Source organism: Streptomyces sp. NPDC090083 (assembly GCF_044747445.1).
Classification (GTDB): Bacteria; Actinomycetota; Actinomycetes; order Streptomycetales; family Streptomycetaceae; genus Streptomyces.
In genome coordinates, this window is record NZ_JBIVED010000014.1 from 224,934 (window position 1) to 277,305 (window position 52,372).

General features: G+C 72.7%; 37 protein-coding genes and 4 pseudogenes (1 of these 41 running past the window's edge). 22 read left to right on the plus strand and 19 right to left on the minus strand.

Annotated features, from left to right (window positions below; genetic code table 11):
• Positions 1–126, plus strand: partial view of a hypothetical protein gene (locus ACIPTO_RS37070; RefSeq protein ID WP_401199422.1) — the end only. Its footprint begins 618 nt before the window's first position; only the last 126 of its 744 coding nucleotides appear in the window; its start codon lies beyond the left edge, outside the window; its stop codon occupies positions 124–126.
• A 97-nt stretch (positions 127–223) separates the two neighbouring features.
• Here ACIPTO_RS37070 and ACIPTO_RS37075 read toward each other — a convergent pair whose 3' ends face one another.
• Positions 224–1,447 carry a chitinase gene (locus ACIPTO_RS37075; RefSeq protein WP_366315395.1) on the minus strand — a complete coding sequence of 408 codons (1,224 nt, stop codon included), beginning with the start codon at positions 1,445–1,447 and terminating at the stop codon, positions 224–226.
• A gap of 235 nt (positions 1,448–1,682) precedes the next feature.
• Here ACIPTO_RS37075 and ACIPTO_RS37080 point away from each other — a divergent pair, with 235 nt between their 5' ends.
• The 3 genes from ACIPTO_RS37080 (at position 1,683) to ACIPTO_RS37090 (ending at position 6,756) form a co-directional block, all read left to right on the plus strand.
• Positions 1,683–5,057 (plus strand): pyruvate carboxylase, encoded by a 3,375-nt coding sequence (locus tag ACIPTO_RS37080; RefSeq protein WP_366315841.1) that lies wholly within the window; start codon positions 1,683–1,685, stop codon positions 5,055–5,057.
• Between the two features lie 180 nt (positions 5,058–5,237).
• Positions 5,238–5,837, plus strand: a complete 600-nt coding sequence (locus tag ACIPTO_RS37085; protein ID WP_401199424.1) for a cysteine hydrolase family protein — start codon at positions 5,238–5,240, stop codon at positions 5,835–5,837.
• A 10-nt stretch (positions 5,838–5,847) separates the two neighbouring features.
• Positions 5,848–6,756 carry a GlxA family transcriptional regulator gene (locus ACIPTO_RS37090; RefSeq protein WP_401199426.1) on the plus strand — a complete coding sequence of 303 codons (909 nt, stop codon included), beginning with the start codon at positions 5,848–5,850 and terminating at the stop codon, positions 6,754–6,756.
• A 64-nt stretch (positions 6,757–6,820) separates the two neighbouring features.
• On the opposite strand, the gene ACIPTO_RS37095 is transcribed toward ACIPTO_RS37090, so the two are convergent.
• On the minus strand, positions 6,821–7,816 hold the full coding sequence (locus ACIPTO_RS37095; RefSeq protein ID WP_401199428.1) for a phospholipase D-like domain-containing protein: 996 nt from the start codon (positions 7,814–7,816) through the stop codon (positions 6,821–6,823).
• A 328-nt stretch (positions 7,817–8,144) separates the two neighbouring features.
• Between ACIPTO_RS37095 and ACIPTO_RS37100 the strand changes: the two are divergent.
• Positions 8,145–8,685 (plus strand): annotated as a pseudogene (locus ACIPTO_RS37100) (FABP family protein).
• A gap of 148 nt (positions 8,686–8,833) precedes the next feature.
• Entirely contained in the window at positions 8,834–10,240 is a 1,407-nt protein-coding gene (locus ACIPTO_RS37105) for a condensation domain-containing protein (protein ID WP_366315386.1), read from the plus strand.
• A 14-nt stretch (positions 10,241–10,254) separates the two neighbouring features.
• Here the strand turns inward: ACIPTO_RS37105 and ACIPTO_RS37110 are convergent.
• Positions 10,255–11,046, minus strand: a pseudogene (locus tag ACIPTO_RS37110) (ADP-ribosylglycohydrolase family protein); the annotation flags it as partial.
• Between the two features lie 69 nt (positions 11,047–11,115).
• Between ACIPTO_RS37110 and ACIPTO_RS37115 the strand changes: the two are divergent.
• Positions 11,116–11,637 (plus strand): adenylate kinase, encoded by a 522-nt coding sequence (locus ACIPTO_RS37115; protein WP_401199430.1) that lies wholly within the window; start codon positions 11,116–11,118, stop codon positions 11,635–11,637.
• Positions 11,638–11,651: 14 nt separating this feature from the next.
• Here ACIPTO_RS37115 and ACIPTO_RS37120 read toward each other — a convergent pair whose 3' ends face one another.
• The 5 genes and pseudogenes from ACIPTO_RS37120 to ACIPTO_RS37140 all read right to left on the minus strand — a co-directional run bounded on the left by ACIPTO_RS37120 (position 11,652) and on the right by ACIPTO_RS37140 (position 15,869).
• Positions 11,652–12,836 carry a flavin-dependent monooxygenase gene (locus ACIPTO_RS37120; protein ID WP_401199432.1) on the minus strand — a complete coding sequence of 395 codons (1,185 nt, stop codon included), beginning with the start codon at positions 12,834–12,836 and terminating at the stop codon, positions 11,652–11,654.
• Positions 12,837–13,049: 213 nt separating this feature from the next.
• Positions 13,050–14,333, minus strand: a pseudogene (locus ACIPTO_RS37125) (NAD(P)/FAD-dependent oxidoreductase).
• Entirely contained in the window at positions 14,330–14,593 is a 264-nt protein-coding gene (locus tag ACIPTO_RS37130; RefSeq protein ID WP_401199482.1) for an AAA family ATPase, read from the minus strand. The pseudogene ACIPTO_RS37125 and the gene ACIPTO_RS37130 overlap by 4 nt, the downstream one beginning before the upstream one ends.
• Positions 14,594–14,626: 33 nt before the next feature.
• Positions 14,627–15,123, minus strand: a pseudogene (locus tag ACIPTO_RS37135) (ATP-binding cassette domain-containing protein); the annotation flags it as partial.
• Positions 15,120–15,869, minus strand: coding sequence for an amino acid ABC transporter permease (locus tag ACIPTO_RS37140; RefSeq protein ID WP_366315374.1), 750 nt, complete (start codon positions 15,867–15,869; stop codon positions 15,120–15,122). The pseudogene ACIPTO_RS37135 and the gene ACIPTO_RS37140, both read right to left, overlap by 4 nt.
• On the opposite strand from ACIPTO_RS37140, the gene ACIPTO_RS37145 reads away from it, so the two are divergent.
• Positions 15,868–17,124, plus strand: coding sequence for a CdaR family transcriptional regulator (locus tag ACIPTO_RS37145; protein WP_401199434.1), 1,257 nt, complete (start codon positions 15,868–15,870; stop codon positions 17,122–17,124). The two genes, ACIPTO_RS37140 and ACIPTO_RS37145, sit on opposite strands and share 2 nt — an antisense overlap.
• Before the next feature lie 10 nt (positions 17,125–17,134).
• On the opposite strand, the gene pepN is transcribed toward ACIPTO_RS37145, so the two are convergent.
• Positions 17,135–19,570, minus strand: coding sequence for an aminopeptidase N (gene pepN, locus ACIPTO_RS37150; protein ID WP_401199436.1), 2,436 nt, complete (start codon positions 19,568–19,570; stop codon positions 17,135–17,137).
• Positions 19,571–19,749: 179 nt separating this feature from the next.
• Positions 19,750–20,499 (minus strand): IclR family transcriptional regulator, encoded by a 750-nt coding sequence (locus ACIPTO_RS37155; RefSeq protein WP_401199438.1) that lies wholly within the window; start codon positions 20,497–20,499, stop codon positions 19,750–19,752.
• A 222-nt stretch (positions 20,500–20,721) separates the two neighbouring features.
• Here ACIPTO_RS37155 and ACIPTO_RS37160 point away from each other — a divergent pair, with 222 nt between their 5' ends.
• Positions 20,722–23,559, plus strand: coding sequence for an AfsR/SARP family transcriptional regulator (locus ACIPTO_RS37160; protein ID WP_401199439.1), 2,838 nt, complete (start codon positions 20,722–20,724; stop codon positions 23,557–23,559).
• A 298-nt stretch (positions 23,560–23,857) separates the two neighbouring features.
• Positions 23,858–26,248 (plus strand): ATP-binding cassette domain-containing protein, encoded by a 2,391-nt coding sequence (locus ACIPTO_RS37165; RefSeq protein ID WP_401199441.1) that lies wholly within the window; start codon positions 23,858–23,860, stop codon positions 26,246–26,248.
• Between the two features lie 11 nt (positions 26,249–26,259).
• Here ACIPTO_RS37165 and ACIPTO_RS37170 read toward each other — a convergent pair whose 3' ends face one another.
• Positions 26,260–26,871 (minus strand): helix-turn-helix domain-containing protein, encoded by a 612-nt coding sequence (locus tag ACIPTO_RS37170; RefSeq protein WP_366315362.1) that lies wholly within the window; start codon positions 26,869–26,871, stop codon positions 26,260–26,262.
• A gap of 109 nt (positions 26,872–26,980) precedes the next feature.
• On the opposite strand from ACIPTO_RS37170, the gene ACIPTO_RS37175 reads away from it, so the two are divergent.
• Positions 26,981–27,541 carry an ester cyclase gene (locus ACIPTO_RS37175; RefSeq protein ID WP_401199443.1) on the plus strand — a complete coding sequence of 187 codons (561 nt, stop codon included), beginning with the start codon at positions 26,981–26,983 and terminating at the stop codon, positions 27,539–27,541.
• Positions 27,542–27,738: 197 nt separating this feature from the next.
• On the opposite strand, the gene ACIPTO_RS37180 is transcribed toward ACIPTO_RS37175, so the two are convergent.
• Positions 27,739–28,524: a hypothetical protein gene (locus tag ACIPTO_RS37180; protein ID WP_401199445.1), complete on the minus strand. Its 786-nt coding sequence runs from the start codon at positions 28,522–28,524 to the stop codon at positions 27,739–27,741.
• A gap of 617 nt (positions 28,525–29,141) precedes the next feature.
• On the opposite strand from ACIPTO_RS37180, the gene ACIPTO_RS37185 reads away from it, so the two are divergent.
• Genes ACIPTO_RS37185 through ACIPTO_RS37195 form a run of 3 tightly spaced genes read left to right on the plus strand, consistent with a single transcriptional unit; the run spans position 29,142 to position 32,609 of the window.
• Entirely contained in the window at positions 29,142–31,472 is a 2,331-nt protein-coding gene (locus ACIPTO_RS37185; protein WP_401199447.1) for a CHAT domain-containing protein, read from the plus strand.
• A gap of 32 nt (positions 31,473–31,504) precedes the next feature.
• Positions 31,505–31,882 (plus strand): CATRA system-associated protein, encoded by a 378-nt coding sequence (locus ACIPTO_RS37190; protein WP_401199449.1) that lies wholly within the window; start codon positions 31,505–31,507, stop codon positions 31,880–31,882.
• A gap of 10 nt (positions 31,883–31,892) precedes the next feature.
• Complete coding sequence (locus ACIPTO_RS37195) at positions 31,893–32,609, plus strand: hypothetical protein (protein ID WP_366315354.1); 717 nt, start codon at positions 31,893–31,895, stop codon at positions 32,607–32,609.
• 101 nt (positions 32,610–32,710) lie between these two features.
• Here ACIPTO_RS37195 and ACIPTO_RS37200 read toward each other — a convergent pair whose 3' ends face one another.
• From ACIPTO_RS37200 to ACIPTO_RS37210, 3 genes are read right to left on the minus strand one after another with little or no spacing between them, the layout of a single operon-like run.
• A complete protein-coding gene (locus tag ACIPTO_RS37200) occupies positions 32,711–33,097 on the minus strand; it encodes a hypothetical protein (RefSeq protein WP_366315352.1) in 387 nt (128 codons plus the stop codon).
• A gap of 12 nt (positions 33,098–33,109) precedes the next feature.
• A complete protein-coding gene (locus ACIPTO_RS37205) occupies positions 33,110–33,283 on the minus strand; it encodes a hypothetical protein (protein WP_366315350.1) in 174 nt (57 codons plus the stop codon).
• A 27-nt stretch (positions 33,284–33,310) separates the two neighbouring features.
• On the minus strand, positions 33,311–34,033 hold the full coding sequence (locus tag ACIPTO_RS37210) for a hypothetical protein (protein WP_366315348.1): 723 nt from the start codon (positions 34,031–34,033) through the stop codon (positions 33,311–33,313).
• A gap of 240 nt (positions 34,034–34,273) precedes the next feature.
• On the opposite strand from ACIPTO_RS37210, the gene ACIPTO_RS37215 reads away from it, so the two are divergent.
• Positions 34,274–35,236: a helix-turn-helix domain-containing protein gene (locus ACIPTO_RS37215; protein ID WP_401199452.1), complete on the plus strand. Its 963-nt coding sequence runs from the start codon at positions 34,274–34,276 to the stop codon at positions 35,234–35,236.
• Here the strand turns inward: ACIPTO_RS37215 and ACIPTO_RS37220 are convergent.
• Together ACIPTO_RS37220 and ACIPTO_RS37225 are read right to left on the minus strand one after the other, a co-directional pair.
• Positions 35,197–37,575, minus strand: coding sequence for an ATP-binding protein (locus ACIPTO_RS37220; protein ID WP_401199454.1), 2,379 nt, complete (start codon positions 37,573–37,575; stop codon positions 35,197–35,199). The genes ACIPTO_RS37215 and ACIPTO_RS37220 overlap by 40 nt on opposite strands.
• Before the next feature lie 247 nt (positions 37,576–37,822).
• Positions 37,823–40,102 (minus strand): CATRA conflict system CASPASE/TPR repeat-associated protein, encoded by a 2,280-nt coding sequence (locus tag ACIPTO_RS37225; protein ID WP_401199456.1) that lies wholly within the window; start codon positions 40,100–40,102, stop codon positions 37,823–37,825.
• A gap of 101 nt (positions 40,103–40,203) precedes the next feature.
• On the opposite strand from ACIPTO_RS37225, the gene ACIPTO_RS37230 reads away from it, so the two are divergent.
• From ACIPTO_RS37230 to ACIPTO_RS37245, 4 genes are all read left to right on the plus strand, one after another.
• The gene (locus tag ACIPTO_RS37230; protein WP_401199458.1) at positions 40,204–40,515 is read left to right on the plus strand and encodes a CATRA system-associated protein; all 312 of its coding nucleotides are present in this window, start codon (positions 40,204–40,206) and stop codon (positions 40,513–40,515) included.
• Positions 40,516–40,702: 187 nt separating this feature from the next.
• Positions 40,703–44,434 carry a CHAT domain-containing protein gene (locus ACIPTO_RS37235; RefSeq protein WP_401199460.1) on the plus strand — a complete coding sequence of 1,244 codons (3,732 nt, stop codon included), beginning with the start codon at positions 40,703–40,705 and terminating at the stop codon, positions 44,432–44,434.
• A gap of 655 nt (positions 44,435–45,089) precedes the next feature.
• On the plus strand, positions 45,090–45,947 hold the full coding sequence (locus ACIPTO_RS37240; RefSeq protein WP_366315336.1) for an MHYT domain-containing protein: 858 nt from the start codon (positions 45,090–45,092) through the stop codon (positions 45,945–45,947).
• Positions 45,948–46,124: 177 nt separating this feature from the next.
• Positions 46,125–47,045 carry a DUF5829 family protein gene (locus tag ACIPTO_RS37245; RefSeq protein ID WP_401199484.1) on the plus strand — a complete coding sequence of 307 codons (921 nt, stop codon included), beginning with the start codon at positions 46,125–46,127 and terminating at the stop codon, positions 47,043–47,045.
• 61 nt (positions 47,046–47,106) lie between these two features.
• Here the strand turns inward: ACIPTO_RS37245 and ACIPTO_RS37250 are convergent, their stop codons facing one another.
• Positions 47,107–48,948 carry an MFS transporter gene (locus ACIPTO_RS37250; RefSeq protein ID WP_401199462.1) on the minus strand — a complete coding sequence of 614 codons (1,842 nt, stop codon included), beginning with the start codon at positions 48,946–48,948 and terminating at the stop codon, positions 47,107–47,109.
• Complete coding sequence (locus ACIPTO_RS37255; RefSeq protein ID WP_366315334.1) at positions 48,945–49,385, minus strand: MarR family transcriptional regulator; 441 nt, start codon at positions 49,383–49,385, stop codon at positions 48,945–48,947. The genes ACIPTO_RS37250 and ACIPTO_RS37255 overlap by 4 nt, the downstream gene beginning before the upstream one ends.
• A gap of 72 nt (positions 49,386–49,457) precedes the next feature.
• On the opposite strand from ACIPTO_RS37255, the gene ACIPTO_RS37260 reads away from it, so the two are divergent.
• The 3 genes from ACIPTO_RS37260 to ACIPTO_RS37270 all read left to right on the plus strand — a co-directional run bounded on the left by ACIPTO_RS37260 (position 49,458) and on the right by ACIPTO_RS37270 (position 52,203).
• Positions 49,458–50,426, plus strand: a complete 969-nt coding sequence (locus tag ACIPTO_RS37260) for a PfkB family carbohydrate kinase (protein ID WP_401199464.1) — start codon at positions 49,458–49,460, stop codon at positions 50,424–50,426.
• Positions 50,423–50,617, plus strand: a complete 195-nt coding sequence (locus ACIPTO_RS37265; protein WP_401199466.1) for a hypothetical protein — start codon at positions 50,423–50,425, stop codon at positions 50,615–50,617. The genes ACIPTO_RS37260 and ACIPTO_RS37265 overlap by 4 nt, the downstream gene beginning before the upstream one ends.
• 119 nt (positions 50,618–50,736) lie before the next feature.
• The gene (locus tag ACIPTO_RS37270; protein WP_401199468.1) at positions 50,737–52,203 is read left to right on the plus strand and encodes an FAD-binding protein; all 1,467 of its coding nucleotides are present in this window, start codon (positions 50,737–50,739) and stop codon (positions 52,201–52,203) included.
• The last annotated feature ends 169 nt before the right edge of the window (positions 52,204–52,372 follow it).

Sequence of the window (52,372 nt, forward strand, 5' to 3'; positions counted from 1 at the left end):
GCCTTCAGCCCGACCGACGTGATGCCGCTCTCGCGCTGGGCCAAGATGCTCATGATGCTGCAGTCCTCGGTGTCCCTGGTGACCGTCGTCCTGGTCGTCGCACGGGCCGTCAACATCCTGGGCTAGCCGGGGAGTCGGGCCGACGATGACGGACGGCGACGCCGAGTACGCCCTTGTGAGGCCTGCTTGACGCCGCCGCCCGTGTCCTGCTGATCCCGCCGGATCAGCAGGAGCCCTCGTCCTGCCACGGGCCCCACTGGGAGGCACCGGGCACCTCGTTCTGGGTCCACCACTTGGCGACCCAGTTGTGGTTGCCGTAGGACACCTCGTTGCCCTGCGTGTAGACGGCCGAGGAACTCCACGCCGTCTTGCACGCGCCCGAGGTGGGCGTCGGGGTCGGTGTGGGCGTGGGTGTCCCGGTCGGCGGGGTCACGCCCGCGAACTGCACCGAGTACTTCGCGAAGTCCCAGGGGTTCTGCGCCACGCTGGAGCAGGTCCCGGAGGTGGTCCCGCCGTTGTCGACCGGGCTGCACTGCCGGTCGCGGTTGAGCGACCAGAAGGTGAAGCGGTCCATGTTGTGGCTGGTGGCGTAGTTCAGGACGGTCTGGAAGTCCGCCTGGGTGAAGTACTCGCCGGTGTCGCTGCGGCCGTTCATGCCCGAGAAGCCCTCGTGGGCGTAGGCGGTCGCCTGGCTCCAGCCGAACGTGGACTGCAGGATGGAGTTGAAGTTGGTGAGCGCGCTGGTCTGCGAGGCCGCGCCGTTGAAGCCGCCGTCGAACGGCATGATGGAGAAGTTGTTGGGCGTGAAGCCCTGCGACTTCGCCTCCAGCAGCATCTGCTTGCCGAACCAGCCGGTGCCGTCGGCCGTGCCGGCGGTGGTGACGGAGACGTACAGGCCCGGGTTGTTCGCCTGGAGGATCTTGGCCGCGCCGATCTCGTTGTGGATGGCCGCCGTGTTCTCGTACTCCGGCTCCTCCAGGTCGAAGTCGATCGCGTGCAGGCCGTACTTGGTGATGACCTGCTGGTACGCCGCCGCGGTCGAGGCCGGGTCGGCGCAGGCCTGGCCGAGCTTGGTGCCGCCGTAGCCGCCGATCGAGACGGAGACGTCGCCGCCCTTGGCGCGGATCGTGTTGATGACCGACTGGACGGCGGTGTCCGAGGAGACCGGTGAGGTGCCGCCCCAGGTGGGGGAGCAGCCGCCGCCGTTGGGGGCGAGGACGAAGGCGAGCTGGAAGGCCTTGAGGCCCGTGGCGTCCATGATGGCGCCCGCGTCCGGCGGGTTGTTGTCCGTCGGCATCAGATAGGGGGCCGCGGCGTACCAGCGGTTGCTCAGCGCGGTGGTCGCGCTGGTCGCGCCCTGGGCGGTGGTCGCGACCAGCGCGGTCGTGCCCGCGGCGGCTGTCGTCACGGCGGCCGCCGCGACCAGACATGCGCGAAGACGTGTCACGTTGTGCCTCCGGTGGGGATGGGGGAGGCGCCCAGCTTCTGGCGCTGTCGCGGCCACGTCAATGGATTGGACTGGACCAAAGTGCACTTTGGACTAGACCATACGATTTCTTTACCGTCGGCCCCGCGAACCGCGTCACGCGACACGTTTGCGACTAGTGTCCCGGCTCACATGGCGTTCCAGGGGCGACGCCGACACCATGGTGCACGTCATCGGCAGGCTGAAGGGATCGGGAATGTTCCGCAAGGTGCTGGTCGCCAACCGTGGAGAGATCGCGATCAGGGCGTTCCGCGCCGGCTATGAGCTGGGCGCCCGAACGGTCGCGGTCTTCCCGCACGAGGACCGAAATTCGCTGCACCGGCTCAAGGCCGACGAGGCCTACGAGATCGGCCGGCCCGGACATCCGGTCCGCGCCTACCTCTCCGTCGAGGAGATCGTCCGGGCCGCACAGCAGGCGGGAGCGGACGCGGTCTATCCGGGCTACGGATTCCTCTCCGAGAACCCCGAACTCGCCCGCGCCTGCGAGGAGGCGGGCATCACCTTCGTCGGTCCCAGCGCCCACATCCTGGAGATGACCGGCAACAAGGCCACGGCCATCGCCGCCGCCCGCGCGGCCGGAGTGCCGGTGCTCGGCTCCTCGGCTCCCTCCACCGACGTCGACGAACTGGTCCGCGCCGCCGAGGACATCGGCTTCCCGGTGTTCGTCAAGGCGGTCGCCGGCGGCGGCGGGCGCGGGATGCGCCGCGTCGAGGACCCCGCGACCCTGCGCGAGTCCATCGAGGCCGCCGCCCGCGAGGCCATGTCCGCGTTCGGCGACGCCACGGTGTTCCTGGAGAAGGCCGTGGTGGACCCCCGGCACATCGAGGTGCAGATCCTTGCCGACGGCGAGGGCAACGTCATCCACCTCTTCGAGCGCGACTGCTCGCTGCAACGCCGGCACCAGAAGGTCGTCGAGCTGGCCCCCGCGCCCAACCTCGACCCCGAACTGCGCGACCGGATCTGCGCCGACGCCGTCCGGTTCGCCCGCGAGATCGGCTACCGCAACGCGGGCACCGTCGAGTTCCTCCTCGACCCGGCCGGCAACCACGTCTTCATCGAGATGAACCCGCGCATCCAGGTCGAGCACACCGTCACGGAGGAGGTCACCGACGTCGACCTCGTCCAGGCCCAGCTGCGCATCGCCTCCGGCGAGACCCTCGCCGACCTCGGCCTCTCCCAGGAGACGGTCACCCTGCACGGCGCCGCACTCCAGTGCCGCATCACCACCGAGGACCCCGCCAACGGCTTCCGCCCGGACACCGGACGGATCAGCGCCTACCGCTCGCCCGGCGGCTCCGGCATCCGGCTCGACGGCGGAACCACCCACGCGGGTACGGAGATCAGCGCGCACTTCGACTCCATGCTGGTCAAACTCACCTGCCGGGGCCGGGACTTCACCACCGCCGTCAACCGCGCCCGGCGCGCCGTCGCCGAGTTCCGCATCCGCGGTGTGGCCACCAACATCCCGTTCCTGCAAGCGGTGCTGGACGACCCGGACTTCCAGGCCGGGCGCATCACCACCGCGTTCATCGAGCAGCGCCCGCACCTGCTGACGGCCCGTCACTCCGCCGACCGCGGCACCAAGCTGCTCACCTACCTCGCCGACGTCACGGTCAACAAGCCGCACGGCGAACGCCCCGACCTGATCGACCCCACCACCAAGCTGCCGGCGATCCCCAGTGCCGAACCCCCGGCCGGTTCACGGCAGTTGCTCGCCGAACTCGGCCCCGAAGGCTTCGCCCGCCACCTGCGCGAGTCGCCCACGATCGGCGTCACCGACACCACCTTCCGCGACGCCCACCAGTCGCTCCTGGCCACCCGCGTCCGCACCAAGGACCTCCTCGCGGTCGCCCCGGTCGTCGCCCACACCGTGCCCCAGCTCCTCTCCCTGGAGTGCTGGGGCGGCGCCACCTACGACGTCGCGCTGCGCTTCCTCGCCGAGGACCCCTGGGACCGGCTGGCCGCCCTGCGTGAGGCCGTCCCCAACATCTGCCTCCAGATGCTGCTGCGCGGACGCAACACCGTGGGCTACACCCCCTACCCGACCCAGGTCACCGACGCCTTCGTCCAGGAGGCCGCCGCCACCGGCATCGACATCTTCCGCATCTTCGACGCGCTCAACGACGTGGGCCAGATGCGCCCGGCCATCGACGCCGTACGCGCCACCGGAACGTCGATCGCCGAGGTCGCCCTCTGCTACACCTCGGACCTGTCCGACCCGAACGAGCGCCTGTACACGCTGGACTACTACCTCCGGCTGGCCGAGCAGATCGTGGAGGCGGGCGCCCACGTCCTCGCGGTGAAGGACATGGCGGGCCTGCTGCGCGCACCCGCCGCCGCGACCCTCGTGTCCGCGCTCCGGCGGGAGTTCGGCCTGCCCGTCCACCTGCACACCCACGACACCGCGGGCGGGCAGCTCGCCACCTACCTCGCCGCGATCCAGGCCGGCGCGGACGCCGTCGACGGCGCGGTGGCCTCCATGGCGGGCACCACCTCGCAGCCGTCCCTCTCCGCGATCGTCGCCGCGACCGACCACTCCGACCGCCCCACCGGCCTCGACCTCCAGGCCATCGGCGACCTGGAGCCGTACTGGGAGAGCGTCCGCAAGATCTACGCCCCCTTCGAGGCGGGCCTCGCCTCGCCCACCGGCCGCGTCTACCACCATGAGATCCCCGGCGGCCAGCTCTCCAACCTGCGCACCCAGGCCATCGCGCTCGGCCTCGGCGACCGCTTCGAGGACATCGAGGCGATGTACGCCGCCGCCGACCGCATCCTCGGCCACTTGGTGAAGGTCACCCCGTCCTCGAAGGTCGTCGGCGACCTCGCCCTGCACCTGGTCGGCGCCGGAGTGAGCCCCGCCGACTTCGAGGCGTCCCCCGACCGGTACGACATCCCGGACTCCGTGATCGGCTTCCTGCGCGGCGAGTTGGGCACCCCGCCCGGCGGCTGGCCCGAGCCGTTCCGCACCAAGGCGCTCCAGGGCCGCGCCGACCCCAAGCCCGTCCAGGACCTCAGCCCCGAGGACCGCACCGCCCTCGACAAGGACCGCCGCGCCACCCTCAACCGCCTGCTGTTCCCCGGCCCGACCCGCGAGTTCGAGAACCACCGCCAGACCTACGGCGACACCAGCGTCCTCGACAGCAAGGACTTCTTCTACGGCATCAGGCCCGGCAAGGAGTACACCGTCGACCTGGAGCCCGGCGTCCGCCTCCTCATCGAGCTGGAGGCCGTCGGCGAGGCCGACGAGCGCGGGATGCGCACGGTGATGTCCGCGCTGAACGGCCAGCTCCGGCCGATCCAGGTGCGGGACACCTCCGCCGCCTCCGACGTCCCCGTCACCGAGAAGGCCGACCGCGCCGACTCCGGCCATGTGGCCGCCCCCTTCGCGGGCGTGGTCACCCTCGCGGTCAAGGAGGGCGACGAGGTGGAGGCCGGGGCCACCGTCGCCACCATCGAGGCCATGAAGATGGAGGCGTCGATCACCGCGCCGAAGTCCGGCCGGGTCTCCCGCCTCGCCATCAACCGCATCCAGCAGGTGGAGGGCGGCGACCTGCTCGTCGAACTGCGGTAGGCGCCAGGTCCGCGGGCGGTTCGCTCCGGTGACCGGAGTCGGGGCGAACCGCCCGACCCGGTCACCGGCGTCCAGCTGAGCGGCACGGCGACAGGATGCTCGACCCGGTGACCGGATCGGTCCGGTCCCGGACCCGATGCGGCCTGTCGCCCGCCCGTCCGCACGGCGCAGTCTGGGGACATGACCCGAGCACTGATCGTCATCGACGTCCAGGAATCCTTCCGCGCCCGCCCGCTGTGGGCGACCATCTCCGACCCGAAGATCGCCGAGCAGGTCGGCCGCCTGGTCCGGCTCGCCCGCCGGGCCGGCGACCTCGTGGTGTGGGTCCTGCACTCCGAGCCCGGCAGCGGCGACGTCTTCGACCCGGCCCTCGGCCACGTCCGGCTGATGGACGAACTGGAGCGCGCCGACGGCGAACCGCTCCTCCACAAGACCTCCCACAACGCCTTCACCACCACCAACCTGCAGCAACTCCTCACCGAACGGGGTGTCCGCGACCTCACCGTCTGCGGCATCCGCACCGAGCAGTGCGTCGAGACCACCACCCGCGTTGCGAGCGACTTCGGCTACCAGGTCACCTTCGTCACCGACGCGACCGCCACCAACCCCATCCCGCACCGCGATGCCCCCGCCGACCAGACCGTCGCCGAACTCCTCGCCGACCCCCGCACCCTCCCCGCCGACGAGGTCGTCCGGCGCACCGAGTACGCCCTCGCCGGCCGCTTCGCCACCATCGCCACGGTCGACGAACTGGAAGCCGCCGCCGCACATCAGGCATGATGACCGGATCGTGAGCAACGTCGTCTTCTTCCTGGTCCCCGGAGTCCACCTGCTGGACCTGGCAGGCCCTGCCCAGGTCTTCTCCACGGCAGCCGACTTCGGGCACCCGTACACGCTCGCCTACGTCGCCGAGCAGCCCCTGGTCACCAGCGCCCAGGGGCTGCCGCTGACGGCGGCGCTCGACTGGCCCGAGCTGGGTCCCGAGGACCTGGTCGTGGTCCCGGGATGGCGTGCCCTCACGCTGGCCGACGCGCCCGCCATCGGCGACCCCGTGCTGCGGGCGCTCCGGGACCACCATGACCGCGGCGGAACCGTGGCCAGCGTGTGCGCCGGGGCCGACGCGCTCGGCCGGGCCGGACTCCTCGACGGCCGCCAGTGCACCACCCACCACGACGTCCAGGACGAACTCGCGCTGCGCCACCCCGAGGCGACCGTCGTCCGCGACGTCCTGTTCACCACCGACGACCGTGTCGTCACCTCGGCCGGCATCGCCAGCGGCATCGACCTCGCCCTGCATCTGATCGCCATGCGCCACGGCCCCGCCACCGCCGCCCAGATCGCCCGGGACATGGTCGTCTACGCCCGTCGCAACGGCCACGAACCGCAGGCCAGCGCGATGCTCCGGCACCGCTCCCACCTCGACGACACGGTGCACCGCGCCCAGGACCTCATCGACACCCGCTTCGACGAGACGCTGCGCCTGCCCGCCCTCGCCACGGCGGTCGGCGTCAGCGAGCGCACCCTCACCCGGCTCTTCGGCCGGGCCACCGGCCTCACTCCGCTGCGCTATCAGCAGACCCTCCGCCTCGAACGCGCCGAGCACCTCATCAGCCACGGCGCCACGATCGACGCCGCCGCACGCTCGGTCGGCTTCGAGGACGCCCGGATGCTGCGCAGACTGCGGTCGCGTACGCCGTGACGGAGGGGTGACGGCAGGCTCCGAGGACTCAGCCCCCGGAGCCTGCCGCCGTCGCGCGAGGGGCCTAGGCGGCCGTACCGCCCGCGTAGTCGCTCTTGAACGTGGTCTCGACGGTGGTGGCGACGGACTGGGCGACGCCCGTGCCGGTGAGGATGATGCCCAACTCGCGGTTGTTGGAGAGGGAGTTGCTGCTGATGTTCATCGAGCCCGCCTCCACCTCCTGAGTGGACAGACCGTAGTCGGCGACCATCGCCTTGGCATGGATGTAGAAGCCGTCGGGGTCGGAGTAGCCCACGACCGTGCCGCCGGCCGCTTTGATCGCGGAGACCTCGCTGGAGTAGTCGGCCGGGGTCTCCAGCACCACCCGCACGGTCACGCCCGCCTTGGCCCGGGCCACGATCGCGTTGACCACCGTGCTGTCGCTGAACTCCAGCTCCTCCACGTCCAGCGTCTTCGTGGCCGCGTTGATCACGGTCAGCAGGCGGCTGCGCGAGTCCGTGGGGGACCAGAGCAGATGGTCGCCGTCCGTCGGCGTGACGGAGGTCCCGGCGTAGTCCGCGGCGAACACCTTCTCGATCGCGGCGACATCACGGGTGTCGTCGGTGAAGACGCCGTAGTCGCGGCCGGTCGCGTAGTACTGCGAGGTCAGATTGCCGGTCAGGACAAGGGACTTGGTGCCGTCCACGGTGATCGTCTTCTGGTGCGTGTAGACGAAGGACGACGGTGACCACACGACACCCACGCCCGCGTTCGTCAGGGCCGTGTACGCCGAGCCGTTCGCGGACTGGTGCGCGCGGTCCAGGACCACCCGCACGGTGACGCCCTTCTTCTCCAGGGCGATCAGGTCGTTGACGGCCGTGGTGTCCTCCAGCTCGTACATCGTCATGTCGAGCGAGGAGGTCGCCGAGTCGATGAAGTCGTAGATGGTCGGCTGTGTGGTGCCGGACTGCGAGAAGGCGAAGGCGGTGTAGGTCGCGGCGTTCGCGGGGACCGCGCTGACGAAGAGGGTGGCGCCTGCTGCCAGCGCGACACCCGCGCGGCCGAGGAATGTCCTCACCATGCATGACTCCTGGTCGAGTTGTTGCCCACGTGGGGGGTGGCGGGCAGGTGCATGACACCACGCGCGTAGAACGCGAGGGAAGAGAGACAGGGTGAACTCACGGCGACCGGCCGCGCGCCGGGGTGGACAGAGGGGACTCCCCGCAGGTGGGGGCCGGTTCATGGGGTCCCCGCGAGGAGGCAAAGACTTCGTAGCGGGCGGACCGGACGGCAACCGGTGACGTGTCGGGGCACACGCGCGGAGCACCTAGGCTTCGCACCGCGTCACGCACTGAATCACGCACCGCGTCACGCACCCGACTCGCGGACCGAACCCAGGAGCGCACCCCGTGTCCCACCTCCCGTACCCCGACGCCCGGCACCCCGGCGAGCACCCCGCCCCCCCACCCGCTCCTCGAACCCGTCCTCGGTCTCCTGGGCCACTGGCGCGGCCGGGGCGAGGGCGAATACCCCACTCTGGAAAGCGACTTCACCTACGCCCAGGAGGTCACCTTCACCCACGACGGCCGTCCCTTCCTCCACTACGAGGCCCGCGCCTGGATCCTCGGCCCCGACGGCACACCCCTGCGCCCGGCGGCCCGCGAGAGCGGCTGGTGGAGGCTGCGGCCCGAGGCCCACATCGAGGCACTGATCACCCAGCCGACCGGCATCGCCGAGATCCTCGTGGGCAGAGCCGCCGCCGGCACGGTGGACCTCGGCACCCACGAGGTGGCCCTCACCCCCACCGCCAAGAAGGTCACCGCCACCCACCGCCGCTACACCCTGACCGGCGAGTCCACGCTCACCTTCGCCCACGACCTGGAAGCCGTGGGACAGCCGCTGCAGCACCACCTCTCCGCGCGACTCCACCGCACGGCTGAAGTGGACTGATCAGAAAGCGTGTTCACGGCGTTGCTTTCCGAATATCCGATCGTTGATCTCCTTATGCAGTGAGCGGTGCCCGAGCGGCATGGAGGCGTGGATCGACAGTGGTGCCCGGCGGCCTCCCGTGGGCAGGCGAACGGAGAGCCCTGTGCGCATGAGTGACCTTCAGCGGTGCGAGATCCGACCCGGACGACTCGTCGAGTGGACGCTGCACCCGACGGCCGTAGGAGCGGCGCGGGCGCTTCCGGACGACGCGCGGCCACCGGCCTACGTGCAGGAGTCCCACATCCGGACCGCGCGCACGGTCCGCGAGGACGGACTGTTCGTGCCGACCTGGATCGGTACCGCCTTCGACATGCCGGGTCGGGTTCGACTCGACGTCCTCCAGGGCGCGTTGCGGTCCTGGATGCTGCGGCACGAGACGCTGCGCAGCGGCTTCCGGTGGGCCGGCGACGAGATGCGCCGCTTCACACTGGACGCCGACGACGTGGCCCTGCACCGCGAGGACGTGGGGGAGTTCGCGGACGCGGGCACGCTGACCCGCTACCTGCAGGACCGTTTCGACGTGGCGGCGGACGCGCTCACCTGGCCCAACTTCCTTTTCGCGGCGGTCGTCCGCGACGAGGGCACCAGCGTCTACCTGGCCTTCGACCACAGCAACGTCGACGCCTACTCCCTCCACCGCATCGCGGGCGAGGTCCACGAGCTGTACGCGGCGGGACTCGCCGGGGAGTCGGTCGAGGCGCCTCCCGTCGCCAGTTACATCGACTTCTGCGCGGGCGAGCGGACCGACGCCGACCAGATCGACGACACCCACACCGTCGTCTCCCGCTGGCGCGAGTTCATCGCCCGCTGCGACGGCAAGCTGCCGAACTTCCCCGTCGAGCTCGGCCTCGACCCCGAAGGACCGCTGCCCACACAGAAGTTCCTCCAGGAGATGCTCGTCGACGACATCGACGCGGCGGCCTTCGAGGCGTACTGCCGGCCCTACGGCGGAAGCCTCGTCGGCGTCCTCGCGGCCGTCGCGCTGGCCGCGCGCGAGATCAGCGGCCTCGACGTGTACCGCACCGTCGTCCCCTTCCACACCCGCGCCAAGTCCCGCTGGGCCGACTCGGTCGGCTGGTACGTGGGCGGCGCGCCGGTCGAGATCCCCGTCGAGCACGCCACCGGCTTCGACGACGCCCTGCGCATGGTCCGCGCCACCCTCCGCGAGAACCGCCCGCTGGCCCGCATGCCCATCGCCCGCGTCCTGCGCCTGCTCGGCGCCGACTTCCGGCCCACGTCCCCCGACCTGTACTCGATCGTCTCCTACGTCGACTCGCGCGCCCTGCCCGGCTCGGAGCGCTGGCAGGAACTGAAGGCGTACGGACTGATCCGGGTGTCGTACGGCGACCAGGTGTGCGCCTGGGTGACCCGGGTCCACGAGGGACTGCAGTTCGCGTGCCGCATCCCGGACAACGTCATCGCGGACAAGAACATGCGGCTGTGCATGGAACTGGTGCGGGAGCACGTCGTCGCGGCGGCCCGGCAGGCCCTGCCCGCGACGGTCGGCCCCGCCTAGCGGCGGACCGTCGCCTACACGGTGCTCGCGGCGAGCGCGTCCCAGCCGCTCCGGGCCGGGATCGCCTCGCACGCGTGCCGCCACGCGGACGGGATGCCGGAGGTGCCGGTGCGGGCCGCGACGACGCCTCCGGCGATGGCACAGGTCGTGTCCCGGTCGCCCCATCCGGCGACGGTCTGCCACAACGCCTCGGGCAGATCGTCGAGTTGACCCGCGGCGGACCACAGGGCGAACGGCACGGTGTCCGGAGCGGAGATGAGCGTCCCCGAGCCCAGCACGGACGCCGCGTGCCGTACCGAGGTCCGTCCGGGGAAGTCCGCGGCGACCCGCAGACCGGAGCGGACATCGCTCCGCGGCACGTGCGAGGCGACCTCCCGGAGGAACTCGGCGCGCGGGGCGGCCGGTTGACCCGCACCGGCGGCGGCCAGCGCGGCGGCGACCGCCACGGCCACCGCCCCCGCGACGGCCTCCGGGTGCGCGTGGGTGGTCAGCGCGGACAGCCGGGCCTGCTCGGCGGCACCCTTCAGGCCGTCCCGGAACCAGGCCCCGAGCGGGGCGACCCGCATCGCGGCACCGTTGCCGTAGGACCCCTGCCCGCCGAACTGCCCTGTGGTGACGGTCCGCCAGTCCTCGCCGTCGCCGATCCTGCGCAGGATGCCGTGCATGGACGGGCCGTACCCCCGATTCGGGTCGCGCTCGTACTCCGCGGCGAACTCCCGTGCCAGCGCGCCCGGTCGGACCTCGCCATGAGCCATCAGGTGGGCGAACAGGACGAACGCCATGGCCGAGTCGTCCGTCCACGCCCACCTGATGGCTCATGGCGGGGCTCCTGTCGATGATCGCCGGGTGCGGCCCATCGTAGTTAAGGTGCGGGGATGGAACGGATCTTGGTGGTCGGATCGACGGGCGCGGGCAAGTCGACGCTCGCGCAGGCTGTGGGGGAGCGGCTCGGTGTGCCGTACCACGAGATGGACGCGCTGTACTTCAACGGCCCCAACTGGGCTGTCAACCAAGGCCTGACCGACGACGTCCTGCGGCTCACCTCCGCACCCCGCTGGATCATCGACTCGATCGGCTCGCCCGAAGTGCGGGACCTGCTCTGGGATAAGGCCGACACGGTGCTCTGGCTGGACTACCCGCGACGCGTGATCATGCCGCGCGTGCTGCGTCGTTCGCTGTGGCGGACGGTCACCCGGGAGAGCGTCTTCGGCGGCAACAGGGAGACGTGGGCGGGATGGTTCAGCCGGGAGCACCCCGCCTGGTGGGCCTGGTCGCAGTACGCGGCCCGGCGCCGCGAGATCGGACACCGGACCGCTGACCCGCGCTTCGCACCGCTCACCACACGCCGCTTCGCCCGACCCGCCGACACCGAGGCCTGGTTGGCGTCCCTGGGCTGAGGCGCCCGGGCCGCTCAGAGGAACGGCGTGCCCGCGTCGAGACCGGACAGGACCCGGCCGTACAGCTCCAGGTTGGTGGCCGGGTTGACGAAGGAGTGCAGGTTGAGCGCGTACAGGTCGCGTACCGCACGCTGGATCGGGACGTCCCGGTGCAGCGAGGACGCCCCGGACGCGGAGGCGATGAGGTCCACGGCCTCCTTGCACAGCCGGGCCGCGTAGCCGCTCTGCGCCCGGATCTCGGCCCGGTCCGCCTGCGTGTAGGGACGGCCGTTCTCGGCGGCGGTCTCGATGCGGGCGACGAAGTCGCGGGCGAGCAGCTCGGCGCAGGAGATCTTCATCGCCGCCTCGGCGATCTGCAGATGCGTGACGCCCGCCTCGTACTGCCGCTCGTGGAAGGTGTAGGTGATGCCCCGCTGATGGATCCGCTCGGAGAACTCCGCGAGCGCCGCCCGGGCCGGGCCCAGCGCGTTCGGCGCGGTCCAGGCGCAGAACAGCATCAGGACCGGCATCCGGTAGAAGGGGTCGTCGGCGTTGGCCTTCGACGGGAAGTCGCCGGCCAGCAGCGGGCCGACGGGCAGGACGCGGTGCGCCGGCACGAACACGTCCCGCGCGACCACGCTGTTGCTGCCGCTCCCGGCCAGCCCCGAGACATGCCAGTCGTCGAGGATCTCCAGCTCGGACATCGGTACGGCGGTCCACAGCAGTTCGGGCGGGCCCCCGGCGGACTGGACCCGGACCGTCAGCAGATGCCAGTCGGCGCTCCGGCACCCGGTGGCGAAACCCGAGGTGCCGTTGACGACGTAGCCGCCGTCCGTGGCGACCGCGACCGCGTCCGGGACCAGCGTGCCGCCGACCCGCACGTCGGGGCCGGTGAAGATCTCGTCCTGTGCCTCGTCGGGGAAGAGCGCGGCGATGTACGCGCACCCGGCCTGGATCAGCGCCACGAAGCCCGAGGAGCCGCACCCGGCGGCGATCTCGCTCACCACCTCGACCTGTGTGCTCAGCCGGCTCTGGTAACCGCCGTACCGCCGGGGGACGTTCATGCGGAACACCCCGGCGTCCGTCAGCGCCGACACCACTTCCTCCGTCACCCTTCCCTCCTGCTCGGTGCGCAACGCGTGCTCACGGAGGAGGGGTTGGAGCGCCCTCACGCGTGCTACGAGACCAGCGGCTGACGGGGACGCTGAGGACGGAGCCATGGACGACCTCCGGACGCGGGAGCCCTCACCGTGACGCGGATCGGATGAGGTGTCAACGCCCGTGTCGACAGGGGCCGTTCAGGGACGAGGGAGCGACGAACGGGAGTGGCCGGGAGGCCCGCTCTCCGGTCTGTGCGGGCCTCCCGACGCGTCGTTCACCTTCACCGCTCCGCTCTCGCACGCCTGGCGCCGATCCGGTGCCGGCCGGAGCGGCTACGCCCTCGCCCAGGGTCCTCGGCCGAACCGGAACGGTGCGAGGACGTCGGGGCGACGGCCGGTGCGGAGGTACTCGGCGAGGGCGTGACCGGTGACCGGGCCCAGGGTCACGCCGAGCATGCCGTGTCCCGTCGCCGCGAACGCGTTGTCGTGCCCGGGGACGCGGTCGATGACCGGCAGCCCGTCCGGCAGGAAGGGGCGCCCGCCCACCCAGGGATCGCGGATGAGGCTCACCAGGTCGTCCGGGTCGTCGAACCAGTGGCCCAGATAGTGCCGGCTGGCGAGTGCCACCGCGACGATCCGGCGCCAGTCGAGACGGTTGTTGTTGCCGCTCAGTTCCATCGTGCCGCCGATCCGCGTGGTGGGCCCGATCGGCGAGGCCACGGCCCTGCGCTCGCCGAAGTACAGCGTGTGCCGGGGGGCCGGATCGAGGTCGACCGAGAAGCTGTAGCCCTTCCCGGCCTGCAGGGGCAGCGGATGGCCGAGCGAGCCGAGCAGGTCCGTGGAGCGCGTCCCGGCCGCGATGACGGAGGCCGAGCGCGGGATCTCCCCGGCCGCGGTGCGCAGCGCGGTGACCCGGCCGCCCTGGGTACGGAACCCGGTGGCCTCCGTGTTCTCGTGGATCTTCACCCCGGACGCGGTGAGCGCCTCGCCCAGGGCGCGGGCGAACGCCTCCGGATCGACCACGCCCTCGCCGTCCACGAGATAGGCGGCACTGACCCGGTCGGACAGCGCCGGGTCGAGCCGTCGGGCCTCGTCGCCGGTGACCACGTCGTCCGGCATCGGGTAGCGGCCGTGCGCCATCTGCCGCTGGACGGCGAGATGGTGGCGGGCCTCGGCGGGGGAGAGGAACGCGTGCACCATGCCGGGCCTGGTGAGGCTCGTCTCCACTCCGGCCGCGCGCAGCCCGTCGAAGAGGTCGAACGTGGTGCGGTTCAGCTCCGCGATCGCCGTGTAGCCGCGCCGGAACGCGGGCGGGGCGCTGCTGCGCCAGAATCGCCACAGCCACCGGACGAACGCCGGATCGGGCATCGGCCGTAGGTACAGCGGCGAGTCCGGGCGGCCCAGGGAGCGGAGCGCCTAGCGCACCACGCCGGGCGCGGGCACCGGCGTCGAGTGGCTGAGACAGACCCAGCCCGCGTTCCCGCGGGACGCCCCCGAACCCAGTGCGCGCCGCTCGACGACCTCCACCTCCAGGCCTGCCGCCGCCAGGTAGTAGGCCGTGCACAGTCCCACGACACCGCCGCCGACCACGACCACCGGACCACCGGGCCGGGTCATGACGCGGAGCCGTAGGCCGCGAGGAACGCACGGGTGCGGGCCTGTCGCGGATCGTCGATGACCTGCTGCGGTCGGCCCTCCTCCACGATCCGGCCGCCGTCGACGAAGACGACACGGTCGGACACCTCGCGGGCGAAGGGGAGTTCATGCGTGACCAGCAACATCGTCATGCCGTCGGCGGCCAGTTCACGCATCACGCGCAGCACCTCACGGGTCGCCTCCGGGTCCAGGGACGAGGTGGGTTCGTCGAACAGCAGCACCTCGGGCCTGAGCGCCAACGCCCGTGCGATGGCGACGCGTTGCTGCTCGCCGCCGGACAGCCGGTCGGGCAGGGCGAGAGCCCTGTGGGCCACCCCGACCCGGCGCAGCAGGGCGACGGCCCGCTCCAGGGCCTCCGACTCCGGTACACCGGCCTTGCGTTGGGCCACGACGACGTTCTCCACCGCCGTGAGATGCGGGAAGAGGTTCAAACGCTGGAAGACCATGCCGACCGTCCGGCGCAGCCCGGGCAGGTCGCGGCAGACCGTACGGCCGCCGCGGTGCACCACCTCCCCGGCGACCTCCACCGTGCCCGGTCGGGCCGTTCCAGCAGGTTCACACAGCGCATCAGCGTCGTCTTGCCGCCGCCGCTCTGCCCGATGACGCTGACGATCCGGCCGCGGTCGACCGCGAGACCGACGTCGTCGAGCACGAGCCGCCCGTCGAAGGACTTGCTCAGCCCCTCGATCCGGACGACCGCGTCCGCGTGGGCGGTCGGATGGGCCTCGGCTGTGGTGACAGGCTCGGTCATACGGTCGACTCCTTCGGGTTCGCGCCGAGGTCGGCGGCGAGCAGCGCGCGGGCCGCCCGCACTCTGCGCCGCCGCCGGGGAGACAGGGGAACGCCCGCCCGGACCTTCCGCTCCAGCAGCAGGAGGAGCTGGGAGAGCGGGTAGCACAGCGCGAAGTAGATGGCGGAGATGACCAGATACACCTCCAGTGCGCGGAAGGTGGCCGAGGTGATGAGCCGGCCCTCCGACATCAGCTCGGCGGCGGACACCGTGACCAGGAGGGAGGTGGACTTCAGCAGATCCACCAGCATGGTGTTGGTACCGGCCAGCGCCTGCCGGACCGCCTGCGGCAGCACGATGTGGACGAAGATCCCGGCCTTCCCGATGCCCAGTGCCTCACCGGCCTCGGTCTGCCCCTCGTGCACCCCGCTGATCGAGGCCCGGAAGATCTCGGACAGATAGGCGGCGTAGAAGACCACGAGGCTCAGACATCCGGCGGTGAACACGTCCAGCCGGATGCCCGCCGAGGCCAGACCGAAGTAGGTCAGGAAGATGATCGCGAGGAGGGGGATGTTCTTGAAGAGCTCCGTGTAGACGGCCGCGAGGGCACGCGCCGGCCAGGCTCTGCTGAGCCGCAGCAGCGCCACCACCAGACCCAGCAGCACCGCGCCGACGAAGCTGACCACCGTGTACGAGATCGTCCGCCACAGCGCGTCGACGAGGTCGGAACGGTAGTCGGACCAGGGGACTTGGAAGAGACCCGACATGTCAGCGCCTCACTTCCCGATGGACGGCGGCGTCCAGTCGTTCGGCCGGTCCACACCGCGCCAGGAGGAAAACCCCGTGCTCAGCCCGTCACTCGCCCAGGAGATCGCCGGCGACACCACGGCCGTCATCGGCTTCAACGTGCTGATCACGGACGCCGAGGGCATCGTCATCGGCAGCGGTGACAGCAGTCGCGTCGGCAGCTTCCACGAGGCCTCCGTGGACGTCGTCCGCACGAAGGAACCGGCCACCCACAGCGCCTCCCAGGCACAGCAACTGCGCGGAGTGCGCCCGGGAGTCACCCTTCCGCTGATCACCAACGGGCAGGCCGTCGGCACGGTCGGCATCACCGGCACACCCGGTCAGGTCCGCCGCTTCGGACTGCTCGTGAAACGCCAGACGGAGATCCTGCTCCGCGAGTCCGTGATGCTGCGCTCCCGGCTGCTCGCGGAACGGGCCGCCGAGAAACTCCTCGCCGACATCGCGTCCTACGATCCCCAGGTCGTCGAGGGCGACTTCCTCGTGTTCCGTGCCGCCGAACTCGGCTACGACCTGCGTCTGCGCCGGGTCGCCGTGGCCTTCGAAGTGACCGTGCCGCATCCCGTGCCGCGCCGGCAGGGCGGCACCCAGAGCCGGGACATGGCGCTTGTCCGCTCCGAACTCCTGCGTACCGTCGGGGAGTTCTTCGCCGACCCGCAGGACATCGTCGCCTCCACCGCGCCCGGCTGGATCGGTGTCCTGCACCGGCTGCCCGCCGGACGCTCCACCGCCTCCCTCGTCGCCGACTGCCGCCGGGTCACCGAACTCGTCGCCGCCCAGGACGGCCTCGTGGCCCGCGCCGGCATCGGCGAGGCGGCCACCGCCGTCGGCGGCCTGCACGACTCCTACCAGGACGCGTGCGACGCGCTGCGCCTCGGCGCCCGGTTCGCCGGCACCGATCCCGTGCAGCGGATCACCGACCTGCGGGTCCACCAGATGGTGTCCGCGGTGAGCCAGTCCGCCCGCAGCCGGCTGCTGGAACTCACCGCCACCGAACTGCGCGCCCAGCCGGACTGGCCGGCCCTGCGCGACACGGTCACCGCCTGGTGCGAGGGCGGCTTCAACCTCGTCCGCACCGCCGAGACCCTGCACATCCACCGCAACACCGTCGTCTACCGGATGAACAAGATCGAGCAGATCACCGGCCGTACGCTGCGGGAGTACCGGACGGCCATGGCGCTGTACCTCGCGTGCCTGGCCGACCGGCTCGGGGGCTGACGGCGTCCGATCAGGGCTTCGCCGTCCGGGCGTGCAGCATGCGGCCCACCTCGTCGGAGCGCTCCAGAAGGGTCGTACGGACCACCGGAGCCGCCTCGCCGGACACCTCGCGGGCCCGCTCGATGTACGTCGGGTCGATGCCGTGCAGCGGGAAGAGCCGGTGCGTGTAGCTCATGGCTGGGATCATGCCGCCCTGGTGGAGCTTCGGGACCGCCTCCAAGTAGCGCTCGGCGTACGGCGCGAGCAGTCCGTCCTGGCCGGGGCGCCAGAAGGCCGACGCCACCTGGCCGACGAAGGTGACGGGCACCGACCGGTCCACGACCAGCCGCTGCCAGACCTCCGCCTTCGCCGCCGCGTCGGGCAGCGCGGCCCGTACGACGAGGGCGCGGACCCAGGCGTCCGGGTTCGGGTCACGGGCGAGCAGGAGGCCGGACTCCGCGGTGATGTCGCCGCCCAGCTCCGCCTCGCGGATCAGCGCGCGCCAGCGCAGGTCCACGTCGTCGCCCGCCTGTTCGCGGAGCCAGCCGAGATCGTCCGCGGTCGTCGCCGTACGGGCCAGCCCGCGCAGCGCGACCTGGCGGCGGCCGGGGTCCGCGACGAGGTCGCGGCAGACCGCCGCCACCGCCGCCGACAGGCCGTCGCGCTCGGCGGGCGGCGCCCACAGTTCCGCGATGTTCGCGGACAGGGTCAGATACGGCTCGATCACCGCGTCGGACGTCTCGGCCGCCAGCACCGAGGTGAGGCAACGGCCGGCCTCCGCCGCCGTGGCCTCGCCGGTGGTGAGCATGTCCCACACGGTGGCCGCGGCCACGCCCCGCGAGATCGCCGAGGGAAGCCGGGCCGCCGCACGGAAGAGGGCGTCCCTGGTGGCGGGGTCCGGGCGGGTCGTCGCGAAGGTCAGGTCGCCGTCGTTGACCAGCAGGACGTCCGCGTCGGCCGGGAGGCCGGTGACGGGGGTGCGGGGTTCCGTCACCTCGACCCGCACCAGCGCCTCGCGTTCCAGCGCGTCGCCGTTCCTCGTGTACGCCCCCACCGCGAGCACCTGCGGTCGCGGCGTGCCCGCGGCCACCAGCGTGACCGTGCCGCCGTCGCGCTCCAGGGTGAAACGGTCGGTGCCCGCCGTCGCCAGCCAGGCCGTCCGCCAGGTGGCCAGGTCGCGGCCACTGGCCTCCGCGAGGGCGTCGATCAGGTCCTGGAGCGTGGTGTTGCCCCAGGCATGGCGGGCGAAGTAGGCGGCCATGCCGGTCTTGAAGCGCTCTTCGCCGACGTACGTCATGAGCTGCTGGAGGACGGAGGCGCCCTTGGGATAGGTGATGTTGTCGAAGATCGACGCGGCCTGGGCGACGTCGTGGATGGGCTGGTGGATCGGGTGCGAGGCGGGGCCCTGGTCGGACAGGTACGCGCTGATCTTGCCGATCATCAGGTGACTGGCCCACGCGTCGGTGTGCCGGGTGGCGCGCTCCGCCGCCCAGTGGCAGGCGAACTCCGCGAACGCCTCGTTCAGCCACAGATCGTCCCACCAGCGCATGGTGACGATGTTGCCGAACCACATGTGTGCCATCTCGTGCAGCAGCACCCGTGCCAGCAGGCCCTGTTCGGCGGGGGTCGGGGCGGCCCGCTGGAGGAACGCGTCCGACCAGGTCACACAGCCGTAGTTCTCCATGGCCCCGCCGAACTCGGGCATGAACACCTGGTCGTAGCGGCGCTGCGGGAACGGCATCGCGAAGACCTCGCCGTAGAAGGCGAGGCCCTGGGCGGTGAGGGTGAAGATGTCGTCGGCGTCGCGGTCGAGGATCGCGGCGAGTGAACGGCGGGCGTACAGGCCCAGGTCGTGGCCGTCGGTCTCGCGGCGCACCTCGTGGAAGGGGCCCGCGTTGATGACCGTGTTGTACACGGACAGGGGCGGGGTGTCCGGGAAGGTCCACCGGCGGCCCGTCTCCACCGACTCCACCCGGGCGTCACCGGAGTTGCTGGTGACGGTCCAGTCGGCCGGGGCCGTGACGGTGAAGGCGTGCGGGGCCTTGAGGTCCGGCTGGTCGAAGCACGCCCAAACGAAGCGGGCCTCGTCCGGCTCGAAGCTCATCCACAGGTAGACCTCGCCGTCGGCGGGGTCCGTCGCCTTGTGGACGCCCTCACCGGCGGTCGTGTCGGCCTGCACGCTCTCCACCCGCAGGACGTTCCGCCCGGCCAGGTCCGGGAGGCGGATCCGCCCGTCCTCGGCGGGTTCGAGGGCGACGCCGTTCAGCGTGGCCCCGAGCACCTGGGCCGCACAGTCCACGAACGTCTCCGCGCCCGGCTCGCGACACGTGAACGCCACGGTGGAGACCGAGCGGACCTCAGGACCGTCGGGCAGCGCGGTCAGGTCGACGGCCACGTCGTACCGCTCGACCGCGATCAGTTCGGCCCGGCGCTCGGCCTCGACGCGGGTCAGGCTTCGGATCCCCATGTGTACTCCCTCGGCAGACAGCGGCCGTCAGCCTACGACGGGGGACCGGCCGGGAGCGCGGGGGTTTTCCGGGGTGTCACGGGCGGCGGCCCGGCCCGGTGCCGGCCCCGCCCGGCCGCCGGACCGCGCGCCGCCGCCCCCGTCGCACCACCGCCCTCGACCGCCTCCGAACCAGCGCCTCACCGCCCCCGCAACCCGGTGCTGATCACCCGCCCGGTCCGGCGCGCGGTCTCCGCGAGCCGTTCCAGACGGTGGGCCGGATCCGTGAGGACGCACAGGGCGGCCACGGGGGTGCCGCGCACCCCGAGGAGCGGAACCGCCGCGCAGCACACGCCCGTCACCACCTCCTCCCGGTCGAAGGCGGCGCCGTGCTCGCGGATCGCTTCCGCGTGCCGGGACCAGGACGCGGGGAGCGGCCCCAGCAGCGGTGCCGGGGCGGCCATGGCGACCAGGACCTTGCCCGCCGCCGTGTACCACGGCCAGGTCATCCGGGTCCCCAGCGGCTCGGGCCGCTGGACGTCATCGGGACACCACTCGACCATCAGCGTCTCGCCCTTCCACAGCACGGCGATCCCCACCGTCGTGCCCGTGAGCTGTGCCAGCCGGCGCATCGGTTCCCGCGCGGCGGCCCGCAGCCTCGGATGCGGCTGCCAGGCGCGCCCGAGGCGGAACATCCGCGGGCCCACCCGGTAACTCCCGCCGCACCGCTCGACCGCGCCCAGGTCGGCCAGTTGCTCCAGCAGGCGGTACGCGGTCGTCTTCGGCAGCCCGCAGTCCGCCGCCAGCCGGGTCGGCCCCGCCTCCACGGCCCGCTCCACCGCCTCCAGCAAGGCGAAGGCGCCCTCCAACACGCTCCGTCCGCCGGCGTTCCCCGAGGCGGCCGGTAAGGTCTCCGGCCGCCGTACCGGCACCCGTGTCCCGGGTGCCATCACTCCTTGTGCGGTCACACGTCTCGCCCCCGTTTGCCTGTTGCGCAGCCGCCAGGCGACGGCGCTGCCGTCGTGCCCGGACGGGACGCGGTCGGCGCCCTGTCCGTTCCTCAGCAGATTCGCACCGGTGTGTGACCGGAAACCTTGTCGAAGGCTTGTCGCGCCGCATACACGTCTGTGGAAAAAAGGAGGAGGCTTTGTGTGTGGGGGGAGGAACACACCATGGTGGACGTGCAGTTGCTCGGGCCGGTGGAACTGGCGACGGGAGGGCAAGCGGTGGAGGTGGGCCCACCCCAACGCCGCACCGTGATGGCCGCGTTGGCCGTCGACGTCGGTCGGCCCGTCGCCGTGGACGTGGTCATCGAGCGGGTCTGGGGCCCGCACGCCCCCGACGGAGCACGCGGCGCGGTGCACGCCCATGTCGCCCGCATCCGCCGGATGTGCGAGCAGGCCGCCGAGAGCGCGCGGGAACCCTTATTACTGGTGCGCCGTTCCGGCGGATACCTCCTGGAGGCCCGACAGGAACAGGTGGACGTGTACCGCTTCCGGCGGTTGGTCGACCAGGGCCGCGCGGCGGCCTCGGCCGACCCCTCACGGGCGGTGCTGCTGCGCGAGGCCCTCGACCTCTGGCACGGCGAACCGCTGTCCGGCCTGAACGGCGAATGGGCGGCCCGCATGCGCGAGGCCTGGCGGCGCCAGCACCAGGACGCCGCCGTCGGCTGGGCCCGCGCGGAACTGCGGCACGGCGATCCCGCCGCCGTCATCGGCCCGCTGACCGGCCTCCTCGGCGAGTACCCGCTCGCCGAACCCCTCGCCGAGGCCCTGATGCGGGCCCTGCACGAGACCGGCCGCAGCGCCGAGGCACTCGACTGCTACGCCGCCGTCCGCAAACGCCTCGCCGAGGAACTCGGCGCGGACACCGGCCCGGCCCTGCGCCAGCTCCACCAGTCGATCCTGCGCGGCCACCGCTCCGCGTCCCCCCGACACCCCGAAACGGCCCCGGTGCCACGCAGGCCCGAACCGCGGGCGGTGCTGCGTCAGACCGAGCTGCCCGCCCAACTCCCCATGGCCGTACGGGGATTCACCGGCCGCGATGGCGAACTCGCCCGCCTCGCCGCCATTCTCGCCTCGGCCGAGGGCGAATCCGCCGCCGTGGTCATCTCGGCGGTGTCGGGCATGGCGGGCGTCGGCAAGACCGCCCTCGCCGTGCACTGGGCACGGAAGGTCGAAAGCGCCTTCCCCGACGGGCAGTTGTACGTGAACCTGCGAGGGTTCGACCCACAGGGATCGGTGGTGCAGCCGACCGAGGCGGTACGCGGCTTCCTAGACGCGCTCGGAGTGCGGCCGGAGCGCGTACCGCCCGGACTGGAGGCCCAAGTCGGCCTGTACCGAAGCCTGCTGACAGGTCGTCGGATGATGGTCGTCCTCGACAACGCACGGGACGAGGAACAGGTCCGCCCGCTGCTGCCGGGCGCCGTCGGCTGCATGGCGCTGGTGACCAGCCGGAACCGGCTGACCGGACTGGCCGCGACCGAGGGCGCGCATCTGCTCGCCGTGGACCCGCTGACACCGGCCGCCGCACGGGCCGTCCTCGCGGAACGGCTCGGCGCGGGCCGGGTCGCGGCCGAACCGGCGGCGGTCGCGGACGTCGTCACCTGGTGCGCGGGCCTGCCCCTCGCGCTGGCCGTGGTCTCCGCCCGCGCCGCCGCCCAGCCGCACCGCCCGCTGGGCACCCTCGCCGACGAACTCCGGGAAGCGGGCGGGCGGTTGGACGCCCTCGACGGAGGCGAGGAGTCCAGCCAGGTACGGGCGGTGTTCTCCTGGTCCTACAGCGCGCTCAGCCCCGCTGCCGCCCGCCTCTTCCGGCTGCTGGCACTGCACCCCGGACCCGACCTGGACCGGCGCGCGGCGGCGGCCCTGGCCGGAGTGGCGCCCAAACGCGTCCGGCCGCTGCTCGCCGAACTCACCGGCGGCCACCTGCTCGTCGAGCACGCGCCCGGCCGCTACGCCTTCCACGACCTGCTGCGCGTGTACGCGGGCGAACTCGTCACCACCTACGACGACCAGTGGGAACGCCGGTCCGCGCTGGACCGGATGATGGACCACTACCTGCACTCCGCGCGGGCCGCCGACATCCTTGTCACGCCGCAGCCCAACCCGGTGGAGGCGCCCGCCCCCAGGCCCGGCGCGAACCCGGTCGAGTTCGGGGACTACGGCCGGGCGCTGGCCTGGCTCGCCGCCGAGCACCCGGTGCTGCTGGAGATCGTGCGGCAGCCCCAGCCCGGCTTCGACGGCCATGTGTGGCGCCTGGTCAGCGTATTGACCACGTTCCTCGACCGGCACGGCTACTGGCAGACGCTGCTGACCGCCGGGCACCAGGCGCTGGTCGCGGCCGAGCGGGAGAGCTCCCCGGCCGGCCGGGCGGGCGCCCACCGCGGCCTCGGCCTGGCCCTGGACCGGCTGAAGTGCCCGGAACCCGCCCGGGAGCACTACCTGCGGGCACTCGAACTCTTCGTCGCGATCGGCAGCGAAGCCGGCCAGGCCAGGACCCACCAGCACCTCTCGCGCATGTCGGGTGCCCAGGGCAACTCCGGACTCGCCCTGGAACACGCCTACTTGAGCCTGGAGCACTACAGGAGGGCGGGCGACCAGGCGGGCCAGGCGGCGGCGCTGAACCACATCGGCTGGCGGCAGGCCCACCTCGGCGAGCACCTCCGCGCGCTCGGCCACTGCGAGCAGGCCCTCGAACTCGCCCGCGCGGCCGGGGACGTGGACGGACAGGCCCACATCTCCGACAGCCTCGGCTACATCCACCACCAACTGGGCGGCTACCAGCAGGCGGTCGACCGCTACCGGCAGGCGGCCGAACTGTTCCACGCGACCGGCGAGCGGCACAGCGAGGCCGCCTGTCTGATCTGCCTCGGCGACAGCCACCGCAGCGCGGGACAGTCCGACGCGGCCCACGCGGTGTGGGCCCGCGCCCTCGCCCTGACCGCCGAACTCGGCCTGCCCCACGACGATCCCCTCCGCGCCTCGCTGCGGGAGCGGAACGTGTCGTAGCGGCCGGGACCTCGCCTCGGCCGCCGGGTGCGGCCGTCGGCTCGGACGCCTGGGCGGCGGCGTGCGGCCGGAGCCGGACCGGCCGTGGCGCCGAGCGCACCCGGTCCTCGGCACGTCATCCGGTCAGGATTCGAGAAGCGCGAGTTCACACGCCCCTCTAGCGTGAGAGGCGTGGACGTCACGGCGGCGGCGCGCGCCGGAGCGGAAGCGGACGTACCGCTCGAAGCTTGATTAGATCGAGCCACGCGACGGCCGCCGAGAGATCTTCGGCGGCCTGGCACAACGGAGGGAAGGCACGATGAGCAAGGCCACGAGGACGGACACGCGGTCGTCCGCGCCGCACGCCGCCGACAGCCATGACCTGATCCGCGTGCACGGGGCGCGCGAGAACAACCTCAAGGACGTCAGCATCGAGATCCCGAAGCGCCGGCTCACGGTGTTCACCGGTGTCTCCGGCTCGGGCAAGAGCTCCCTCGTGTTCGACACGATCGCCGCCGAGTCGCAGCGGCTGATCAACGAGACGTACAGCGCCTTCGTGCAGGGGTTCATGCCGACCCTCGCCCGGCCCGAGGTCGACGTCCTCGACGGGCTGACCACCGCGATCATCGTCGACCAGCAGCGGCTGGGCGCCGACCCCCGCTCCACCGTCGGCACCGCCACCGACGCCAACGCCATGCTCCGCATCCTCTTCAGCCGCCTCGGCAAGCCGCACCTCGGCTCGCCCAAGGCGTTCTCCTTCAACGTCGCCTCGATCAGCGGCGCGGGCGCGGTCACCATGGAACGCGGCGGACAGAAGGTCAAGGAACGCCGCAGCTTCAGCATCACCGGCGGCATGTGCCCGCGCTGCGAGGGCCGCGGCTCGGTCACCGACCTCGACCTCACCCAGCTCTACGACGACTCCAAGTCCCTCGCGGAGGGCGCGATCACCGTCCCCGGCTACACGGGCGGCGGCTGGAACTCCCGTCTCTACACCGAGTCCGGCTTCTTCGACCCCGACAAGCCGATCCGCAGGTTCACGAAGAAGGAACTCCAGGACTTCCTGCACCGCGAGCCGACCCGGATGAAGATCGCGGGCATCAACATGACCTACGAGGGTCTGATCCCGCGCATCCAGAAGTCGATGCTCGCCAAGGACCGGGAGGGCATGCAGCCGCACATCCGCGAGTTCGTGGACCGCGCCGTCACCTTCACCGTCTGCCCCGAGTGCGACGGCACCCGCCTCAACGAGGGCGCCCGGTCCTCGAAGATCGACCGGATCAGCATCGCCGACGCCTGCGCGATGCAGATCAGCGACCTGGCCGAGTGGGTGCGCGGTCTGGACGAGCCGTCGGTGGCGCCGCTGCTCGCCGCGCTCCGGCAGGCCCTCGACTCGTTCGTCGAGATCGGCCTCGGGTACCTCTCCCTCAACCGGCCGGCGGGCACCCTGTCCGGCGGTGAGGCGCAGCGCGTCAAGATGATCCGCCACCTCGGCTCCTCCCTCACCGACGTCACCTACGTCTTCGACGAGCCCACCATCGGACTGCACCCGCACGACATCCAGCGCATGAACGACCTGCTGCTGCGCCTGCGCGACAAGGGCAACACGGTCCTCGTCGTCGAGCACAAGCCGGAGACCATCGCTATCGCCGACCACGTCGTCGACCTCGGCCCCGGCGCCGGTACGGCGGGCGGCACCGTCTGCTTCGAGGGCACCGTCGAAGGGCTGCGCACCGGCGGCACCATCACCGGCCGGCACTTCGACGACCGGGCGTCCCTCAAGGAGTCGACGCGGAAGCCCACCGGCTCGCTGGAGATCCGGGGCGCCGCGACCAACAACCTCCACGACGTCGACGTGGACATCCCGCTCGGGGTGCTCGCCGTCATCACCGGAGTCGCGGGCTCCGGCAAGAGTTCGCTGGTGCACGGGTCGATCCCGGCCGGGGAGAACGTGGTCTCCGTCGACCAGGGCGCCATCCGCGGATCGCGGCGGAGCAACCCGGCGACGTACACCGGGCTCCTCGAACCGATCCGCAAGGCCTTCGCCAAGGCCAACGGCGTGAAGCCGGCCCTGTTCAGCGCCAACTCCGAGGGCGCGTGCCCGACCTGCAACGGCGCCGGCGTCATCTACACCGACCTGGCGATGATGGCCGGGGTGGCCACGACCTGCGAGGACTGCGAGGGCAAGCGGTTCGACGCCTCCGTGCTGGAGTACCGCTTCGGCGGCCGTGACATCAGCGAGGTGCTCGCGATGTCGGTGACCGAGGCCGAGGAGTTCTTCGGCGCGGGCGAGGCGGCCACCCCGGCCGCGCACCGCATCCTGACCCGGCTCGCCGACGTCGGCCTCGGCTACCTCAGCCTCGGCCAGCCGCTCACCACCCTCTCCGGCGGCGAACGCCAGCGCCTCAAGCTGGCCACCCACATGTCCGAGAAGGGCGGCGTCTACGTCCTCGACGAGCCCACCGCGGGACTCCACCTCGCCGACGTCGAGCAACTCCTCGGCCTGCTCGACCGGTTGGTCGACTCCGGCAAGTCGGTCATCGTCGTGGAACACCACCAGGCGGTCATGGCCCACGCCGACTGGATCATCGACCTCGGCCCCGGCGCCGGGCACGACGGCGGCAAGGTCGTCTTCGAGGGGACGCCGGCCGACCTGGTGGAGGCCCGCTCCACGCTCACCGGCGAGCACCTGGCGGCGTACGTGGGCGCCTGAGCGGCGCGGCCTCAGCGAAGGGTGGCGACCGCCGTGTCGTAGAGGACGCGCTCGGCGCGGTCCCACGACCAGCCCGCCTCGACCACGAGCGTGCGCCACCCGGTGGGGCCGAACCAGTACCACAGGAGGTCACCGGTCTCCTCCGCCGAGCGGGACGGCGGGGGAGTCAGCGTGTGCAGCTGACGGGCGGCGGCGCGCAGCGCGTCCCGGTACGCGGCCGTCGCCCGCTCCCACAGTTCCTCGCCGTCCTCGTGCACGGGCAGCGCCTTGCGGATCGCCTCGTGCACCGCGAACTGCCCCTCGTTGCCCACCCGGGTGCCGTGGGCCAGCGCCCTGAGGACCGCCTCCGGGGTGCGCAGCGCGAGCAGCTCCCGCATCGCCTCCTCGTAGCCGGAGGCGAGCACGCCCTGGTCGACGATCAGGTTCAGGATGTCGCTCTTGCTGCCGACGCTCGCGAACACGGTCTTCGAGGCGACCCCGGCCGCCGAGGCGATGTCCGCGACCGTGACCCGCCCGTACCCGCGCTCGGCGAACAGGTCCGTGGCATGCCCGAGGATCAGCGCGCGCGTCCGGGCGGCGGCCTGCTCACGCAGGGGAGAGACGTAACGGCGCTTGGTCGGCATCCCGACATCCTACGGCGATGAATTCAATAGGCGTGCTGTAACCTCAATTTCTGTCGGCCGGCAACACCCCTCACCACGCACCTCCCTCGAAAGGGATCACGCAATGGGCATGGACGCCACAGCACTGGCCCACGGGCTCTTCCGCATCCTTGAGACCGGCGATCCGGCACTGGCCGCGGAGGTGGTGCACGCGGACTTCCGCAACCGCGAGGCCGCCGTCTCCCCCTCGGCCTGCGCCCTCCCCGGCCCGGCGGGCGTGCTCGCCTCCAGCGCCTGGATGCGCTCCGCCTTCACCGACCTGACCTTCCCCGTCCAGAGCGTCGCCCACAACGACCACCAGGTCTGGCTGCGGCTGCGCATGCGGGGCCGCCACACCGGCCCCTTCGTCCGCTTCCGCGACGGCGCGCTCGACCAGGCGATACCGCCCACCGGGCGCGAGATCGACTTCGAGCAGATCCACGTCCTCGACCTCCGCGACGGCCAGGTGGCGGGACACGAGGCGGTGCGGGACGACGTGACCATGCTGGGGCAGCTGGGCGTCTTTCCGCCGAGCCCGGCGGTCGGGCTGAGCATGCTGGCCTGGCGGGTCACGGGGAAGGCGGCGCGGGCCGCGGCCGAGGTGACGGGCAAGGCGGCGGAGGCCGCGGAACGCGCGCGGCCGGGCGGCTGACGCGAACGGCAGGTGGCGGGCGGAGGGGCAGGCGGCGGAGGCGGCGGAGGGCGCGGAGGGCGCGGGGTCGATCGGCGGCACGCCCGCATCCCCCGCATCCCCGCATCCCGGCAGCCCCATGCATCCCCGCCCGTCGTTTGTCGGAGATTTCCGGATGAGGACCGAAGCGGGCCCCGGCCGGGAAGACTGGCGGTGTGTCAGAGATACGTACAGCCGTGGATCGTCTGCTGGTGCGCTGCGAGGCGAGGTGGACAGCGGACGTCGAGCGGTATGTGGCCAACGCCGGTGAGGATCCCGGCAGTTGGCTGCCCGCCGCGGCCGGGCTGCTGCGGGCGTCCTGGGGCGAGGACGGCCGGGACCGCGCGGTGGCCGCGGCCGCCGTGCTGGAGTACGCGCTCGACGTGGGGGAGCGGGGCGATCCGCGACGGCCCCGCTGGGTGCTGCACCTGTGGCTGGCGGAGCGCACGCTGGCCCTGCGGTTCGAGGACCACCGGCTGTCGAACGAGGTGCACCACCATCTCGCCGCCCAGACACAGGGGCGGTCGCCGGACGACCCGGTCGCCGTCGCGGCCGGCTATCCGGAGGAGGCACCGCCCAGCCACTTCGAGCCGCCCCGCCCCTCGCATCCGCACGCCGTCCGGCTGGCCGAAGGGCTTCCCCGGGACGACCTGGTCCGCCCCTGTCTGCTGGCCCGGCTCGCGCAGTCCGCGTTCTTCCGCCTGGAGTCGGGCGACACCGGAGCCCTGGCGGATGCCGTCCGGTGGGCCGACGCGGCGTTCGAGGGGATCACCGCCGACCACCTGGAGGCGGGTTTCGTCAGCGCCACCGCCGTCCACGCGTCGCTGGCCCGGCTGCGCGAGAAGCCGGACGACACCGGGCGGGTCGATCTCGCCCTGCGCGCCGGCCGGTCGGCGCTGCGGGCGGTCGAGCACGCCCGGCGCCACGGCACCGCCCCGGTCGACGCCGAGGCCGCTTCGGCGCATCTCATGTTCTCCCTCGCCCTGATGATGTCCGTGCCGCTCCATCCCGAGGAGGAGGTGATCGACGAGGCCATCGCGCAGCTGGAGGCGTTCCGGGCCTGCGGGCCACCCGACGACAACGGGATCTACGCCGGGAACATGCCGGCCCTGCTGGCCGCCAGGGCGATCCTCACCAAGTCGTACCCGGACCTCCGGCGCGCGGACGAACTCTGGGCCGCCCTCCAGCGGGACCTGCCACCGGACCATCCCCTGGTGCCGCACATCGCGGACAAGCGCACCGCGTGCGCCGAACTGGAGCGGAAGCTCAGGTGGCTGCCGATCAACGGCGCCCAACTGCTCAGACTGGTGGGCCCGTTGCTGGGACGGATGCTGAGCGGCGTGCAGCTGCCGCCGGTCCGGATGTCCGCCCCGCCGGGCCGCCCCGGAGTGCGCTCGCCCGGCCCCGGTCCCGAGGACTTCGCCCCCTTCACGGGCGGTCCCCGGCCCCGTCGGCGGACGCCGGACCCGGTCGCGGGCCGGGCCCCGCCCTGGTCTGGCCGCCCGGCCCGCCCGCCGACGCCGGGCCCGCGGAGCCCGCGGCGGCGGCGGACCTCGACGGGCTGCCGCCGGACGTCGCGGCCGTGCGCGCCGCCCTGCTGGGCACCGGTGCCAGCGACCCGCGCCGACTGGCCCTGGCCGTCGACGAGTTGGAGACCGTGCTGGCCGGACCGCTGCCCGACGCGCGGCGCGGCTTCTTCGCCACCACCCTCGTCACCTTCCTGGCCGCGCAGTGCACCTTCAGTCGGCGCAACGAGGACCTGGAACGGGCGGTGCGCAGCGGCGACAGGCAACTGGCCCTGCTGCCGCCCACGAGCGCGCGGTACGTCGACCTGCTGTGCTCCGTGGAGTTCTACCGCAGCCAATACGGAATCCTGCACCAGGACGGGGCGACCGTCGCCCGCGCGTGCGACGCGCTGGCCTGGGCGCTCGGCCGACTGCCGGAACTGTCCGGCAGCTGGATCGGCTGTGTCATCCCGTACGCGCACTCCATGGCCGGCGCCGCCTGGATGCGCCGGGACGTGGCCGGAGTCCAGGAGGCGGTACGGCTCGTCGAGCTGGCCGCGCAGGGCCTCGAAGAGCTCCCGGGACGGCCGGAGTACTCACCCGAACTGGCCGCGCTGCGCGAGCAGTTGAGGCCGGCCCTGGCCATGGTCACCGAACTGGTCCAGACGGCCTACGACGACATCACCGGCTACCGGTACGGCCCTCCCGAGCCCAGCTCCTGGAACCCGGTCACCGAAAGGGCACTGCCGCCCAGGGCCCGCTTCGAGAACGCCAGGACCGCACTCACGGCGGCCCTGAACACCCTGAACTGGCCCCGGGCGACCGACGCCGCGGAAGCCGCGCTGGAGGCACTGCCCCTCGTGGTGTCCCAGGCGCTGCACCGCGACGACCGCCAGACCGTCCTGCGTGACGCGCTGCTCGGCCGCCGCTACCAGGGTCCGGGCAGCGACGGCGCCGACTTCCCGGACCGGCTCGCCGGGACCAGCCTGGCGCGGACCGCGTGCGCGGTGGCCCTCGCCGCCGACCGCACCGAACAGGCGGCGGCCCTGCTGGAACAGGGACGGGCGGTGCTGATGGGGCAGGACCTCCAGGCCCGCAGCGACGACTCCGACCTCGCCGCGGCCCACCCCGGAGTGGCCCGGGAGTTCACCGCCCTCGCCCGCCGGCTGCGGGAGACGGAGAGCGGGAGCACGGCGGACGGGCCCGGCGACCCGGCGCGGATCAGGGACCAGCACGCGGTCGCCGAGGAATGGCAGCGCCTGCTGGCCCGCATCCGGGGCCTCGACGGGTTCGGGCACTTCCTGCTGCCGCCGAGCGCCGACCAGATGCGGCACGAGGCGAAGGACGGACCGATCGTCCTGATCAACGTCGACCGGCTGCGCTCCGACGCCCTCGTCGTCACCGCCGACGGCATCCGGCTGGTGCCCCTCGACGTCACCGAGGGGCGCATCGCGCACCGGGCGAGGCAGTTCCTCGCGGCGGTCTCCGTGGACGTCGACGCGACCCGCGCCGGGCGCAGGGAAGCCGCCGAGACCGTGTTCGACACCCTGGAATGGCTCTGGGACACCATCGCGGAACCGGTGCTCGACGCGGCCGGCCTGACCCGGCCGGTCCCCGAGGGCGTCCCGCCGGCCGCCGTACCGAGGCTGTGGTGGTCGGCGTCCGGACCGCTCGCCCATCTGCCTCTGCACGCCGCAGGTCACCACCGGCCGGTCCGGCTCGGCGACGGGTGCACCGTGCTGGACCGGGCCGCCTCCTCGTACACCCCGAGCATCAGGGCCCTGCGGCACGCCCGGCAGGCCCCGGCGGCGCGCGGGGGCGGCGGCCCCTTCCTTGCGGTACGGCAGCCCACCGGCACCGACGGCAAGGACGGCGCCTCGGTGGCGGAGGTCCGGGCGATGGCCCGCACCCTCGCCGAACTGCCCGTCGTGCAGGGCGCCGACGCGACCGTCCGGCGGGTCCTCACCGAGCTGTCCTCGGCGGCCACCGTGCACTTCGCGTGTCATGGCCTCAGCGACGCCGAGGACCCGTCCCGGAGCCATCTCGCCCTCGCCGACGGCCGGTTGACGGTACGCGACGTGGCCCGCGGCCATCTGCCGCAGGCCCAGCTCGCCGTCCTGCTGGCCTGCCACACCACCCGCACCGACCGCCTCCCCGACGAGGCCGTGCACCTGACGTCCGCGTTCCAGACGGCCGGCTACCCGCAGGTGGTCGGCGCGCTGTGGGAGGCCACCGACCTGGTGTCGGTCCGGCTCACCGAGCACCTGTACCGCGGCCTGCGGACCTACGGCGGCGGCCTCGACGTCACCGACACCGCGCGGGTCCTGCACGGGATCGTACGGCGGCTGCGGGAGCGGCACTCCGGCTCGCCGCGGGTCTGGGCGCCGTACGTGCACACCGGGCGTTGACCAGTGACGACGAACGACGGGAAGGAACAGGCGTGAGCACTTCGGAGGGGGCGGCGGTGATCGACCGGGAGACGGCCGACGCGGCGCGGCTGGCGCTGGAACTGATGCTGGACGAGTGGCGGCTGACGCCGGAGGGATGGGGCGAACTCGCCGAACTGCTGGCCGAGTTGACGGCGGCCGTCGCCGCGGGGGACGCGTCCGGAGTGAAGGCGCTGACCGGGGAGCTGGACGAGTGGTCGGGCGGCCGGGTCGGCCGGATCACGGGCGCCGGGGACGGCACGGAACCGGCAGAGGACCGGCGGGTGCCGCTGCCCGAGCCGGACCGCGAGCGGGTCGTCGCCCTCGTGCACGCCCTCGCCCCGGACGCCCCGCCCGGCGGACCGGCCTCCGCGCCCGCCCGGCGGACCTGACGGCCGGCCCATGCTGTCCGTACTCGCCAACATCGCGATCGGTCTGCTGACCAGCCTCGTCGGCCTCGGCCTCGGCACGCTGTGGGAACGGGGACGGCGGCGCCGCGCCCTGTACCGCAGAGCCGCCTTCTTCGGCACCCGGCCGGGCGAGCACTGCGTGATCGTCGTCGGCACCAAGCACGGGCAACCGGGCACGACCCAGCAGCGGGACCTCCGTGCCGTCGTCGAACTCGCCGTGCTGCTCAGCGAGTTGGGCTGCCGGGTGAGCGTCGAGTCCGGCGAGCTGCGCGGCACCAACGGCGACCGCACGGAGTTCTGCGTCGGCGGTCCGATCGGCGGGTCCAACCCGCGTACCGGCGGACATCTGACGGCCCATCTGCCCGGGGTGACGATCACGCCGTACAGCGACCGCCGCGACTCGGTGGCGATCGCGGTCGGCGGGGAGCGCTACTACTTCGACCGGGGGCACCAGGAGTACGCGGTGGTGGCCAAGTTCACGCCGCCCGAGTCGAGCCGGCCGGTGGTGCTGGTGTGCGGGCAGAGCTCGGTGGCGAACCAGGCGGCCGTCCACTTCCTGCGGCGGGAGTACGCGCAGGTGGTCCGCTCGGTGGCGTCGGTCGACCGGTACTGCCTGCTGGTGAAGGTCTCCGACATCGGCGTCTACTCCTTCCACCGGTCGGTTCTCGAACGGGACGTGTCCGCCGAGGCGTTCGCGACCGCCGGCTGAACACCCGCACCGGACAAGCCCGTTCACGGCGACGAGCACCCGGTCCCCTGTGCCGGGTGCTCGTCGGGCCCCGGGGACCGGACGTCGTGCGCGAAGGCCGCTCAGATCCCCGTGTACTTCATCGACGGATCGAGTACCTCCAGCGTCTCGACGAAGCGGCGGATCTTCCGGTTCGCCTTGATGCCGAACGCGCCCAGGTTGCGTCCGACGCCGAGCGCGATCTCGCGGTGCGCGCCCCGGTCCCACATGTACATGTGCACCGCCGACTTCTGGATCTCCGCTCCCCGGCCGCCGAGCAGCGCCATCACGGTGAAGTCGGGCCGGTCCGTGGCCACCGAGTCGAACACGGAGCCTCTGGGCTCCTCGAAGGTGGTTCCCGCGCCGGTGATGTGCTCGCTCCACCAGCTCACCCGCATCGCGTCGCGGAAGGCGTCGGCCGCCTCCGCCATCGACAGCTGGGTCGTTATCTCCACCGGTGTCTTGGCCATGCGCTGTGCTCCCTACTTGTCCTCGAAGACCTTTTCGCTGAACCGGTAGCGCTGACCGCTGTCGATCCAGTTCTTGCAGGCGGGGTTGCGGCACTCGTAGACGATCCACGAGCCCATCGGCTGACGCTGTTCGCTCTTGACGCTCATGCGCTGCCGGCAGACCTGGCAGCTGAGGCCTTTGGCCATGTGTTCACTCCTCGGGACGCGGTCGGCTCAGAGACGGGACGGGGGCAGCGGGATGAACGGGCGCAGTTCGTCGGCGACCCAGTGCACGGGCGTCTGGAACGCCTCGCCGATCTGCGCGTACAGGTCGTGCAGGGTGTCCGCCGACGTCCACTCGAAGCGCGCCCGGGTCGGGTCGGTGTCGCTGGTCGGCGCGTCCACGACGGTCACCACGCGGCCCTCGCGCGCGGCGGTGACGTAGACGACGTTGGAGTCCGAGGCCTCGGTGAGGCGGGCGAGCTGACGCAGTTCGCCCGGCACGAGCGGCGGGATCCGGGCCTCCTCGGGGGTCGGCCGGGGCCGGCCGACCAGCCAGGGCTCGGAGCGGTTCTCCTGCCAGAACTGCCAGTCGGCGGCGGACAGCCGGTTCGGCGGTACCCCGTTCGCCCGGAAGAACTCCAGCGCGGCCATCCGTACGGCGTCGTAGTCGGGGCTGGTGAAGTCGGAGCCGACCAGGTTCCACACCGTGCGGGCGGCGCCGAACAGGGCGAAGCCACCGGCCGGCAGCACCGCGTCGGCCAGCGCGCGGGCGAAGCCCTGCGGGTCGGACTGCGCGAACGGCAGGTAGGGCGCCTGGAGTTCGCTCCACACGTCCGAGGCGTCGATGTCGGTGCCGACGGGGTCGAACTCGAAGCGGCCGAACCGCTCCATCCGTGACACCACGTCGTCCGGCAGCCGGGCGGCGGCGCGGGGCGTCCTGGGGAACAGAGCCATGATCCTCTCCTGGCACAAGAGCGGGAACCGGCCGATGCGGTCGCACCGGAGCCGGGCGCAACCTGTGTAACAAGGGCCGGAGTTCGCACTCAACAGTTCTCCGGCGAACCGGACGATCCCCGGAAAACCCGGACGGCCGGCGGACCCGGCCGCGAACCGGGACGCGGCACCCGGCCCTGTGCGACACTCGGCCGCGACATCGGCGGCAACGCGGCCGCGTCGCAAGGGGGGTTGCGCTCGATGGGACGCCCGCAGAAGGAGATCGTCCTGGCCGGATCACCGGCCCGGCTCTTCGCGTACTGGCTCCGCGACCTGCGCGGATCGGCCGGACTCACCCTGGACCAGCTCGCCCGCCGCACCGGCTACGGCAGGACGACCGTCAGCGACGCCATGCGCGGCGAGATCCACCCCACCCGGCCGGTCACCCTGGCCATCGTCGGCGCCTGCGGCGGCGATGTGCGGCGCTGGGGCGAGTACTGGGCGCAGGTCCGGCGCGCCCTGGACCCCGACCGCCCGGGCGACTCGCCCGGATGGGACGGCATCGACCCGCCGCCCTGGGGCGCCCGCCCCGGCCGCGCGACCGGGACGCACGCCGAGCGCTGCCCGCCGGACTGCGCACGCGACGATCCGCACGGCTGGTACACCGAGTCCGTGTCCACCCGGCTCCGGCTGGACACCCCGGCCCCCGAGGCGCTGGAGCGCCGGATCGTGGTCGCGACCTGCGACGGACTGACCCGGATCCCGGTCGGCGTCAGCGTCCCCCGGCGCGCCGGTGACACGACACCCGGGCACGCACTGGAGATGTCCGCCGTCCAAGGCGGACGGCTGGAGGACGGCGGCCCGCAGTACGAGAGCTACTTCGAACGGTTCCTGGTCCTGCCCGCAGCCCTCAGGGCCGGGACACGGCACGTCTACGAACTACGGCTGCGCATCCCGCCCGCCCAGCCGATGGCACCGCACTTCGTCCACGTACCGCTGACCCGCAGCGAGCACTTCCGGCTGCGGATCGGCTTCGACCCGGCGAAGCCACCGCGCACGGTGTGGCGGCTGGAGGGCGTGCCCACCGCCGTGATCTACCAGCGGGATCCGGGCACACCGACCCTCCGCCCCGACGAACAGGGGCTCGTGGACGTCGAGTTCGGGGCGATGAGGGTCGGCTACGGCTACGGGCTGAGCTGGCTGGAAGCGGACACCGGAGCGTAGTCCGCCGCCGTGCCGAGCTTGGCGCGGACCGGCTCGGCGTCGGGATGGTGCAGCTCCTCGAACAGCGTCAGGGCCTCCTCCCACAGCGCGTGCGCGTCCCCGCTCCGGCCGAGCGCCGCGTGGGCGTCCCCGAGGTGCTCCAGGGCGTGCGCCTCACGGAACCGGTCGCCCAGCGCCCGGTCGAGGCCCAGCGAGACCTCGTAGTGGCCGATCGCGGCGGCGGGCCGGCCGAGCCCCTGCTCGGCGCGGCCCATGCCGATGAGGATGCCCGCCTGCCCGTCGAGATGACCGAGCCGGGTGTAGAGGTCCAGGGCGCGGCGCGCGTGGTCGAGGGCGACCGCGTGCTCTCCCAGCCGCTCCCACTGCTGTGCCACGGAGGTGAGGCCGTCGGCGAGCGCCACCGGGTCCCCCGTGCGCTCCGCCAGAGCGAGGGCGAGCCGGGCGTGCGGCATCGCCCTGCGCGGCTCGCCGCAGGAGGTGTGCACCCGCACCAGCGAGAGCCGCGCTTCCCGTACGCCCTCCGGGTCGCCCAGGCCGTGGCAGGCGCGCAGGGTCGAGTACAGCAGGTCGAGCGCCTCACCGGTACGGCCGAGGCGGGAGAGCGCGTCGGCCAGCCGGCGGGTCGCGGTGGCGTGGGCGGCGCGGTGCCCGGCCCGGGCCGCCGCGTCCCGGGCCAGTGCGTGCACGGCGGCCCGCTGCGCGCGACGGCCGGAGCGGCGCAGATGGACGGCGCAGGAGTCGGCCAGCCGCCAGGCGTACGACTCCAGGCCGGGGGAGGCGGCGGCCTGGGCGATGAGGGCCTGGAGCGTGGAGAGTTCCGACTCGAACCAGTCGGTCGCGGACGCGTGGTCGTCGATCCACGGCTGAGCGCCGGTGCGCTCCGGCGTCCCGCCGGGTGCCGGACGCCAGGGTTCGAGGTGGTGGTCGGCCAGGCGCGCGGTGTCGAGACAGTGCCGCAGCAGCCGCTCGGTGGCGTCCCGGCGCTCCTGCGGCGCACCCCGGTCGAGGAGTTCCACGGCGTACAGCCGGAGCAGGTCGTGCAGGGTGTAGCGGCCGGGAGTGTGCTGACGGACGAGGTGCGCGGCGGTGAGGACGTCGAGCAGCGCGACGGGCGGCTCCGTGTCGCCGACGAGCCCCGCGCAGGCGGTGGCGTCGATCTCGGGTCCGGGGTGACAGCCCAGCAGCCGGAACAGCCGGGCGGCCGGAGCCGGCAGCAGCGCGTACGAGCCATGGAACACGCTGCGCAGATCGACATCCGCGTCCTGCACCCCGAACAGGTCCAACGGCGCCCGGGCGCGCCGCAGTTCACGGACCAGGGCAGCGACGGAACCGGCCGGGGCGGCGGCCGTGCGGGCGGCGGCCACGCTCAGCGCGAGCGGCAACCGGGCGCACAGATCGACCAGTTCGTCCGCCGCGCGCTGTTCCTGGGCGATCCGCTCGGCGCCCATCTGCCGCTCCAGGAGGCTGCGGGCGGCGTAGCGGGGCAGCACGTCGAGGGCGATCCGCCGGGCGCCCTCGCGGATGACCAGGCCGTCGAGGCGGTTGCGGCTGGTGACGACGGCCACGGAACCGGCGTCCGTCGGCAGCAGCGGCCGTACCTGGTCGGCGGAGCGGGCGTTGTCCAGGACCAGCAGCACCCGGCGCCCCACGAGCAGCGTGCGCAGCAGTCCGGACGCCACCGTGACGTCGGCCGGGACGGCGCCGGGGGTGACACCGAGCGCCTCGAGGAAGCCGTGCAGGGCCTCACCGGGGTCCATGATCGCGTCGTCGCCGAAGCCCCGCAGATCGACGTAGAGCTGGCCGTCCGGGAAGTGGTCCTGCGTCCGGTGCGCCCAGTGCAGGGCGAGCGCGGTCTTGCCGACGCCCGCGGTGCCCTCGACGACGGCGACCCCGGCCCGGCCCGGTACCGAGTCGCCCGGCGGGGTCCGTACGGCGTCCAGCCGGGCGAGTTCGGCGTCCCGGCCGACGAACACCGGGTGGCTCAGCGGGAGTTGACGAGGCACCCCGGGGGTGCCCGGGGAACGGCGGGCGGTGCCGGGACGCAACCGCCGGGCGGCGTCGACCTCGTCGCGCAGCGTGGCCAGCCGTCCTGCCTCGGGTCCCGTGACGCCCAGCGCCGTGAGGAGTGCGTCGAAGACCCCGGTGCCGGGCAGGGTGGTGCCGTTGAGATAGGCGTACAGGCTGCTGGGGGAGACGCTGAGGCGGCGGGCGAGTTCACGGCGGTCCAGCGTTCCGCCGGGACCCTTCTCCGCCCGGACGACGGCCCGGGTCAGCTCGACCGCGAGTCGCTCCGCCAGAGCGTCCGCGGGCCGGCCGGACGGCCGGGGGATCTCGTTCACCACCGTTCCTCCGTGGGGACGTTCACGGATCCGCACCGCGCGGGTCCAGACGTTTCCAGTGTGTTCCAGGACCGCGGACGGCCGGACGGATCCGCGTGTTTGCCTGCGGATTCGACACCGAGGGGATATCGGCCCCCGGCCGGCCGCAGGAGGACGACAGCCGTGCAGACCCACTGAGCAGACCCGCCGCCGCACCCGACCCCGGCCCTCCACGTACAGAGGGGAGACGTGGAGGGCCGGTCACGGCTCAGGCGGAGGGATCGGGGCGGACGCAGCCGAGTACGGCGGCGGCCGCCGCGGCCCACGTGCACTGGGCGGCCATCGCCGTGCGGAGTTCGGCTGCTTCGCGGAAGGCGGCCGGCACGTTCCGCATGACGGCGTGGACGGACTTCTCCCACAGCCGGACGTCCGCCTCCAGGTCCCTCTCGGTGGCGGCCACATCGACCACGGCCTGTTGCGCCACCGGCAGGTGACGCTGGTCGAGCAGCAGCATGCCGAGTCCGCTGCGCCCGCTCACCAGCACGGGCACCCCCGCGGCGATCGCCTCCAGACCGACCAGTCCGAACGCCTCCGCGCGGGAGGGCATGAGGACCAGGCTCGCCCGCGCCACGTCCTCCATGACGAACCGGGGCTCGGCGGAGAACGGGCGGAGCGTCACGTCCACCGCCGGGTTGCCGATCCAGTCCTCCACCTGCGCGCGCAACTCCTTCGACTTCTGCGGGGGCACGCCGCGGATGAGGAGTTCCCAGGCGCCGTGCTCCGCGCGCTGCGGCACGGCGGCGCCCAGCGCCCGGCAGGCGATGTCGAGTCCCTTGAGCGGGGCGTCGTCCAGCCGTCCCATCATCAGGATCTGCGGGATCTCGTCGAGGCCGGGCGGTGTCGCGGCGGGCCGCCCGTCGAATCCGGGGTCGACGCGCAGCAAGGGGGCCAATTGACGGATGCGCAGATGCCGCCGCAGGTTCCTCTCCAGCCGGGGGCCGACCGCCACCGAACGCAGGGCACCCTCGCAGAGTTCGAGCTCCCGCTCCGTGCGCTCCTGGGCGCGGACCGCCAAGTCGGCCTCCACGTGCGGCTTCTGGGCCTCCGCCCGGTCCGGCTCCACGTGCAGGAAGTGCAGCCGCCCCGCGTCCGGGAAGTACTCGTCGACCTGGGTCCTGGCGGCCAGCCCCATGTCCCTGCCGTGCCCGATCACGAGATCGGGCACGAAGTCATCCGTGAACGGCGGACGGAGGAACAGGGACTCCTTCCCCGGAACACCCGCCCGGGCCGCGTCGACGAGCCGCACATCGGCGTCGGCCGCGTCCGCGCGCTCCTCCGGAGTCGAGGACACCACCAGGACGCGGACGTCCGCACCGGCCCGGGCGAGCGCGCCGCACAGGGCGCGGTTGAAGGCGCTGAGTCCGCCGTGAGCGGGGAACCACTCGTCCACGACGGCCAGCACGCGGTCGCGCCGGGCCGCCGTCGGCTGCTGCCCTGATTCGGCGGGTGCAGGGCTCCGGTCGGCCGCTGCCGCCCGGGAGTTGAGGTCCGGTGCCGGGTCTCCCGCGGAATCCGCTGGGTCCTGATCCGGATGCGCCGGGGCGCGTGTCGGTTCCGCCGGGGCCCGTCCAGGTGCTGTCGGGCCGGCCAGGTCACGGAGGGCGAGGAGGTCGGTCAGGCGTTGGCGGAACGACGAGCCGAAGCGCCGGTCGGCGGCGGGCAGGGCCTCGCCGTCGAGGCCCGCGTCCTCCAGGGCGTGCTGGGCGTTCTCCCGCAGGGTCTCCACCACGTGCAGCATGAACCGGAGTTCGGCCTGGGCGTCGGTCAACCCGTAGTGTTCCGCGCCCCAGTACGGAAGCCGCACCTCGGCGAGCGTCCCGTCCCGGCCCGCGGCCCGCGCGTCGCCGAGCGAGTGGTGTGTCGCCCACTGATGGCGCAGGGCGGTCATGTGCATCAAGTAGCGGACGAAGTGCGGCAGTTCGGGACGGTGACCGTCCGACCAGGCCCATGCCCCGAGCCGTCCGTCCGCGCCGACCCGGCCCACCATCCGCACCAGCCTGGCCGGTTGCGAGGGATCACCGCCCTCGGGCTCCGTGAGGTCGACGTCCCCAGGTGTTCCCTCCGGACGCTTCCCCAACTCCAGGGTCACCGCGCCCAGATGACACGCCCCGAGCGGACCGACGATCGTCTCCGCCCGTGCGCGCAACCCGGACCACTCCCGGTCCTCACCGGCGCCGAGCAGGACCGACAGGTTGAGCATGCCCTCTCCGTGCCGCCGCAGGATCGCCTGGTCGAGACGCTCGGCGGACTGCACGCCCGCCACCGCGACCGAGCCGTACGGCGCGGCGGCGGGCAGGGCGTCCGGCACGCGCACCGGCAGCGCGCCGTACAACTCCCTGTCGGCGTCCTGCAGTTCACGGAAGCGCCGCCACATCGCCCGGACCGAGGCGACGCCTTCCTCCGCGCGTCTGCCGTGCAGCGGGACGAAGACGTGGACCGCGACCTCCTGTTCCGTGACCTCTTGTCTCGTCAACTCTCGTTCGGTCACGTGCCGGTACACCCCCGTATCGCGTCGCCGCCACCGGCGTTCTCGCTACAGTTGAGGCCATGCAGTCTAGGGCGGATTCACCCGGAACGAACCTGGATGCCGTGTTGCGCACACGGGCCGGTCAGTTGCTCGGCGACATCGCCGCATGGCGGCTCCCGGAGGCGGCGTGGTCCCGCCCCGCCGCCGCGGTCGAGGCACTCGCGACGGCCTACGACACGGGCGACGAGCTCGCGTTCCGGGCCGCGGTCTCCCGGCTGGAGGTTCTCTCCCCGAACCGGGTGGACCGCATCGAGGACCCGGCCGACGTCCCGCCGCCCGAGCCCCTCCGGGAACGGGTCACCACCCTCGTGCAACTCGTCGTGGACCCCGCCGAGCGCATGGCGGGAGAAGCCGACGGCGACGACCGGGGCTGATACGACACGGCCCTCTCCGCCGGAGCCGGAGCCGTCGAGGTCGCTGTCGCCGTATCGGCGTCTCCGGCTGGCCCTGGCGCTGCGGCGCGCCCACCGGGCGGCGGCGCAGGACCGCTTCCCCCGCCGCACGGACCGGGCCGTCGTCCGTCTGGAGGCGGCCCTCGGACACGCCGGCCGGGAGGACCGCGTGTCGTTGCTGGAGGGGATCGCCGCGCTGCACGCCGAGTCGGCCCGGCGCGGTGGGGGCGCCGCGGACGGGGTCCGGAGGGTGGAGGCGCTGCGCCGGGCCGTGGCCGACGCGGGGCCGGACGAGGCGCTGCTCCTCGCGCAACTCGCCGAATCCCAGGACGCGTTGCACACGATGACCGGCGACACCGGGCAGCTGCGGGAGGCCGTCGGCATCGCGCGCCGGGCGGCGGACCGGGCTCCGGACGACCCGCTGCCCCGGATCATGGTCCTCTCGTCGATGGCCGAACTCCTCCTCCGGGCAGGCGCGGACCTCGACGACCCCGAACTGTTCGAGGAGGCCGTCGAGATGATCGAGAACTCGCTCGCCGCGGGCGGCGGTTCCCTGCTGGACCTGGCCCAGGCCCACCGGCTGCGCTACGAGCACGACGGCACCGCCGAGACCCTGGAGAGCGCGGAGACGGCCGCCCGGAACGCCGTGGAGGAGTGCGAACGGCACGGGCTGGACGCCGCCGACGAGTACGCCGAACTCGCACAGATCCTGCGCTACCGCTCCGCCCGCAGCGACGGCCCACGCTTCGCGCGGGAGGCGGCGACGGCGGCCCGCGAGGCACTGCGCCGCACGGCAACCGACGACCGGGAACACCCCAAGCGGGCCTGTCTGTTGGCCGGCGCCCTGACCGAATGCCACTACGCCGGGGATCCGGAGGCGCTGGCGGAGGCGGTCGCGGTCGTGCGGGCGGCGATGACCGACGAAGCGGCCGGGCTGGAAGCGGTGGGCGACTCGTCCGGTGCCACGGCCTCCGACGCCGATCGCAGCTCACCCGCCGACGTCTCGGACGTCCCGCAGATCGCCGCCGCCGTCCTCTGCGCGGGGGCCGACCACCACCAGGACCTCGACCTCGCGGCGGAAGCCGAGCGCGCGGCGCGAACCGCCGTCGCTCGTGCCGCGAATGACGTGCAGCGCAGGGCCGTCGCGCTCGACACGCTCGCCGACGTTCTGCGGTGCCGCTGGCTGCTCGGCGACGAACCCGGTCTGCTGGACGAGGCGATCTCGTACGCGGAGTCGGCCGCGTCGCCGGAGGCCGGTCCGCCCGGTGACCGGGCCGGGCGGATCGGGAACCTCGGCGTGCTGCTGCTCCTGCGGTACGAGGACGACAGCGCGCCCGGCGACCTGGACGCCGCGGTCGACCGGTTCAGGCAGGCCCTCGGCCTGCTCGGTGACGATCATCCCGACGCCGGGATGCACTTCAACAATCTGAGTACTGCCCTCGCCGCCCGCACCCGGCTGCACGGCGATGACGACGAGCTGGACGAAGCGGTCGAGGCGGGACGGCGGGCCGTACGCGAGGACGGGCCCGCACATCAGCGGGTGCTGCGGCTGAGCAACCTGGGCGCGGCGCTGTACGCGCGCTACACCCGCGACGGTGTCCTCGCCGACCTGGACGCGGAAATCGACCACCAGCGCGAGGCTCAGCACCTGGTCCCGCCTCAGCACCCCGAACGCGCCGGGCTGCTCAGCAATCTGGCCACCGCGCTCACCGAACGGCACGAGGTGCTGGGCGTCCGGGGCGACCTGGACGAAGCGCTCGCGCTCCTCGACGAGGCGATGGCGGCCGGACCGGCGTCCCGGCGGCTGGCGACGGTCGCGGGCGCCCACGGTCTGGCGCTGCACGCGCTCCACGGCATCACCGGCGACCGGGACACGCTGGACCGGGCCCTCGCCAGTCTGCGCACCGCCGTGCGCGCCACCGCCCCCACCGATCCGCAGCTGCCGCTCCAACTCGCCAATCTGGCCGTCTCATTGCGCGCGGCGTCGACACATCGGGAGTCGGCCGCCACCGAGGCCGTCGATGCCGCGCGCGCCGCGCTGACCACCATCGACGAGGGCTGGTCGGCCATCGCGGTCCGCGCCGCTCTGCTGCTCGCCCTCGCCGCGCGCTCCCACGCCGGAGACCTCCAAGAGGCCGTGACTCTGGCCCACCGCGTGGTCGCGGACACCCCATCGGACGACCCCGGCCTGAGCCGGGCGCAGGCCAACCTCGCCTACGTACTGAACCTGCGGTACGAGTCCACCCGCAACACGGACGACCGCGCACAAGCCCTCGACGCCCTGCGCGCAGCCGCCAGGACCGGGACCGGCCCGGCGGACGTACGGCTGCACGCGGCCCGCGACTGGGGCCGGCTCGCCGCGCTGACGGGCGACGCCTCGGCCGCGGCGGAGGCGTTCGCGCTCGCCGTGGAGCTGCTGCCCGCCGCGACGCCCCGCCGCCTGGAGCGCCCCGACGCCCAGCGAAGGCTCGCCGAGGCCGACGGACTCGCGAGCGACGCGGCGGCGATGGCCCTGGCCTGCGGGGAACCCGAGCGCGCGCTGAGCCTGCTGGAACTCGGCCGCGGTGTGCTCCTCAACCGCCGCTCGGGGATCCGCGCCGACCTCGCGGACCTCCACGACTCCGACGCTGAACTCGCCCGCCGCTTCGAGACGTTGCGGGACGCGATCGACCGCCTCGACCATCCGCCGCTCACCCTGCCGAGCGGGCCGCCCGCGGGAGAGGCGAGGGGCCGGGAGCGGGAACGCCGTCGTGACCTGGAGGCCGAACTCGACGTCGTCGTACGGATGATCAGGGCGCTGCCCGGCCAGGCCGCATTCCAACGGCCGCCGTCGATCGCCTCGTTGCTCGCCGAGGCGGCACAGGGCCCGGTGGTCGTGGTGAACGTCAGCGAGTACCGCTGCGACGCCCTGGTGCTCACCGCGGAGGGACTGCGGCACGTACCGCTGAAGGGACTCGACGCCGAGGAGGTGGAGCGGGCGGCGGACGTGTTCCACGCCGACGTCGTCGTCGCGCTGGATCCCCGGGCAGCCCAGGACGAGGTCGACGCGGCCAACCTGCGCGTCACCGCGACGCTCGACCTGCTCTGGCGCGAGGTGGCCGCCCCGGTCCTCGCCGACCTCCGGCTGACCGATCCGGACACCCGCGTGTGGTGGGTGCCGACCCAGGCGCTGTGCCGACTGCCCCTGCACGCGGCGACCGCGGCCCCGGACGGCCCGGAACCGACGAAGGACACCAGGTCGCTGGTGGATCGCACGGTGTCCTCGTACACGCCCACCGTCACGGCGCTGCACCACGCGCGGGCCCGCGCGGCGGCTCCGGACCGGACGGAGGCGGCCGTCGTGCACGCCGACGTGCGCCGTCCGGGGCTCCCCGACTTGCCCGCCGCGCGCCGCGAGGCCCGCGCGGCGGCGGATCGTCTCGGCGTCGAACCGCTGGACCTGGCCCGGTGCGGACGCGAGGTGCTCATCTCCAGGCTGCTCACCTGCACCCATCTGCACATGGCGCTGCACGCGGTGGCGGACCAGGACGACCCGGGCACCAGCCGTTTCCTGCTGCCGGACCTGGACCTCACGTTCGCGGAGATCGCCGCGCGCCGTGGCGGCTGGGGCCGTCTCGCCTATCTCTCGGCGTGCGAGACGACCTACACCCCCCGCCATCTCGCGGACGAGGCGATCCACCTCACCTCCGCGTTCCTGCTCGTCGGCTTCTCCGGCGTGGTCGGCACCCTCTGGCGCGTCCCGGACGCCGTCGCCGAGACGACGGCCGGACTCTTCTACGACGCCCTGGACGCGGCCCGCGACGAACCCGCCGTGGCCCTCGCCCGGACCGCGCGGGATGTCCGCGTCCGCTACCGGGACGCCCCCGCGGCATGGGCGGCCCCTCACCACGTCGGCGTCTGAGCGCCCCGGCTCACCACCAACTTCCTTACTGGTGAGCCGAGTTCAGCCTCTCCGGCCGCGGAGCCGATCCGTGGCCGGAACGGGCCGGTCGAGGCATCGCGTACTTCCGGCCACCCGGCGGCCGGGCCGGGCATACGAGGAACCTTCAGGCGTCTGAAGATCGAAGAGCCCTGAGCCCGGACAGTCGGGCCATACCGCACAACCGTACTCAACCGAACTCGCCGTCCTGGTGGGCTTTGTGCGTACTGGTGGCGATGTATCGATTCGGCTAACACCTATCCGGGTTGTGCAGGGTATGTGTGCGGACCGTGATTGAATCATGCACAACTCGGCCTGGTGGCCGGATCTCGACCGTGCGGTTCCCCGTGTCCTGTGGTCCGTCAGCAGGATGTCCGCCCGCTCACGCAGGTCCGCCCACCCGGCCGAGTCGGTACGAACGTGCGGCAGGGGCGGGGGTGGCAGATCCGCGCGCGCCCCTGCCGTAGCGCACCCCGTGTCCCCGCCCCCTCCTGACCGGAGGCCCGAACACGGGCCCGTGCCCGGCACGACCCGGCGACGCCCGCGGTCGGCCGGACGGGAGTGCGCGTCACGTCACCGTGCCGGCACACCGAGACCGCGGTGCCGCCCACCGCCGCGCACGTGAAGGGAACACTCCATGACCGTCATCTCCGCCGAGACCGCCACCGTCTCCGACTTCTACTACGGCGCGGTGACCCCCGTCGCCGCCTATCTGATGGCGTGCCTCGGGGCGGCCCTCGGCCTGCGCTGCACGACCCGTTCGCTGCGCCGTCCGCAGCACAGAGCCCGCTGGCTGGCCCTCGGCGCCGTCTCCATCGGCTGCGGGATATGGACCATGCACTTCATCGCGATGATCGGCTTCAGCGTCCAGGGCGCGCTGGTCAACTACGACGGGACGAAGACGCTCCTGAGCCTCCTCGTGGCGATCGCGGTGGTCGCCGTGGGCGTGTTCCTCGTCGGCTACCGGGGCGGCTCGCCGCTCAACCTGGGCGTGGCCGGCACGATCACCGGGCTCGGCGTCGCGGCCATGCACTACCTCGGCATGGCCGCCATCCACACGAACGGCACCCTCCACTACGACACCGTGACCGTGGTCCTCTCCGTGATCATCGCCGTGGCCGCCGCCACCGCGGCCCTGTGGGCGGCGGTCTCCATCCACGCCCTCTGGGCGAGCCTCGGCGCCAGCCTCGTCATGGGTGTCGCGGTGACCGGCATGCACTACACCGGCATGGCCGCGGTCTCCGTCCACCTCACCAACGTGGCCGGTGCCTCGCAGTCCTCGGCCGACCTGATCGCGTTTCTCCTCCTCATGCTGGCCGGCCCGCTCCTCGTGCTCCTGGTCGCGGCCGTCATCGTCATGTTCGACCCCGACATGATGCTCGGCGACAAGGAAGGACCGGCCGCGGAGATCGAGGCCGCCCCGCTGTTCGGCGGCGACGCGGTGTTCCCGGAGCGGCAGGCGGCCCAGCCCTCGCAGGGCGGTCCCTCCTGGTGACCTGAGGCCGGGAGACACCGCGAGCCCGCGAACCGCGGCACGGAACAAGCCCGTTGCCGCGCGGCCACCCCGGGCAGAGCGCCATGTGTCAAGCATTTCGGCCTCGTTCACAAAGAACACCGGTCGCGCCCGCCCCGCCCTACGATCCCGCTCATGCTGATGCGCCGCGCACTACGGATGATCATCGTGCTCGCTGTGGCCCTCGCCGGAGCGGTCGGGGGCGGGGTGGGGACGGCACAGGCCCACGCGAACCAGGACCCCACCGGTCGGGAGCTGCTGTTCTACAACCACTCCTACGGGGTCTTCGACCGGGAGACCGCCGACGCCATCGAACACTCCGACTATCTGCGGGAGTTCGCCAACTTCCAGGTCCGCACCACGAGCGGAACCGGTGGCGAGACCTGGACCGGCCGCTACCTGATGGGCCGCGAGACCTACCTCGAACTGCTCGGGATCGGTGACGTCCCCGGCCAGGACGGCACCCTCGGCTCCGCCGGACTCGGCCTCTCGGTCGAGCGCGCGGGAGACCTGGCGACCGTGAAGGACCGGCTGAAGGACGAGGGTGTCGCCGAACCCGTCGACTTCCTCCAGACCCGCGACTTCGGTGACGGCGTGCCCGTGCCCTGGTTCGACGCCGTTTTCACCACCAGTGAGTACGACGCCTTCGGGGCCTGGGGGATGGAATACCGCCCGGAGTACTTCGCCGACCCGCGCGGCAACACCGAGCCGCCGAGCTTCCCCGGTGATGTCGGCCGGGAGCGCTACCTCTCCGACGACTACCGCACCCACCTCATGCGCGACGTCACCTCCGTCCGCATCGCGGTCACCGCAGGCGACCTCGCCGACACCGTGCCGCTGCTGCGCGCCGGCGGCTTCACCGTCCGGACCGTGAAGGGCGGCGGAGTCGTCGCGCAGGGCGGCGGCACCACGATCCGCCTCGACGTCACCAGCCGCGAACAGGCCGGTTACCGGGAGGTCGACATGTCGCTCAACCACCCCGTGAAGGACCGGCACGTCGAGCGGATCGGCACCTCCACCCTCACCGTCGGCCCCGGCAGCCACGCCGCATGGACGTTCGCCGTCAACGGCACCGGCTGACCGGCGGACACGCGTGCGTGCGCTCCTTCACCGAGGGGCGCACGCACCCGCATCTCCGCCTCTACGAGGCCGAGTTGGGCCTCGTCCGCGAGGTCTCGGGCGTCCCCGCCGGAGTGCTCGGCCGGTCCGCGGGTGACGCTCCGGGGCCGAGGTCGGGCTTGTGGCCGCCGCGCAGCGCCGAGGCGACCGCGGAGATCAGCGCCATGCCCGCGGCGACGCTGAAGACGATGGTCAGCCCGTGGTGGAACGGTCCGGAGACCAGCTTCGGGAAGAAGGTGTGCCCCGTCAGCACGGCCCGCTGGGCGGCGGAGACCTGATCGAGCGCGCCGTTCGACGCCAGCAGGTGCTGGATGGGGTTGTTGCCGAGGAACGTGGCGAAGAGCGTGCTCACCGGCGGCAGCGACGCGGCCTGCTCGGCGGCACCCGTCGGCACACCGTGCGCCTGGAGTCCCTGGCTGAGCGTGTGGGGCAGCGAGGACGCGAGCCCCGACACCATCAGGGAGAAGAACACCCCGATCGACAGCGCGGTGCCCGAGTTCTGGAACGTGGACCGCATGCCCGAGGCGACGCCCCGGTACTCGCTCGGCACACTGCCCATGATCGACGACGTGTTCGGCGCCGAGAACATGCCCTGGCCCAGCCCGTTGAGCAGCAGCAGCGCCGCGAACATGCCGTAGTCGAAGGCGATCGGCAGGGCGAGCAGCCCGACGAAGGACAGGGCCACCACGATCAGCCCGACCGTCGAGAACATCCGCGCGCCGAACCGGTCCGACAGATAGCCGGAGAGCGGTCCCGCGATCAGGAACCCGACGGTGAGGGGCAGCATGAAGATGCCCGCCCACAGCGGGGTGTCCTCGTAGTCGTAGCCGTGCAACGGCAGCCAGATGCCCTGCAGCCAGATGATCAGCATGAACTGCAGCCCGCCCCGCGCGATCGCCGTCAACAGTGCGGCCAGGTTGCCCGCGGCGAAGGCGCGCACCTTGAACAGGGCGAGGTTGAACATCGGTTCGGCGATGTGCGTCTCTATCCAGCAGAAGGCCAGCAGCAGGACGGCGCCGCCGATCAGCCCGCCGAGCACCCACGGGTTGCCCCACCCGGTGGCGCTGCCGCCGTAGGGCTGGATGCCGTAGGTGATGCCCGCGAGGAGGATGCCCGCGCCGGCCGCGAAGGTGAGGTTGCCGAGCCAGTCGATGCGGCCGGGGCGGCCCGCCGAGGTCTCGCGCAGGCTCAGGTACGACCAGATCGTGCCGGTGATGCTGACAGGCACGCTCACCCAGAACACCGCGCGCCAGTCGACGACCGCGAGCAGACCACCGGCGAGAAGACCGAGGAACTGCCCTGCCAGGGCGGTGATCTGGTTGACGCCGAGCGCCATTCCACGCTGCCGGGCCGGGAAGGCGTCGGTGAGGATCGCGGCCGAGTTGGCGGTGAGCATCGAACCGCCGAAGGCCTGCACGATGCGCCAGAGGATCAGCCACATGGCCCCCGCTCCCGCGCGGAACGGGTCCAGGGACAGGGCGACCGACGCGCACGCGAAGATCAGGAAGCCGAGGTTGTAGATCTTCACCCGGCCGAACATGTCCCCGAGCCTGCCGAGCACGACGACCAGCACCGCCGAGACCAGCAGGTACCCCAGGATCATCCAGAGCAGATAGCCGATGTTGCCCGGCGCGAGCGGATCGAGGCCGATGCCCCGGAAGATCGCCGGCAGCGAGATGATCACGATCGAGGCGTCCATCGTCGCGATCAGCACGCCCAGTGTCGTGTTCGACAGCGCGACCCACTTGTAGTTCGGCCCGGGAGGAGTGTCCTTGCGGCGCCCCGAGCGCACCGAGCCCAGCAGCGACGGCCGGCCGCCCGCGGTCCCCTGTCCGTCGCCGGGTATGTGTGCGCGCTCGTTCACAGTCGCTCCGCAAGTCGGTCGAGGAGGGGGAGGGCGGACGCGAGGGTCGCGCGCTCCTGTGCGGTGAACTCGTCCAGGACGGCCCCGAGCCGGTGGACCGACTCGGACCGCCGTTCGGCCAGCATGGCGTGACCCTCGTCGGTGATCGCCACGATGCTCCGGCGCCCGTCCGCCGCGTCGGGGCTGCGGCGGACCAGCCCGCGCTGTTCGAGCACCGCGAGCGTGCTCGCCATGGCCTGCGGGCGGACCCGCTCCGCCTCGGCGAGGGACGTCGGCGACTCGGAGCCGTCGCGGGCGAGCCGGGCCAGTACCGAGACTCCGGAGAGTGACACGTCACCCACGGCGTGCGCCTGACGCAGCCGCCGGGTCACCCGGCCCACCGCGAGCCGCAGCTCGGACGCGAGACGGGCGGTGTCGTCCGGGGTGTTCACCTTCATAACTACTAACAGTAGGTTGAGCAGTCTGGACTGCTCAACCAATTGTTAGTAAATGGCATGAGGAGGTAGTTCGTGGAGAGAGGGCGCCCCGCAGGACTGTTCGTCGGTCTGTGCACCCTGGACGTCATCCAGCTCGTGGACCACGCACCCGGCGCCAACGAGAAACTCACGGCCCGGGAGCAGGTGGTCGCCGCGGGCGGCCCGGCCGCGAACGCGGCGGTGACCTTCGCCCACCTGGGCGGCACACCGACACTCCTGACCGCGATCGGCGCCCATCCGACGGGCGTGGGGGCCGCCGCCGACCTGGCCGCGCTGGGCGTGACCGTCTCCGACCTGGCCGCCGACTCGCAGGACCCGCCCGCCGTCTCCTCCGTCCTGGTGACCGCGTCCACCGGGGAACGCGCCGTCGCCTCGACCAACGCGACGGCACACCGGCTCACCCCGCCCCACGACCTCGACGCGCTGGTGACGGCCTGCGACCTCGTCGAGTTCGACGGCCACCACATGGCCCTGGCCCTGGCCGCCGCCCGCTCCGCGCGCGCCCTGGGCCGCAACACCCTTTTCGACGGCGGCAGTTGGAAGCCCGGCACCCAGGACCTGCTGCCCTTCGTCGACGTGGCGGTCTGCTCGGCCGACTTCCGTCCGCCCGGCACGGTCACCCCGGCGGACACGCTGCGCTTCCTGCGGGACCACGGAGTCACCTGGGCCGCGGTGAGCGGGGGAGCGGACCCCATCGTCTGGACGGGCCCGGACGGCGAGGGCACGGTCGACGTCCCGTCGGTGAAGGTGGCGGACACGGTGGGCGCGGGTGACGTGCTGCACGGGGCGCTCGCCCATCACCTGGCGGGAGGCTGCCCGACCTCGGAGGTCTTCGCCGGGGCGCTGCGCGCGGCAGCCGCCGTGGCCTCCCGGGCCTGCGCCTCGTTCGGCACACGGGCGTGGATGAGGCAGAGGCCGTCCGGGTCCACGCGTCCGGGCCTGAAAGAATCGTCAGCGGCGTGTGTGCCATCGGACCGTACCGACCAGAAGTGGACAACATGATCGTCGCAGTGCTGCTCGTCGTCCTGGCGCTCGCCGTCGGAGGGTGCGCGTGTGTCCTCTGGGCCGAGCGCGGTGGCCCGCGCTGGGCCCGCGCCGTGGCGAACGTGACCCTCATCGCGAGCGAACTCCTGCACAGCTCGCGCAAGAGGCGGCGCGGGGGCCTCACCCCGAAGAGCCACTCCGACGACTAGGGCGTGTCCGGGGCGCCGCGACGCGTGCCGAACTGCCGGGACATCCCTGTCCCCGCACTCCAACGTGCCTAGACTGAGCCGTCGTTGATCGTTTCACCGGACGGTCTCAGGAGGACCCCATGTCCCGCACCCCGTCTCGACGCACCGCTCTGCGCGGGCTGGTCGCCGGCTCAGTCGTGGTGATCGGCTTCGACCCCTTCACCCGGAGCTGGGCGGTGACCGACTCCGGCCGGCCGCTCACCGGCGTTCCCCGGCTGGACGGGACGCTGCTCACCGACGACGCCTCGCTCGGCGCCGACGCCGACGACTTCGGACACATCGTGCACCGGAGACCGGCCGCCGTACTGCGACCCGGATCCGTGCGGGACGTCGTCGCGATGGTGCGGTTCTGCAACCGGCACGGACTGTCCCTGGCCCCGCGCGGACAGGGCCACGGCACCAACGGGCAGGCACAGGTCGAGGGCGGCCTGATCATCGAGACCGGCCCGCTCTCCGCCATCGGCTTGGTACGGAAGGGGAGTTCGCACGTCACGGTCGGCGCGGGCGCCAAGTGGAGCGACGTCGCCAAGGCGACCCTCGCCCACGGACTCACCCCGCCCGTCTTCACCGACTACCTCGAACTCTCCGTGGGCGGCACCCTGTCCGTCGGCGGCCTGGGCGGCCAGAGCCACCAGCGCGGCGCCCAGGTCGACAACGTAGCGGAGCTCGAAGTCGTCACCGGGGCAGGGGAGTTGCTCCGCTGCTCGCCGACCCGCCACCCCGACCTCTTCCACTCCGTACTCGCCGGCCTCGGCCAGTGCGCGGTGATCGTCGGCGCCACCCTGCGCCTGGTCCCGGCCCCGGAGACCGTACGCCACTACCTCCTGCCGTACGACGACCTCCAGACCTTCCTCGACGACCAGCAACTCCTCGCCACCGAGCGGCGGTTCGACTACCTCGAAGGCCAGGTCGGCGCCGACGCCGCCGGAGCCTTCAACCAGTTCGCCATCGAAGCCGTCGCCTACGGGCCGCCGGTGGGGGACACCCCCGACGACACCGCCCTGCTGCGGGGCCTGCGGTACGAGGCGTCCGGCGCGCAGATCACCGACCTCGGCTACTACGACTTCCTGGACCGGCTCGCCCCGTCGGTCGCCGCCCTGAAGGAGGCGGGCCTGTGGGCCTACGCCCACCCCTGGCTCAACCTGGTCCTCCCCGGCCGCAGCACCGCCGACGTGGCAGGCACCCTGCTGGACGCGCTCACCCCGGCCGACCTGGGCCCCGGCGTGGTCCTCCTCTACCCCTTGGTGCGCGAGCACCTCCGCGCCCCGCTGCTGCGCATGCCCGACGACCCGATGCCGTACCTGTTCGCGGTCCTGCGGACCACCCCGCCCGAGGACACCGCGACCGTACGACGCCTGCTGAACGCCAACCGTTCCGCGTACGACACGGTCCGGGCGGTCGGCGGCACGCAGTACCCCGTCGGCTCCGTCCCGTTCCGCCACACCGACTGGAAGCGGCACTTCGGCCGGGCCTGGAACCGCTTCGCCGAGGCCAGGAAGACGTACGACCCGCGAGGGATCCTGGTGCCTGGGCAGGGCATCTTCTGACCTCGCGTGACGGAACCTCACTGACGAAGGACCTCACACCGGCACCGGTGCCAGGACGGGCGCACCGGCACCGGCTCTAGGGCCTGTCTTCAAAGATCATCGGGTGGTGGATCATGTTTAGGTGATACGCCGCCATGAACTCACCGATCAGGAGTGGGAGTTACTCGCT

Excerpts from the sequence above, each read along its gene's own strand:
- ACIPTO_RS37080 (WP_366315841.1), top strand. The coding sequence starts at position 1,683 with ATGTTCCGCAAGGTGCTGGTCGCCAACCGTGGAGAGATCGCGATCAGG.
- ACIPTO_RS37085 (WP_401199424.1), top strand. The coding sequence starts at position 5,238 with ATGACCCGAGCACTGATCGTCATCGACGTCCAGGAATCCTTCCGCGCC.
- ACIPTO_RS37095 (WP_401199428.1), bottom strand. The coding sequence starts at position 7,816 with ATGGTGAGGACATTCCTCGGCCGCGCGGGTGTCGCGCTGGCAGCAGGC.
- ACIPTO_RS37105 (WP_366315386.1), top strand. The coding sequence starts at position 8,834 with ATGAGTGACCTTCAGCGGTGCGAGATCCGACCCGGACGACTCGTCGAG.
- ACIPTO_RS37115 (WP_401199430.1), top strand. The coding sequence starts at position 11,116 with ATGGAACGGATCTTGGTGGTCGGATCGACGGGCGCGGGCAAGTCGACG.
- ACIPTO_RS37120 (WP_401199432.1), bottom strand. The coding sequence starts at position 12,836 with ATGGCTCCGTCCTCAGCGTCCCCGTCAGCCGCTGGTCTCGTAGCACGC.
- ACIPTO_RS37145 (WP_401199434.1), top strand. The coding sequence starts at position 15,868 with ATGTCAGCGCCTCACTTCCCGATGGACGGCGGCGTCCAGTCGTTCGGC.
- ACIPTO_RS37140 (WP_366315374.1), bottom strand. The coding sequence starts at position 15,869 with ATGTCGGGTCTCTTCCAAGTCCCCTGGTCCGACTACCGTTCCGACCTC.
- pepN (WP_401199436.1), bottom strand. The coding sequence starts at position 19,570 with ATGGGGATCCGAAGCCTGACCCGCGTCGAGGCCGAGCGCCGGGCCGAA.
- ACIPTO_RS37155 (WP_401199438.1), bottom strand. The coding sequence starts at position 20,499 with ATGGCACCCGGGACACGGGTGCCGGTACGGCGGCCGGAGACCTTACCG.
- ACIPTO_RS37160 (WP_401199439.1), top strand. The coding sequence starts at position 20,722 with ATGGTGGACGTGCAGTTGCTCGGGCCGGTGGAACTGGCGACGGGAGGG.
- ACIPTO_RS37165 (WP_401199441.1), top strand. The coding sequence starts at position 23,858 with ATGAGCAAGGCCACGAGGACGGACACGCGGTCGTCCGCGCCGCACGCC.
- ACIPTO_RS37170 (WP_366315362.1), bottom strand. The coding sequence starts at position 26,871 with ATGCCGACCAAGCGCCGTTACGTCTCTCCCCTGCGTGAGCAGGCCGCC.
- ACIPTO_RS37175 (WP_401199443.1), top strand. The coding sequence starts at position 26,981 with ATGGACGCCACAGCACTGGCCCACGGGCTCTTCCGCATCCTTGAGACC.
- ACIPTO_RS37180 (WP_401199445.1), bottom strand. The coding sequence starts at position 28,524 with ATGCGCCGAAGCGGCCTCGGCGTCGACCGGGGCGGTGCCGTGGCGCCG.
- ACIPTO_RS37195 (WP_366315354.1), top strand. The coding sequence starts at position 31,893 with ATGCTGTCCGTACTCGCCAACATCGCGATCGGTCTGCTGACCAGCCTC.
- ACIPTO_RS37200 (WP_366315352.1), bottom strand. The coding sequence starts at position 33,097 with ATGGCCAAGACACCGGTGGAGATAACGACCCAGCTGTCGATGGCGGAG.
- ACIPTO_RS37205 (WP_366315350.1), bottom strand. The coding sequence starts at position 33,283 with ATGGCCAAAGGCCTCAGCTGCCAGGTCTGCCGGCAGCGCATGAGCGTC.
- ACIPTO_RS37210 (WP_366315348.1), bottom strand. The coding sequence starts at position 34,033 with ATGGCTCTGTTCCCCAGGACGCCCCGCGCCGCCGCCCGGCTGCCGGAC.
- ACIPTO_RS37215 (WP_401199452.1), top strand. The coding sequence starts at position 34,274 with ATGGGACGCCCGCAGAAGGAGATCGTCCTGGCCGGATCACCGGCCCGG.
- ACIPTO_RS37240 (WP_366315336.1), top strand. The coding sequence starts at position 45,090 with ATGACCGTCATCTCCGCCGAGACCGCCACCGTCTCCGACTTCTACTAC.
- ACIPTO_RS37245 (WP_401199484.1), top strand. The coding sequence starts at position 46,125 with ATGATCATCGTGCTCGCTGTGGCCCTCGCCGGAGCGGTCGGGGGCGGG.
- ACIPTO_RS37255 (WP_366315334.1), bottom strand. The coding sequence starts at position 49,385 with ATGAAGGTGAACACCCCGGACGACACCGCCCGTCTCGCGTCCGAGCTG.
- ACIPTO_RS37265 (WP_401199466.1), top strand. The coding sequence starts at position 50,423 with ATGATCGTCGCAGTGCTGCTCGTCGTCCTGGCGCTCGCCGTCGGAGGG.
- ACIPTO_RS37270 (WP_401199468.1), top strand. The coding sequence starts at position 50,737 with ATGTCCCGCACCCCGTCTCGACGCACCGCTCTGCGCGGGCTGGTCGCC.